This window comes from Rhodanobacter sp. FW106-PBR-R2A-1-15 (assembly GCF_058789735.1).
This window is the reverse complement of the sequence record NZ_JBYTEM010000026.1, coordinates 1-57,671: the sequence shown is the minus strand read 5'-3', so window position 1 is coordinate 57,671 and position 57,671 is coordinate 1. Positions and strand designations below refer to the sequence as shown.

Below are 57,671 nucleotides of genomic sequence, written 5' to 3'. Positions count from 1 at the left end.
GGTCGGCAAGGACGTGGCGGCGAACGTGCTGTACGTGGCCCAGGGCGGCGAGAACCGCTGGTTGTATTCACGCCGGCTGCGCTCGGAGCTGCCCAGCTGGATTGCCGGCGCCGCGCCGGCCACCCATTTCCGCTGCACCGCGCGTACCCGCTACCGCCAGGCCGACCAGGCCTGCGAGGTCGGGGTGACCGACGACGGACTTGAGGTACGCTTCGACGAACCCCAGCGTGCCGTCACCCCCGGGCAATCGGTGGTCCTCTACGATGGCGAGGTCTGCCTCGGCGGCGCGGTGATCGCCGCCACCGACGCGCCCTACGGCAGCCTGCTGCCGCCATTCCAATCCTTCCCCACGCATCCCGCAGGAGAATCGCAAGCTCGTGTTTGAAACTTTTTCCATGACCGAAGAGCGCGTGCTCGCCCTCGCCGGCCTATTCCAGGCCTGTGCACTGGCGCAGCAGCTGGCCAACGAGGGGCGCTGCGACGAAGCCGCGATGGAGGCCAGCGTGGCCAGCGTGTTTCGCATCGACGCGCCTTCGGTGGTCGGCGTGTACGGCAACATCTCGAACGTGCGGCTCGGCCTGCGCACGCTGATTGCGCAACTGGACGAAAGCACCCCGGACATGTCGGTGACGCGCATGACGGTGACCGTGATGCGGCTGGAGCGCAGCCTGTCATCGCGCGCGGACCTGCTGGAGAAACTGCAGCAGGGAATTATCGCCGCCCAGCGGCAGGTCGAGCATTTCGGCCAGGATTCCAGCCAGGTCAGCAGCCGGCTGGCCGAGGTCTACGCATCGACCCTGTCGATCCTCAAGCCGCGAGTGATGGTCAGCGGCAACCCGCAGCAATTGCAGCAGACCGCCGTGGTGGAAAAGGTGCGCACGAACCTGCTCGCCGCCGTGCGTTCGGCGGTGCTGTGGCGGCAACTCGGCGGGCGCCAGTGGCAGCTGCTGCTGTACCGGCGCCAGTGCAGCATGCTGGCCCGCGGCCTGCTGACCGGGGCCACGCTGGACCATCGCTGACCACGGTCCGCCCGACGGCGGAAAAGCAAACGGCGGGCTGATGCCCGCCGTTTTCCTTCCCTGGGTGGAACTCCCTTGCGATAGACCGTCTGTCACTCAACCCGTGCAGGCAGCGTGTCGCCTGCACGTGTCAGTGGCATGGCATCAGAATGACACTTCGCCGAACACGCCGATCTCGTTGGTCTTGGTGTTCTGCACGTGCGGCGGCACCGGGGTGGTGACCGACTTTTCGACCTTGCCGTGCTTCCACACGCCGGCCAGCTTGAAGCCCTTGGTCACCTGGTACTCGACGCCGGCGTTGTAATAGCTGTCCTTGGCATCGCGATCCAGGCTCTTGCTGAGCTTGGCATTGTCGTAGCGGGCGAAGATGTTCACGTTGTCAGCCACCGCCACGCTACCCCAGAGCGAGTAGCCGTCGGCCTTGTCCGAAGACAGGGTGCGCACGTTGTTCCAGTTCTTCGCGGTGAAGTACTCGGCACCGACGCGGAAGTCCTTGCTGGCATAGGCCACCATGAAGTCGCCGCGCGTGGCGGTATGCTGCGCATCGATGTTCTCGGTCTCCTGGCCGCGATGGCCGCTGTAGCCGCCGACCGCCACGATCATGTTCTCGAACGGCACGAAGCCGACGCGGCCTTCGAAATCCACGCCCTTGCTGCGGCCCGGGTTCTTGTAGCCGTTGCCGTTGACCACCGACACCGCATAGTTGAGCGACTTGCTGGCGCCGATGTCGCCACCCAGGTGCAGGCCCCAGTCGGCCGAGGTGCCGTACTTCAGACGGTCGGTCAGGACGTTCTCGACATAGCGGAAGCCGTAGTACTTCTCGACGAACGGGATCCATGGCAAGTCGCTCGAACCGATGCGAAATACCGCAGCCTGGTCGAACTTGCCCTGCACGTAGGCCTTCTTGACGAACAGGTTGGTCTGGCCATCGTTGCTGACATAGTTGAAATCGGTGGTCAGGTTGGCCGACCAGATATCGTTGAACTGGTGGTCGATACCGAGGTAGAAGCGCTTCACGTCCATGCCGATGCCGGACTTGTCGCTCTTGCCCTTGTCGCTGTTCTTGTCGTCGATGCTGGTGAAGTCGAAGAACATCTTGCCCGACAGCGTGGTGTTGTTGATCGCCTTCGACAGCGCGGCGAGCTTCTTGTCGCTGGCCGCCGTCACATTGGTGGCCTTCTCCACCGCCTGGCCGGTGCTGACGTTGATCTCGGACTGGGCGTCGGTGCGCTGTTCCAGTTCGTCCACCTTGGACTGCAGCGCGGCCAGTTGTGCCTTCAGCTGTTCGATCTCGCCATTGTTGGCGGCGGCCGTCCTGCTCTGCGCCGGCGCCCTCTGCGCCGGCGCCGCGGAAGCTGCAACACTGGTGAGGCCTAGGCCGGCGGCAATCGCCACCGCAATCAGTTTGGAACGCATGTGATTCTCCGCAAGTGGGTGAAAAGCATCTCGATCGCCCCCTCGATCCGATGGCTGGCTAGCGATTGGTTAACAATTCTGACCCGGGAATTTTACGGTTGGGTGCAGATTTGATGACAAATCAAAGACAGCACCACGACACCGCAGGAAAGTGCGCATCTCATGCCGCATGATGCGGCTGATATGCTTCGTCGATGGATATTCCCAGCAACAACATTACCGCGCCGCGCATGGCTGAGCGGTTTCGCGGTTTCCTGCCGGTGGTGATTGACGTGGAAACCGGCGGCTTCGATGCCGAGCATGACGCCCTGCTGGAGATCGCCGCGGTGCCCTTGACCATGGACGAAGGTGGCTACCTGCGGTCGCAGCCCACCGTATCCACGCACGTGGAGCCTTTTTCAGGCGCCAATCTGGACCCGCGTTCGCTGGAGATCACCGGCATCGACCCGACCAACCCGCTGCGCGGGGCGCTGGCCGAGAGGCAGGCGCTGGACCATATCTTCCATGTAGTGCGCGAGGCGGTGCGCGCGGCCGGCTGCCAGCGGGCGATCCTGGTCGGCCACAACGCCGCGTTCGACCTCGGCTTCCTGAACCAGGCGGTGCGTCGTTGCGGCCACAAGCGCAATCCGTTCCACCCGTTCAGCTGCTTCGATACGGTCAGCCTCGGCGGCCTCGCCTACGGCCAGACCGTGCTGAGCAAGGCGGTGCTGGCCGCCGGCCACGCGTTCGACAGCCGCGAGGCACACTCGGCGGTGTATGACGCCGAGCGCACCGCCGAACTGTTCTGCAGCGTGGTCAACCGCTGGCGCCAGTTGGAACTGTTCGAGCAGGCCCGCAGCGGCCTCGACGCCGCCTGATCCGTCGTGCAGGCGCGCCACCACCGGCTGCGGCCGTCGTGCGTCGCCGAATGCCAGGCTCAGCCCGCATGAAACGGCCATGTGACAGTTTGTCATATGCCTGCAACATTCATTTCATCCAATGGCAACACGAAAAGCCTGAAATGGTGGGGTCGCATCCGACTTCCCTCCAAGGAGCTACCGTGTTGACCATCAACAAAACTCCACTTCGCTTCGCTGCCGTGGCCGCGCTTGCCGTGGCCTCGACCTTCGGCGCAGCCGCGCACGCCACCGACATTACCGGTGCCGGCTCCAGCTTCGTCTACCCGGTCATGTCCAAGTGGTCGGCGGCGTACGCCGAGAAGACCGGCAACCACCTGAACTACCAGTCGGTCGGTTCCGGCGCGGGTATCGCGCAGATCAAGGAAGGCACCATCGATTTCGGCGCCTCCGACGCGCCGATGAAGGCTGAGGACCTGAAGAAATTCGGCCTGGGCCAGTTCCCGATCGTCGTCGGCGGCATCGTGCCGGTGGTCAACATCTCCGGCGTGCAGGCCGACCAGATCAAGCTGGACGGCGCCACCCTGGCTGACATCTTCCTGGGCAAGATCAAGAACTGGAACGATCCGAAGATCGCCGCGCTGAACGCCGGCCTGGCCCTGCCGGCCGGCAAGATCACCGTGGTGCACCGCTCGGACGGCTCGGGCACCTCGTTCAACTTCACCAACTACCTGTCCAAGGTCAGCCCGGAGTGGGCCAGCCAGGTGAAGTTCGGCACCGCCGTGGAATGGCCGACCGGCGTGGGTGGCAAGGGCAATGAAGGCGTGTCGCAGTACGTACGCCAGATCAAGGGCTCGATCGGTTACGTCGAATACGCCTATGCGGTGAAAAACAAGCTTGCCTGGGTCGACCTGAAGAACGCCAGCGGCAACTTCATGAAGCCGAGCGCCGATGCCTTCGCCGCCGCCGCCGCCACGGCGGACTGGACCAGCGCCAAGGACTTCAACCTGATCATGACCAATGCACCGGGCAAGCAGGCGTGGCCGATCACCGCCACCACCTGGATGATCATGTACAAGTCGCCGAAGAACGCCGGCAACAGCAAGGTCGCCTTCGACTTCTTCAAGTCCGCGCTGGAACACGGCCAGCAGGCTGCCAGCGAACTCGATTACGTGCCGCTGCCGGCCTCGCTGGTCAGCCAGATCGAAGCGTACTGGGCGTCCGAGTTCAAGCATTGATGCCGTGAAACGAAATCCCCCGCCGATCCTGTCGGCGGGGGATTTCAAGTTTTTATCCGCACTACTGGATCCTCATGCCAGCGACCGAAACGGCCATCCCGGCTCCCGACATCCTGGAACAGCGCAGCCGTCGCGATGCCCGCCACGAGCGGCTGTTCCGCTGGCTGTTGAAGGGCTGTGCGCTGCTCGTGCTGGCCTCCCTGCTCGGTGCCGCCGGCGCCACGCTGTGGGGTGGCCGCGACGCGTTCAGCGCGTTCGGCTGGCACTTCCTGGTCAGTGCGGAGTGGGATCCGGGCAATGAGGTCTACGGCGCGCTGGTGCCGGTCTACGGCACGGTCGTCACCTCGTTCATCGCGCTGCTGATCGCGGTGCCGATCAGTTTCGGCATAGCGGTCTATCTTTCCGAGGTCGCGCCGACCTGGCTGCGTACGCCGGTCGCCTCGGCGATCGAACTGCTGGCCGGCATTCCCTCGATCATCTACGGCATGTGGGGCCTGTTCATCTTCGCCCCGTTCTTCGCCGACCACATCAAGCCGTGGCTGACCAGCAACCTCGGCAACAAGCCCGACGACGGCAAGCTGTCGTGGGTGGCCGAACACGTGCCGTTGATCGGCAAGCTGTTCGGCAGCGACTACCCGTTCGGCGCCAGCATCCTGGTGGCCGGCATCGTGCTGGCGATCATGGTCATCCCGTTCATCTCCTCGGTGATGCGCGAGGTGTTCCAGACCGTACCGACACGATTGAAGGAGTCGGCCTATGCGCTTGGCTCCAGCACTTGGGAAGTATCGTGGGACATCGTGCTGCCATATACCCGCTCGGCGGTGATCGGCGGCATCTTCCTCGGCCTCGGCCGCGCGCTGGGCGAGACCATGGCGGTGACCTTCGTGCTGGGCAATGCGATGCACCTGTCGGCGTCGCTGCTCGATCCGGGCGCCTCGATCGCCTCGACCATCGCCAACCAGTTCAGCGAGGCGGTCGGCTTGCAGAAGTCCGCGCTGATGGCGCTGGCCTTCCTGCTGTTCGTGGTCACCTTCATCGTGCTGCTGATCGCGCGGCTAATGCTGCGCCGGCTGGCCAGCAAGGAGGGACGCTGATGAGCGCGCTGTACCTGCGCCGCCGCGTCACCAACGCGGTCGCCATGTCGTTGAGCATGCTGGCCACCCTGGTCGGCCTGGCCTTCCTCGCCTGGATCCTGTGGGAAACCCTGCGCCAGGGCATCGGCGCGCTGGACCTGAAGCTGTTCACCAAGGTCACCGCCTATGGCGAGGACGGCGGCCTGCTGAACTCGATGGCCGGCAGCTTGATCATCAACTTCATCGGCATCGGCCTCGCCACCCCGATCGGCGTGCTGGCCGGCACCTGGCTGGCCGAATACGCGAACCGCACCCGGCTGGGCGAATCAATCCGCTTCCTCAACGACATCCTGCTGTCGGCGCCATCGATCGTGATGGGTCTGTTCGTCTACACCATCATCGTGCTGCCGAGCACCGCCCTCACCCACGGCAAGACCACCTTCTCCGGTTTCGCCGGCGGCGTGGCGCTGGCGCTGATCGCGCTGCCGGTGATCGTGCGCACCACCGACGAGATGCTGCGGCTGGTGCCGTCCACGCTGCGCGAGGCGGCGCTGTCGCTGGGCGTGCCGCAGTGGAAGCTGACCTTGCAGATCCTGATCCGCGCCGCGCGCTCGGGCATCATCACCGGCGTGCTGCTGGCGCTGGCGCGGATCAGCGGCGAGACCGCGCCGCTCTTGTTCACCGCGTTCGGCAACAATTACATGGCGTTCAACCCGATGGACAAGATGTCCAGCCTGCCGCAGATCATCTACCAGTACGCCAACGACCCGGGCGACGCCATGCACGCCCTGGCCTGGGCCGGCGCGTTCGTGGTCACCATGTTCGTGCTGCTGCTGAGCCTGGCCTCGCGCCTGATCCTTTCCCGCAACAAGGTATCCCATGACTGATTCCGCCCTCGCCACGAATCCCGCGCCGGTGGCGGCGGCAGCAGCCGTCGCACCCAAGCTCATCGTGCGCGACCTGAACTTCTACTACGGCGGGTTCCAGGCGCTGAAAAACATCAGCATGGACATTCCGGAGAAGCAGGTCACCGCGATCATCGGCCCGTCCGGTTGCGGCAAATCGACCCTGCTGCGCATCTTCAACCGCATCTACGCGATCTACCCGAAGCAGGAGGCGAAAGGTTCGATCGAACTGGACGGCGAGAACATCCTGGATCCCGGCTACTCGCTGAACCGCCTGCGCAGCAAGGTCGGCATGGTGTTTCAGAAGCCGGTGCCGTTCCCCATGACGATCTTCGAGAACGTCGCCTACGGCATCCGCCATCACGAGAGGCTGTCGAAGCCGGACATGGAAGGTCGCGTGGAACAGGCCATGCGCAGCGCCGCGCTGTGGGACGAGGTGAAGGACAAGCTCAAGCAGAACGCGCTCGGCCTGTCCGGCGGCCAGCAGCAGCGCCTGTGCATCGCCCGCGCGATCGCGCTGCGGCCGGAAGTGCTGCTGCTGGACGAACCCACCTCGGCACTCGACCCGATCGCCACCAGCCGCATCGAGCAATTGGTGGAAGAGTTGAAAAGCCAGTTCACCATCGTCATTGTCACCCACAACATGCAGCAGGCGGCGCGCGTCTCCGACCTCACCGCCTTCATGTACCTTGGCGAGCTGATCGAGTTCGACGAGACCGAGAAGATCTTCACCAAACCGGGCAAGAAGCAGACCGAGGACTACATCACCGGGCGCTTCGGCTGATCAAGGCCCCTCTCCCCATGGGAGAGGGGTTGGGGGTGAGGGTATGGGCCAAGCCTTGTCACCTCACTCCGCCCGCACCCTCATCCGCCCTTCGGGCACCTTCTCCCAGAGGGAGAAGGGACAAGACACGAGGCATACATGAACACCGGCACCGACCACATCATCAAGAGTTACGACAGCGAACTGGCCCGGCTCACCGGCGAGATCGTGCGCATGGGCGAACTGGCGGTGACGCAGCTTGAAGCGGCCATCGACGTGCTCGAGCGGCGCGACGAGCGCGCCGCCCAGCGCGTGGTCGGCAACGACGACGCGATCGACCAGCTGGAACAGGAAATCGGCCACGACGTGGTGCGCCTGCTGGCGCTGCGCGCGCCGATGGCCAGCGACCTGCGCAACGTGTACGCAGCGCTGCGCATTGCCTCGGACATCGAACGCATCGGCGACTACGCCGCCAACGTCGCCAAGCGCTCGATCCCGCTGTCGATGGTGGCGCCGGTGGCTCCGGTCGGCGGCCTGCACCAGTTGGCCGCGCTGGCTGCAGCCGAAGTGCGACAGGTACTGGTGGCCTACCGCGACCGCGATGCCGAACGCGCCTACCAGGTGTGGAAGGACGACGTGGTGCTGGACGAGGCCTATACCGGCTACTTTCGCCAGCTGCTCACCTACATGATGGAAGACCCGCGCAACATCACGCCGTGCACCCACCTGCTGTTCATGGCCAAGAACATCGAGCGCATCGGCGACCACGCCACCAACATCGCCGAGAACGTGTGGTTCCAGGTCACTGGCGAGCCGCTGGACAAGCAGCGCAGCAAGCGCGACCTTACCTCGAGCCCGGAAACCACCAAGCTCGGCGAGTGAACCGGGAACGCACGCCGCTCCGTAGGGCGGGCACCGCCCGCCGGCTTTTGCAGTTGAATGATTTCCGCGAGAGCGGCGGACGGTGCCCGCCCTACTGTTCTTCAGCTAGCCGGCGGTAAGCTTGAGGCCGACGATGCCGACCACGATCAGCGCCACGCACAGCAGCCGCGGCAGCGTGGCCGGGTCGCCGAACAGCATGATGCCCAGCACCACTGCGCCGACCGCGCCGATGCCGGTCCAGATCGCATAGGCGGTACCGATCGGCAGCGTCTTCACCGCCATCGCCAGCAGCACGATGCTGACCGCCATCGCCGCCAACGTGCCGACCGTGGGCCACAACCGGGTAAAACCTTCGGTGTACTTGAGGCCGATAGCCCAGACCACTTCGAACAGGCCGGCCAGCAGCAGATAGATCCACGCCATGTGGTGTTCCTCTGTGTGTGGCAGGGCCGTCCCCGCAATGGGAAAGCGCACAGGGTCGTCCCTGCGCACGCCGCCGCTACGGCAACTCGCGAGCCTCGCGTCGACGCTTGATGCCACGCACGATGCCGTAGCTGCCGATCAGCAACCACGCCACCTGCATGATGAACGCCGCCAGATTGAAGTTGCCGAAGCCCAGCGACAGCATCACGCCGATCGCGCCCAGCACATTCATCAACTGGTAGACCAGGCCACTGCCCTGCAACTTGCGCTCCTGCAACAGGAAGAACGCCAGCAGCACCAGCGCCACGCCGAGATAGCCGGCCCAGTCGTACCAGAAAAAATTCATCTTTTCGCTCCACGCTGGCGCAGGGCCTCGAACAGCGCGACGCCGGTGGCGACGGAGACGTTGAGACTTTCCATCGTGCCCGGCATGGGGATCTTCGCCACGAAATCGCACAACTCGCGGGTCAGTCGGCGCAGGCCCTCGCCTTCGCTGCCCAGCACCAGCGCCACCGGTCCCTGGAAGTCCACGCCGTAGACGGTGGTGTCGGTGTCGCCGGCCAGGCCGGTGATCCACACGCCGGCGTCCTTCAGTTCGCGCAACGTGCGCGCCAGGTTGGTCACCGCGATCAGCGGCACGCGGTCGGCACCGCCGGCCGAGGCCCGGCGCACCACCGGTGTCAATCCCACCGCGCGATCCTTCGGCACGATCACCGCGGTGACCTTCGCCGCCGCCGCGCTGCGCAGGCAGGCGCCGAGGTTGTGCGGGTCAGTGACGCCGTCGAGCACCAGCACCAGCGCGTCGCTGCCGTCGCGCTCCAGCAGGCCGGGCAGGTCGCTCTCATGCGCCGCGGGCGCCGCTTCATAGCGCGCGGCCACGCCCTGGTGGCGGGCCTCACCGGCCAGCCGGTCCAGCTCGTCGCGCGGACGATGCTGCACCGGGATCTTCAGCTTCTGCGCACGCTCGGCCAGCTCCAGCACGCGGGCATTGCGCTGGCCGTTCTCCACCAGCACCTCGCGCACGCGCTCGGCGTCGTTGCTCAACGCGCCTTCCACCGGATTGATACCGACGATCCAGCTCTCGCTCATGACTTGCCTTTCGGTTTCGATTTGCGGCCAGCGTGTTTCTTCGGCGTCTGCGGGGCGGCAGCGGGGACCGGCCCGCGTTTGGCGGAATCGCCTTTGCGCGGACGACGGTCGGATGACGGCTCGACCTTGCGGCCCTGCTGCTGCCCACCACCAGCCTGCTGGCGCGTTGCCGCCGCTGCACGCGACGGCGGATGATCACTCACCGCGGCCTTGCGCGGGGCCGGCGCCGGCGGTGCAGCGACCTCGACCTCCTTGCGACCAAACGCGCGGCCGATCGCCTTGGCCGCCCGACCGAACATGCCCGGTGCCTTGGCCGTAGCGGCGGCCTTCTTCGGCAGTGAGTAACGCTCGCCCGCGGCGGCATAGTCGTAGGCCTTGCCGCTGCCGGCCAGCGGTGCGGCCGGCGTGCGCGGCGAGACCAGCCGGAAGTCGATCTTGCGGTCTTCCAGGCTGGCGCGCAGCACCTTGATCCGCACGTGGTCACCGAGGCGGAACTGCGCGCCGGTGCGCTCACCCCTGAGCAGCTTGCGGGTGGCATCGAAGTGGTAGTAGTCGTTCATCAGCTGGCTGATGTGCACCAGGCCGGATACCTTCGACTCGTCCAGTTCCACGAACAGGCCGAACGAGGTGACGCCGGTGACCACGCCGTCGAACTCGCTGCCGATGTGCTTTTCCATCCACGCGCACTTGAAGCGCTCGTCCACGTCGCGCTCGGCCTCCTCGGCGCGGCGCTCGCGCTGCGAACAGTGGATCGCCATCGCCGCCATCTCGGCGGGCGTATAGGCGTAGTCGGAAGGCTTGCCCCCGCTCAGCGCGTAGCGGATCGCGCGATGCACCAGCAGGTCGGGGTAGCGGCGGATCGGCGAGGTGAAGTGCGCGTACGCCTGCAGCGCCAGGCCGAAGTGGCCGCGGTTGTCCGGCTGGTACGCCGCCATGCTCTGCGCACGCAGCAGCACGCTCTGGATCAGTTCGCGCTCGGGACGATCCTGCACCATGCGCAGGATTTCGGCGAAGTCCGCCGGCGTCACCTCGTCGACCGGCGGCATGCGCAGCTTGAACTCGCGCAGGAACTGCTGCAGGTCCTCGTACTTCTCCGCCGGCGGCGGCTCATGCGCGCGGAACAGCGCGGGAATTTTCTTCTTCTCCAGGAACAGCGCCGCCTGCACGTTGGCGGCGATCATGCATTCCTCGATCAGCTTGTGCGCGTCGTTGCGCTCGGTGGCGCCCATCGATTCGACCCCACCGGTCTGGTCGAGACGGAACTTCACCTCCGGCGTCTCGAAGTCGATCGCGCCGCGGCGCTTGCGCTGGCCCGCCATCGCCTTGTACAGCGCATGCAGGTGCTCCAGCTGCGGCAGCACATCGGCCACCTCGTGGCGCGCGTCCGCTTCGCGCAGGCCCACCGCCTGCCACACCTTGTCGTAGGTCAGCCGCGCATGCGACAGCATCACCGCGTCGTAGAACTTCGACTTTGTGACGTTGCCCTCGGTGTCGACCAGCATCTCGCAGACCATGCACAGTCGCTCGACGCTCGGGTTCAGCGAGCAGATGCCGTTGGACAGCGTCTCCGGCAGCATCGGCACCACGAAGCCGGGGAAGTAGGTGGAGGTGCTGCGCTCGAACGCTTCCTTGTCCAGCGCGTTGCCGACCTGCACGTAGTGCGAGACGTCGGCGATCGCCACGATCAGGCGCCAGCCGCCGCCACGCTTGGGCTCGGCGTATACCGCGTCGTCGAAGTCGCGCGCGTCGGCGCCGTCGATGGTCACCAGCGGCAGCTGGCGCAGGTCGGTGCGGCCCTCGCGCTCGGCGGCGGTCACCGCCGGTTCCACCTGCGCCGCGTCGCGCAGCACCTCGGCCGGCCATTCGTGCGGCAGGTCGTGGCTGGCGATCGCCATCTCCACCACCAGCGACGGCTGCAGGCGCTCGCCCAGCACCGTGCGGATCTCGCCGATCGGGCCGCGCTGCAGGGTCGGCGGGTCGGTGATCTCGGCCACCACGATCTGGCCGGAACGCGCGCCCAGCTCGCGGCCGGGCTTGATCATCACGTCCTGGTTCAGGCGGCGGTCGTCCGGCGTCACCAGGGTCACGCCGTTGTCGATCACCACCCGGCCGACCAGCCGCGGCGAACGGCGCTGCAGCACCTCGGCGATCGCGCCCTGCCGGCGACCGCGGCGGTCGATGCCGACCACGCTGGCCAGCACGCGATCGCCGTGCATCACCGCGCGCATCTGCTGCGGCGACAGGTACAGGTCGTCGCCGCCCTCGTCCGGGCGCAGGAAGCCATAGCCCTCGGCATTGGCCAGCACCACGCCGGCGATCAGGTCGAGCTTCTGCGTGGGCGCGTAGCCACCGCGCCGGCCCAGCAGCAGCTGACCGTCGCGCACCATCGCAGCGAGCCGTTTGCGCAACGCCTCCAGGTCGGTTTCATCGTGGATGTCCAGCGCCTCGGCGATGCGCGCCTCGGTCAGCAATTCGCCACGCTGTTCGAGCAGGGCGAGGATCGCCTCGCGGCTGGGGATCGGGCGCGCATAACGCCGCGCCTCGCGATCGGCATGGGGATCGCGCACGGCGCCTGCGGCAGCCTTGTTGCGCTTGTCGGGTGCAGTGGTGACTCGCGGCGCTTGTTTGGCGGGCTTCTTTGCGGCACGCGAGTCCTGGGGATGGCCGGAACGGGGGGGAGTTTTTCTGGTCACTCAAGGTCCTTGTGATGTTTGCGCCGCGGAGCATGCCACGTCGCAGCGAATGGATGTGAAAAGTGTTGACAAGCCGCCGACAGATGCCTAAATTACGCGGCTCACGCAGCTCGGTGAGCGGTGTGACACCTGCCCAGGTGGCGGAATTGGTAGACGCACTAGCTTCAGGTGCTAGCGGGGGCAACTCCGTGGAGGTTCGAGTCCTCTCCTGGGCACCAATTGTAAACGAAGCCCGCAGCAATGCGGGCTTTCGTCTTTTCAGGGGGTCGTTCGAGCGCTTGGTCCACGCTTGGTACACAAGTTGGCCATCTTCAGCGCGCGCCACGCACCGGCAGGATGGCCCAGGCTCCAAGCGCAACGAGGGCCGCTGCCATGGTGAACAGGGCGGTATAACTCCCGCCGCTCGCCAAAAGGATGCCCGGTGCAATTGCCGGCATCAGCGACTGCGGCATGACGTTGGCGATGTTGAAGATGCCAAGATTCCTGGCTGCATGTGTTTCTCGTTCTGGCAACACATCGGTCACCAGCGCCAGATCCGCGGCCAGGTATCCCCCCTGCGCGATGCCGGTGATCGCCATGGCTACGAGGAAATAGGTGTACGAAGTGGCAAAGGCGATCATCAACAAGGCCAGCGCATAGATCAGTGCCGTACCGCAGACGAAAGCCTTGCGCCGCCCGCGGGCATCCGACAGCCCGCCGCCCACGACACTGGCGACTGCTACCGCACCGGATTGCACCAGGGTCGACAGAAAGATCCACCGCGGCACAGCAGCCGGGGCGCAGCCCAACTGATGGATCAGATAGAACTCCTGGTAGGTCATCAGCAGCGCGACACCGGCATAGAGCAGGAAACGGCTGCCCCATGCCCAGGCGAAGTCGGGGAAACGCAGCGGATTGATCCAGAAGCTGCCCAGGAATTCGCGCCACCCGTAACGCGGCCGCTGCATTGCAGCCAGATGATGGTCGGGCAATACCCAAGCCAGGAGGAATGCGCCGGCCAAGGCGATCACCGCTGGCACCAGAAAGATGGCCAGCGCGGAATACGCAAGGAGCTCCACCAGATAGGTGCCGCCCACCATACCCACCGGCAGGCTGACACCCACGATGCCGGATACCATGCCGCGCTGTGACGCTGGAATCTGATCGGCGAGGATTGCAGTCAGCGCGGCCAACTGCGCATTGTAGGCAAGTTGCGTGATGCACCAGCCCAGCAGCAGTTGCGGAACCGACACGGCCATCGCGACGACCGCCAACCCGACTACTCCCCCCGCGGCGCCGGCAATCAGCCAGGGCCGTCGCATGCCGAAGCGCGAGGTCGTGCGATCCGAGAGGCTGCCGAAGAACGGGTTGCCGAACAGCGCAATCAGCGCCCCCACGCCCACCACCAGCGACAGGCTGCCCGTCGCGTGCGCCGGGGTAATCTCGCTCACACGCATTGCCAGACCCACCAGGATGGGCGGCAGCAGCGCCATCCACAGACCCATGTAGGCCATGCCGTAGATCGCGATGAACGGCCAGCCGGCACGGCGCACTGGTGGCGCCTCACCCGCGCATGCACCGACGGGCATGGGTAGCCCGCGCATCACCACTCCGGCCTCGTCGTCGATCACCGCCCCTCCGCTTCGTCGATCCGCGCGCCAGGTCTCCTGCGCCGGTGCTGGACGGATATTACGGTTTCCGGGGCGCGGCCGTGGATGCGCGCAAGTGCACCTCGTAGGGCACCCGTGCCTGCTGGGGTGCGGAGGCATCGCGGATCGACTGCAGCACGCTTTGCACGGCAAGGCAGCCGAGCTCGCGGCATGGCTGGTGCACCGTGGTCAGGCCGGGCGAGATCAACTGCGATACCGGTGTGCCGTCGAAGCCGCATACCGACAGATCGTCGGGAATCGACAGTCCGCGTTCGTAGGCCTCGCGCATCACGCCGCAGGCCATGTCGTCGTTCGCCGCGAAGATCGCCGTGGGCGGGCGCCGCTGGTCGAGCAGCGCCCGGGCACCCGCCGCCCCCGACGCGAAGGCGAAATCCCCGTCCACCACCAGCGACTCGTCGAAAGCGATGTCGGCCCGGCGCAGCGCGTCGCGATAGCCGGCGAGCCGCCAGATGCGGGCGCCGTGCCCCTGTAGCCCGGCGACGTGGCCGATGCGCCGGTGCCCGAGCGAAAGCAGGTGCTCGACGATCTCGGCGGCCGCCCTGCGCTCGTCGAAACCGACGTCGATGCGTGACTGGTGCAGGCGGGAGGAGATCGTCGCGTAGGGAATGTCCAGCTCGTCGAGGCGTTGCAGCAGCTTCGCGTTGTTCGCATGCGGCGGCACCAGCACCAGCGCGTCCGGCCGGTGCGTGGCCACGAAGCCGTCGATCCGCGCGGCCAGGTCGTCCGCTGCGTCGAACGGATGCAGCACCGCGTTGTACGGTGTCCCCTTGCACGCTTGCAGCACGCCCACGATCAGCTCCATGGTGTAGCTGGAACCGGCCATCGGGTTGTCGTACAGCAAGGCGACCAGGTACGAGCGGTTCCCCGCCAGGCTGCGCGCCGACGCATTCGGCACGTAGTTGAGCGCACGGATCGAGGCCTCGATCCGCGTGCGCAACCTGGCACGCACGCTCGGATTGCCGTTCAGCACGCGGGATACCGTCTTGGTGGATACGCCGGCATGCGCAGCGACGTCTTCGATTCTCGCAGGCATCTGCAGATCCCGCCCCCGTATGGTTTGCAGCGTTCCATGCTACCCCAAGTGGAACGCGCACAACCATTCGGATTTTCAGTAATTTCGTACAAAAGTACCAGCGCTAGTATTTTCTATTGACAGCGCTGGTACATTTGATTAGCTTGCGACGGGTCCAGAAGTTCGTCGTGCGGGGGCGCAACGCAGGGAGGGAGGGGGGAAGTCTCCGTCGACTGTGGTTCGCGAAGCGCCCTGTGGTGGCTCCGCCGCCAGCCGTCCATGCGACTGCAACTTCCACCCGCCGGCTACGAAGGCATGCGGGGTTGTACCTGGCCGACGACGGCGGGCGATGGTCTGGGGTCTGGACGGCTGGCGGAAGAAACCGAGGTCGAGGGGCGGAACTGCGTTGGCCGAGCGTTCACTGAAAACCGGGGAGATATCGAAGTGAAGAAGCAATCCGTGCATCCGCTTGCAGGCGGCGCCAGTCAACTGCGCCTGCTGCCCATCGCGATCGCGATGACGCTGTTCGTGGCCGGCCCGTCGCATGCGCAATCTGCGCCGCAGGATGCGGACCAGACCACGCAGACTGCACCCGCCGCGAAGAAGGATTCGAAGGTCGCTGCAAAAAAGAAGAACGCTGCCACGACGGCGAACGAGAAGGAGGCGAAGCAGCTCACCGGCATGACCGTCAACGGCTACTCGTCGAGCCTCAATCGCGCGCAGAACATCAAGCGTTACGCCGACACCGTGGTCGACGCCATCTCGGCGCAGGACGCCGGCTCGCTGCCCGACCTGTCGGTGACCGAGGCCCTGCAACGCGTGCCCGGCGTGGCTGTCAGTGCCTTCGGCGTCGCCGCCGACCCGGACCATTTCTCGATCCAAGGTTCGGACATCAGCCTGCAGGGCCTGCCCTACACCAGCACGCTGTTCAACGGCCGCGAGGTGTTCTCCGCCGGCGGCGGCCAGGGGCTCAATTTCTCGACGGTGTCGCCCGAGCTGATCGGCTCGGTGGTGGTGAGCAAGAACCAGACGGCGGACATGATCGAAGGCGGCATCGCCGGCTCGATTGACCTGCACACGCGCATGCCCTTCGACAGCAACAAGGATACCCAGACGTCCATCACCCTTGGCGGGTACTGGGGCGACCTGGCCAAGAAGGGCACGCCGCAGATCGCCGGCCTGTTCAGCCACAACTGGAATACCGGGATCGGCCGCTTCGGTTTCCTCGCCAACGTGGCCTACGACCGCATCGACCAGACCGACAACGCGATTTCCGTGGTCGATTACCAACGGCGCTGCAATGACTGCAACCTGCCGGGCGGCAGAACCGACGCCTTTCCCGGCCTTGCGCCGGGCGAATATCGCTACGTGCCGGTCGGGGGCGATCTTCGCCACCAGGACGAGACCAGCACGCGCTTCGGCCATGCACTGGCCCTGCAATGGGAAAGCCCGGACAAGACCTGGCAGGCCGCGCTGACCTGGAATCGGGCATCGGACTCCGAAACCACCTTCGAGCACACCTTGCAGGCATCGACGGATGGTTGCAACGGCCAGACGCTGGCCGGTTGTGCCGTGCCGCTGGCGGGCACCACGCCGGTGTACGACGCCAACGGGGTATTCCAGTCCGGCACTATCTCGGGCGACCCGGCCGCATCGACCTTCCTGCCGTTCACCTATGGCGGCGTGCCGACGCAGCTCGATACCGCCGCTTTCAAGCGGCGTTATGTGACCAACGACTACGCCTTCAACCTGAAGTGGAACGTCAATGATCGGCTGCACCTCAGCCTGGACGCGCAGGACACCCACTCCGATTACTCGGATTCCTACTACTACATTCGCCAGATGACCCAGGCGAACTGGTACGTCGCCACGCACGGCGACAACGTACCCACGATCAAACTGTTGTCGCCCGATCCCAACGAAACGACGGCCCAGTATTTCGCCAACCCCAACAATACCTATTGGTCAGCAGCACAGGATCACCAGGAGAAATCCTGGGGCAACCAGCGCGCCTTCCGCCTGGACGGCAGCTTCGACGTGGACAAGGGTCCGCTGGACAACATCCAGTTCGGCTTCCGGCACAGCGACCAGGAAGAAACGCTGTATTCCTCGCCATACAGCTACTTCTGGGACATCAGCACGCCCTACGCTGGCGGGAATGGTCTGGCGGTCACGGCCGCAAACACACCCGGCAATGTTTCCCCGTACCACGTCAACCTGCCGGCCTTCAGCAACGGCGATTTCGGTGTGGTCGCGCCCTTCTTCAACCTGAACCCGCAATCGCAATTCTGGCAATCCGTCGCCGCGATGAAGCAGATCAACCAGCAGTCGCTGGCCATCAACCCGGGCTGGAGCTGGTGGAGTCCCTACTACACCAACTACGAACGCGACCAGTACGGCTATACCTTCGTGCCGGGCACGCATTACCTGCCGCAGGAAATCTCCTCCAACGGGGAGAAAACTAACGCCACCTATCTCCGCCTGAACTTCAGCAACGGCAACCTGGATTTCCTGAGCGGCCTGCAAATCAGCGGCAACATCGGCGTGCGCTACGTGCATACCCAGGACGATGCCGCGGGCTACATGCTGCTGCCGGACATGAAGCAGGCTCTCGGCAATGCCACCGTCGCGCAGTATTGCCAGGGCATAACAAAGAACGGCACCCAACCAGCCTCGCCGGGCACGTTCTGCGCGCTCACCTCGGTGCAGCAGCAGCAATACGTGACCTTTGCCAACGGCGGGTATAGCCCGATAAAGGCCAGCAACGGCTACGGCAACTGGCTGCCCAGCTTCAATCTGGCGATCGGCTGGACGGACGACCTCATCACCCGCTTCGCATTCTCCGAGTCGATCTTCCGGCCGGCGCTCAACCAGTTGGAGGCCGGCCAGTCGATCAGCGGGCTGCTGCCTTACGGCACCAATGGCAGCACCGAGCCGACGGTGGGCAACGGCTACAACGGCACGAACCCATACCTCAAGCCCATCACGGCGCACAATTTCGACCTGAGCCAGGAGTGGTATTTCGGCAACGCCGGTTCGCTGACCGGCATGCTGTTCTGGAAGCAGTTGAACCACACCATCCAGTACATCACCAACGTGGTGGACACCACGGTGACGAACAACGGCGTGACCTATCCGGAGCAGTACACGGCGGGCCTGGCCAACCTCGACCAGAAGGGCAGCGTGGGCGGGGCGGAGCTGGCCTACCAGCAGAAATTCGATTTCCTGCCTGGTTGGCTGTCCGGCTTCGGCGTGCAGACCAACTACACCTACATCAAGCCGCATGGACTGGCCTTCGGCGTGGTCAACTACTGCCCCGCCACGTATCTGCCGGCCACGCAGTGCGTCAACCAGCTCAAGCTGCCGCCCGGCGAATTGTCCCGCGATACCTTCAACTTCACCGCGTATTACGAAAAAGGCCCGCTGTCGGCACGACTGGCGTGGAACTGGCGCTCGCAGTTCCTCATCACGGGCCAGGAGGCGGATTATCCGTTCCTGCCGGTCATGGCCGCCTCCCAGGGCCGGCTGGACGGCTCGCTGATCTACGCGCTGACCCCGCACGTCAAGGTGGCACTGCAGGTGGCCAACCTGTTGAACTCGACGTTCAAGAGCCGCGAGATCATCGACACCAACGGCACCACCGTGCCCAAGGGCTTCTTCCGCGACGACACCCGCTACAACCTCAGCCTGCGCGCGGACTTCTGACCGGGCCCGTGCAACAGGCTCCCGCCATGGCGCATGCCGAACCACGTGCCATGGCGGGATGGCAACACAACATGGCGAGCTCCCCGGTTGCCGCCATTCCCGCGAAAGCGGGAGTGGCGGCCTTGTTCGCCTGCCTGCTGCTCGCCGCATCCACGGCAACGCCGGTGCATGCGGCAACCACGGCGTCCGCGACGCCCGAGATTGCAGCGCTCGAGCGTGCAGGCTGCGACGCCATCGCCGCGCGCGTCGATGCACTGCCGGGCAACACTCCGGTCTTGCTGCGCAGCTACGACAGCGAACGCGGGCAAGACGCGCCCGCCCTGCCACCGCTGCACTCAGCGGCGTTCACCTACGACAACGCACTCGCCGTCATCGCCCTGCTCGCCTGCGGCAGGCGGCCACAGGCGGAACGCATCGGCGAAGCGCTGCGCCTCGCGGCCATGCACGACACGCGCCTGCGCGATGCGTATCGCGCAGGCGCTGTCGCAGGCGACAAGCCCTTGCCGAATGGCTGGCAGGATGCGCGACGCAAGCAATGGGTCGATGCCGCGCACCAGTACTCCGGCGCGTACCAGGACGGCAGCTCCTGCGGGAACGTCGCGTGGACCGCGCTGGCGTTGCTGGCACTGCACGACGCCACTGGCGAAACGCGCTGGCGCGATGCCGCCGTGCATCTCGCCGACTGGGTCGTCGTCCACGCGTCGGGCGCGCACGGCGCTGCCGGCTTCCACGGCGGCATCGAGTCCTACCTGCGGGTGCCGCGCAAGGCATCGTGGAAATCGACCGAGCACAACATCGACCTGGCCGCGATGTTCACGTGGCTGGCCCGGATCTCCGCACCCGGCGGCGACTGGAACGCACAGGCGAAGCACGCCCGTGACTTCGTCGCGCTGCAATGGGATGCCGCGAGCGGACATTTCTGGACGGGCACCGAAGGCGACGGCGGGACGCCGCTGCGCTCGCCGTCCGCCCTCGATGTGCAGCTCTGGGCGCAACTCCTGCCGGACGCACCGAAGGCATGGCAGCGCGCGCTGGGCTGGGTCGAACGCAGGCATGCGGTCAAGGGCGGCTACGCCTTTACCGATGCCCGCGACGGGATGTGGACGGAAGGCACCGCGCAGGCCGCGCTCGCCTGGCGATGGGTCGGCGACGAGGCCAGTGCGGACACGCTGTTCGCCGCGATCGCGCAGCAAGCCTCGCCGGGCGGCTTCCTCTACGCCACGCCCGAGCCACGCATCGTGGCGCTGTATGCCTGGTACTACCACCGGCCATGCCTTGCCGCGACGGCATGGGCCGTGATCGCCGCATCGAATCGCAACCCGTACCTGCCGAGTCACGCGTTTGCCACCCGGCACCCGTGATGAGCATGCTTTCAATCTGTTCCGAAATAACGAAGGGGACGTCATGGCACTTCACAAGACCCGCATCGCTTCCTTGATCGGCATGGCCCTGCTGGCCTTCGGCGGGACATGCGCCAGCGCGAACGCGAGCGGCGACGCGTACCCGTGGATGAACGCCAGGCTGACGCCCGACCAGCGCGCCGATCTCGTGCTGAAAGCGATGACGCAGGACGAGAAGTTCCGCCTGATCCGCGTCGACTTCGCCGACACCGAGAACGGCCACGTGATGGCGCCGGGTGCGCTGGGTTCCGCCGGCTACGGCCCGGCGATCGCGCGGCTGGGCTTGCCGGCTATCCAAGAGAGCGACGCCGGTCTCGGCGTAGCCAAGCCGCACAAGCTCGGCGCCACCGCCCTGCCCTCGGGCCTCGCCACCGCGGCCAGCTTCGATCCGGCGATCGCCCGCGAAGGCGGCGCGATGATAGGTAGCGAGGCGCACCGCCGCGGCTTCAACGTGATGCTGGCCGGCGGCGTGGACCTGGTGCGCGACCCGCGCAACGGCCGCAATTTCGAATACGCGGGCGAGGACCCGCTGCTGGCCGGCGTGATCGCCGGCAACGCCATCGCCGGCATCCAGAGCCAGCACCTCGTCTCCACCATCAAGCACTACGCGCTCAACGACCTGGAAACCGACCGCACCACGCTGAGCGCGAATATCGACCGCGCCGCCGCGCGCGAGTCGGACCTGCTCGCCTTCGAGATCGCTATCGCCACCGGCCACCCGGGCTCGGTGATGTGTTCCTACAACCGCATCAACACGGTCTACGCCTGCGAGGACGGCTGGCTGCTCAACGACGTGCTGAAGCACGACTGGCACTACCCCGGCTTCGTGATGTCGGACTGGGGCGCGGTGCACAGCAGCGCGAAATCCGCGCTGGCCGGGCTGGACCAGGAATCGGCCGGCGAGACCTTCGACAAGGAGGTGTACTTCGACCAGCCGCTGCGCGCCGCGGTCGCTTCTGGCAAGGTGCCGCAGTCGCGCATCGACGACATGGCCCAGCGCATCCTGCGCAGCCTGTTCGCGGCCGGCGTGATCGATCATCCGGCCACGCAGTCGCCCATCGACTTCGCCGCCGACCGCAAGGTGGCGCAGCGCGCCGAGGAAGCCGGCGCGGTGCTGCTGCGCAACCAGGGCGCGCTGCTGCCGCTGTCCGCCGCGCAGTCCGTGGCGGTGATCGGCGGCCATGCCGACAAGGGTGTGCTAACCGGCGGCGGCTCCTCGGCGGTGCAATCGCCGCAAGGCAACGCGGTGCCGGGCCTGCCTCCTTCCGAATGGCCGGGGCCGCGCATCTACCAGCCGTCCGCACCGCTGGCCGCGATCAGCCAACGTGCGCACGGCACGGTGAGCTACGCCAGCGGCGAAGACATCGCCGCCGCCGCGAAGCTGGCGGCGCAGGCCAAGGTTGTCGTGGTGTTCGTCGAGCAGTGGGTGGCGGAAAGCTTCGACACGCCGCACCTCACCCTGCCGGGCAACCAGGATGCCCTGGTGGCAGCGGTGGCGAAGGCCAACCCGCGCACCATCGTGGTGCTGGAGAACAATGGTCCGGTCGCGATGCCGTGGCTGGACAAGGTCGGCGCCGTGCTGGAAGCGTGGTACCCCGGCGTGGCTGGCGGCGAGGCGATCGCGCGGCTGCTATACGGCGAGGTCGATCCTTCCGGCCGCCTGCCGCTGACCTGGCCGCGCGACGAATCGCAACTGCCGCGCCCTGCTATCCCAGGCGCAGGCCTGGCGTCGATCGGCCTGCCGCCGCAGGGCCAGCCGGCGCAGGACGTGGACTACAACATCGAAGGCGCCGACGTGGGCTACCGCTGGTACCAGCGCCAGCACCTCGAACCGCTGTTCCCGTTCGGCTACGGCCTGAGCTACACGCACTTCGACTACAGCGGCTTCGCGCCGCACGTGGCCAACGGCAAGCTCACAGCCTCGTTCACCGTGACCAACCGCGGTTCGCGCGCCGGCGTGGACGTGCCGCAGCTCTACGTGACCCTGCCCGGTTCGAACAATGCGCGGCGACTGGCCGCCTGGTGCCGCGTCACCCTCAAGCCCGGCCAGTCCGCGCATCTCACGGCCACCGCCGACCCACGTCTGCTGGCGAAGTTCGACGGCAAGAGCCAGCACTGGCAGCAGCCCGCCGGCGGCTACCAGCTGCAACTGGGCCATTCGGCGACCTCGTTCCAGGGTGGAGGCAAGGTGACGCTCACTGCAGTCTCCTGGGGCGCCGACGCGTCGCCCCAGGGTTCACCTCAACCCTGCGTAACGGGTAACCGCCGAGACGACACACCTTATCGGGATGTCAAACGAGAGCACGTTTCGCCAACTTGGATAACTCTGCCCTACCCCGATAACAGGGGCTAATCGCCCTCCGCCATCCTTGTTGGTGCCGGCCTGTCAAAGATCATTTGCGAGTCTTGACGGCTACTTCCGAGCCGGTAGAGCCACTCAAAAGCGGGGGACATCGCAGGGAGCAGCGCGCCTGAACAAGTGCACCGCGTCGTGGGATTCGGAGCGCGTGGGTTTCACGCGCTTTCGGTCGGGGCGATGAACCAGCCTAGAGCCGGGGCCGCGTGATTCGCAGCCTGGATTTGCCCAGCACAGGCTTCAACGGGAAATAGGCCTGGTGCGTGGTGCCATCCACGGCGACGACGTGGGCATTCGGGCCGAGCATCGCGGTAGCGAGCGGTCGAACGGCCTGCCCGGTGACTTTGAGGATCGACACCTCGCCGGATTCACCGGCCACGTAGAGCCAGCCTAGCGAGGCATCGAAAGCCAGGACATCCGGATCATCGGCAACGTCGAAGGTGGCCTGCACCTTTTGACTGGTCAGGTCCAGCACCAGCAACTTGCTGTTGTCCTCACAGGCGATGAAGGCCAGACGTGAGGCGTCATCAATGTAGAGGCCGTGATTGCCGACGGCTCCGGGAAGGCTGATCCGGCTGATCACCCTGTCGGTAGCTGGGTCGATTTCCACCAGCTGCTTGCGAGTCTGCACGTTCGCGAAGATGTGCCGGGTGACCGGATCGTACTGGGTGTTGCCCACCACGCCGCCCAGCGGGATCGTGGCCACCCGGGCGTTCGACCGTACGCCGATCACGGTGTCGGTGCCACCGTGTTCATCGGAGACATACAGCTTGTGCACGTACGGGGCATAGGCCATGCCGTCCGGATAATCCCCGCCGGCGTGCGCGCAATGATCTTGAAGGTTTTGGCGTCGATGGCGACCACTTCATCGGCGCCGGTCGCCGAGGCGTATACCCGATCCAGCTCCGGCACATACAGCACACCGTGGACGGAGCTGACGTCGGGAATGGTCGCCACCACCTTGCGCTGGGCGGTGTCGAACACGACGACGGCGCTGTCGCCCAGATGCGCCAGGAAAAGAAGATGGCTTCGTTGGTCGACGCTGGCGTAGTCCCAGCGCGTGGCTCTGCCGGGCAATAGCACCTCCGCGAGCGTGGTCAGCGGCAACCGGCTACCCCGACCGCCCGCGCTGCTGCATGCGGGGGTGGCCACGAACAAGGCCGCAAAGGCCATCAGGGACGTCAAGCCCAGGCGGAGAGCGCGATCTGTCTCGAGGTTCATGCGCCGACACTCATGTCCAAAGTACCCATGCTACGCGCCAGGTGCGTTGCCATGGGGACCACCGGGCGCGCCTCCGCGACTGCCGCCGCACCAGCGTGCCGTTCTGCTGCAGCCCTGTCCGCCGTTGCAAGCGAGCCTCCCAACGCTCTAGGAAAATCCCCCCTTCAGCTCGATCATGTTGCCCTGCGGGTCGTACAGGTAGATCGACGGGCCTTCGCCTCTCGCGCCGTAGCGCGAACCCAGCTCACCGATACGCACGCCATGCGCCTGCAGGTGTGCCACGATCGCCGCCTCGTCGTAATCCTCCACGCGCAGGCACAGGTGATCCATGTTGTGGCCTTCCCTGCCCGGCGCGGCGCCACCATGGCGGCCGAGCTTGCCGTCGATGGACACCAGGTCGATCAGCGAGGCGCCGGCACGCAGTTGCACCAGGCCGATCTCGTCCTGCCGGCGTTCCTCGCTGCAGCCGAGCACCTCGCAATAGAAGCGTTGCAAGGCGGCGACGTCGATGGCGCGCAACACCACGTGGTCGATTTCGCCGATACGGATCATGGGAGCTCCGGTGGGCCGGGGAACGGGACGTCCGAGCATAACGCGGGAGCGTTCCTGAACCACACCCCGGCAAGCAGCAACACGCACCGCTCGCCCTGTATAATCGCCGCGGTAAACGCATGGTGGGAGAAGCAGGCGGCCCCAGACCGGGGGCGCCCGCTGCCGAAGACGCAACGCCCGTAATCGCTCAGGCCCCATACCATCCTGCGGCAAACACTCTGGAGAGACCGGTTGAATCCGGCGCCGAAGGGGCACGAAGCGCAGCCATCGCGTTTCCAAACTCTCAGGCAAAAGGACAGAGGGGCGCCCCGCGTGCGGCACGGCACGCGAGCCTTCGGATGCCCACCCATGAGCCCCAACCCCCCTTCCCTGCGCGACCTCGAACACCACGGCGCGTTCATCGAGCGCCACATCGGCCCGGACGACGCCGAGATCGCGCAGATGCTGCATGTGATCGGCCACGATTCGCTGGAGTCGATGACCGACGCGATCGTTCCCGGCGCGATCAAGTCCGCCGCGCCGCTGGCGTTGCCGCCGGCGATCACCGAAGAGGATGCGCTGGCGAAGATCCGCGCGATCGCCAGCAAGAATCAGGTGTTCCGTAGCTTCATCGGCCAAGGCTATTACGGCACCCACACGCCGAACGTCATCCTGCGCAACATCCTGGAGAACCCCGCCTGGTACACCGCTTACACGCCGTACCAGGCGGAGATTTCGCAGGGTCGCATGGAGGCGCTGATCAACTTCCAGACCATGTGCGCCGACCTCACCGGCATGGAGATCGCCAACGCCTCGCTGCTGGACGAGGCCACCGCCGCGGCCGAGGCGATGACCCTGGCCAAGCGCTCGTGCAAGTCGAAGTCGAACGTGTTCTTCGTGTCGAACGGCGTGCACCCGCAGACGCTGGAAGTGGTGCGCACGCGTGCCGAACCGCTGGGCATCGAGCTGGTGGTCGGCGCAGATGCCGACGCCGCCGGCACCGAGGCGTTCGGCGTGCTGCTGCAATACCCGGACACCTTCGGTGGCATCCACGACTACCGCGCCATCGCCGACGCCGTGCACGCGCGCGGCGGCCTGGTCGCGGTGGCCACCGACCTGCTTGCGCTGACCCTGCTCGCCGCGCCCGGCGAGTGGGGCGCCGACATCGTGGTGGGCAATTCGCAGCGCTTCGGCGTGCCGTTCGGCTTCGGCGGCCCGCACGCCGCGTTCATGGCCTGCCGCGACGCGTACAAGCGTTCGATGCCGGGGCGCCTGATCGGCGTGTCGATCGACGCCGAAGGCAAACCCGCCTACCGCCTGACCCTGCAGACCCGTGAGCAGCACATCCGCCGCGAGAAGGCCACTTCCAACATCTGCACCGCGCAGGTGCTGCTGGCGGTGATGGCCTCGATGTACGCGGTCTACCACGGCCCCAAGGGCCTGGTCCGCATCGCCCGCCGCACGCATCGCCTGGCCGCGATCCTCGCCGCTGCGTTGCGCCAGGCCAGCGTCGCCGTGGGCAAGGAGTTCTTCGACACCCTGCACGTCACCGGCGTGGATGCCGCCGCGCTGCACGCCAAAGCCGCCGCAGCACGCATCAACCTGCGCCGCATCGACGGCGGGAGCGTCGGCGTCAGCCTCGACGAGAGCACCACGCGCGCCGACGTGATCGCGCTGGCCGCCTTGTTCGGCGGCAACATCGCGGACATCGATGCGCTGGACGCCGCCACCGCCGATGCCCTGCCTGCAGCCCTGGCGCGCAAGAGCGCGTTCCTCACCCACCCGGTGTTCAACACCCACCACAGCGAGCACGAGCTGCTGCGCTACATGCGTGCGCTGGCCGACAAGGATCTGGCGATGGATCGCACGATGATCCCGCTGGGCTCGTGCACCATGAAGCTCAACGCCACCGCCGAGATGATCCCGATCACCTGGCCGGAGTTCGCCAACATCCACCCGCTGGCCCCGGCCGCGCAGGCGCAGGGTTACAAGGAGCTGATCGACGGTCTGGAAGCGATGCTGGTCGAGTGCACCGGCTACGACGCGGTCAGCCTGCAGCCGAACTCCGGCGCGCAGGGCGAGTACACCGGGCTGCTGGCGATCCGCGCGTATCACCGCTCGCGCGGCGAAGCGCATCGCGACATCTGCCTGATTCCCGAATCCGCCCACGGCACCAACCCGGCCTCGGCCCACCTGTGCGGCATGACCGTGGTGGTGACCAAATGCGACGCCAACGGCAACGTCGACGTGGAGGACATCCGCGCGCAGGCCGGGAAGTATTCGGACCGCCTCGCCGCGCTGATGATCACCTACCCGTCCACGCACGGCGTGTTCGAGGAAGACATCGTGGCGATCTGCGACATCGTCCACCAGCACGGCGGCCAGGTGTATACCGACGGCGCCAACATGAATGCACTGGTCGGCGTGGCCAAGCCCGGCAAGTGGGGCTCGGACGTATCGCACCTCAACCTGCACAAGACCTTCTGCATCCCGCACGGCGGCGGCGGCCCGGGCGTGGGCCCGTGCGCGGTGAAGTCGCACCTGGCGCCGTTCCTGCCCAAGGCCTTCGGTGCGGACGGCGTGCGCACGCATGGCAGTGGCAGCAACGCGATGGTGAGTGCGGCCAGCTTCGGCAGCGCGTCGATCCTGCCGATCTCGTGGATGTACATCGCGATGATGGGCGCGGAAGGCCTGCGCAAGGCCACCCAGGTCGCCCTGCTCAACGCCAACTACATCGCCCGGCGGCTGGCGCCGCACTACCCCACCCTGTACACCGGTCGCAACGGGCTGGTGGCGCACGAGTGCATCCTCGACCTGCGCCCGCTCAAGGACGCCACCGGCATCGGCGCCGAGGACGTGGCGAAGCGGCTGATCGACTTCGGCTTCCACGCGCCCACGCTGAGCTTCCCGGTTTCCGGCACCCTGATGGTGGAACCGACTGAGAGCGAATCGCGCTACGAGCTGGACCGTTTCATCGACGCGATGATCCAGATCCGCGACGAGATCCGCGCGATCGAGGAAGGCAAGCTGGAGCGCGAGGACAACCCGCTGAAAAACGCCCCGCACACCGCCACCATGGTCAGCGGCAGCGAGTGGACCCATGCCTACCCGCGCGAACTGGCGGTGTTCCCGCTGGCCAGCCTGAAGCTGCAGAAGTACTGGCCGCCGGTGGCCCGCGTCGACAACGTCTACGGCGACAAGCACATCCAGTGCGCCTGCATTCCGGTGGATGCGTACAAGGAAGAAGCCGAGGCTTGATCGGCCGCGCCGCTTCGCCCAGGCAGGACGCAGGAAGGCCCCGCACGCGGGGCCTTCCTGCGTCGGTGGCGATGCCGACGCAGGGCGTCAATCCCCAGGCGACATGCTCATCTCGAACGACGTGTAGAACGGCGCGCGCGGCGGGGTGAACAGCGAGAGCGTGCCCAGCTGCTTCTGGAAGCAGACGGCAAAGTCGGAGCTGCCCTCGCGCCACGTCGCGGCCACCTTGCCGGCCGCGTCCAGTTCCACCACGACGACAAACGGCGGCATGCCCGCCGGCCCCATGCCCCCTGCGCAGGCCGTGACGATCCGCTCGATCGCCGCCTTCTGCGAGGCGAGTAGCGCAGCCGACTGCGCTTTCGACACGGAGGCCTCGTCGCGATCGGCCAGCGCCTTGGCATCGGCGTAGGACTGGGTTGCGGCAAAAACCGGCAGCGCGAAAATGGCCAGCGCCGCGAAAAGAATGATCCTGCCCATGCTGTTCTCCATCGGAATGTGTTCGCCGGATGCGAACGCCAGGGCTACCCCGCCACGATGCGGTTGCGGCCGTGTTGCTTGGCCTGGTACAGCCGCTTGTCCACCGTGTCGATGAATGCCCGCCCTTCATCGTCGTAGCCCGGGATCATGCTGCCCACGCCGAGACTGATCGTCAGCACGGGACCGATCGGCGACGACGCGTGCGGAATCTGCTCGGCCAGGATCAGTTCGCGGCAGCGGTCGGCGAGCTTGGCGGCAGCCGCCGCGTCGGTTTCCGGCAATACCAGCACGAACTCTTCGCCGCCGAAACGCGCCAGCAGGTCGCGTGCACGCGTGGCCGCCGAACTCAGCAGCCGTGCCACCCGCTTGAGGCAGGCATCGCCCTCCAGGTGGCCGTAGCAGTCGTTGTACTGCTTGAAATAGTCGATATCGATCATCAGCAGCGACAATGGCTGCCGGTTGCTCCGCGCGTTGCTCCACTCGAGCTCGATGATCGCGTCGAAACGCCGCCGGTTGGCCACGCCGGTCAGGCCGTCGCGGAAGGAAAGCTCCTCCATCTCCCTCTGCAGGCTGACCAGCTGCTGCTCGGTGCGCTTGCGCTCGCTGATGTCGAACATGAAGCCGATCAGCGAATCGACCGTGCCGTCGGGCCGGCGCACCACGTGCACCACGTCGCGGATCCAGACGTAGTGGCCGTCGCGGGTCAGCGCGCGGTAGTCGGCCTCGTGGTCCACTCCTGCCTGCGACTGCGCCACGCAGAAATCCACCACCCAGTCGCGGTCTTCCGGATGCATGCGGCTGGCCCAGTCGCCCACGCTTTCCCAGCTCGACGGCGCCCAGCCCAGCAGTGCCTCGATCTGCGGCCCGATGTAGGCAAACTGCTTGCTGTCCCAGTCGATCTTCCACGGGATCGCCCGGGTCGATTCCAGCAGCGTCCGGTAGACAGCGCCATCGGCCTCCACCCTGCTTTCAACATCCACCATCTCGCCGCCCCCGGAAGTTCGTGCCCGCCCCTAGCCTGAGGCGCATATATATCAGGCCAGCGACGCGCCAGCACGCCGCGCTACCGTCCATCGCGCCGCGGCACGACCGGCCCGCGCCACGCGGTCTGCGCGGGTGCCAGCGACGCTCCGCGGTCGCCTATGCCCCAGGCTCGGGTTCGGGCTGCATCTTCGCCAGTTGCTCGTCCAGATCGTTGATCACCGTCTCCAGCGCCTCGTGCAGTTGCCCCTGGCGGTCCATCAGGTCGGCCAGCTTGTCCGCCTGCTTCAGCCTGGACAATTCGCCGTCGAACAGCAGCCACGCGGCGGTCAGCGTTTCCACGTTGTTCTTCGAGTAGTGCCGCATCTCCTTGAGCTGCGCCACCGTGTCGGCAAGCTGATCGATCGGCTTCTTCGCATTTTCATCGGACACGGATGGTTCCTCCCGGCAGGTGGAAACGGCCATGCAATGTCCCGACGCGCCGGCTGTCGCAGCACAGCGCACCGGCCCAGGCCGTTGCCCCCACGGTAGCGACGCGCCTGCGAAGCGCAGGTCAACTTCCCGCTCAGGGTCCGTTGCCCCCCGGCGGCGGTAATGGCCGTTGCCGCACAGCTAGCGCCAGCCGGCGTCGCGCGCGGCGCGCTCCTGCCGTGCGTCGAACACGTTGCCGCGCAGGCGGGCATCGACCGCGGCCTGCACCGCAGGCGGCAGGGCGCTCGCCGCCTGGCGCAATTCGCCGCCTTCCGGCGCGGCCGCCGTACCGAGCACCGGCAGCTCCCAGCCCGTGTCGCCATGGCAGGCAAGGCCGGCTCGGGCTGGCGCAGGGTGCAGCACGAAGGTGCGGCAGATACGCCCGTCGTTGCTGCGGAAACTCAGGCCAATCGACACCAGGGCCTTCGCATCCGGTTCGCTCGCCAGTGCATGATCGAGCGCGCGCTCCAGCACGCCGGCGGCGAACGACTGGTCGCCCTGCATGCGCACCAGCTCGCCGCCGGGTCGCCACCACCACAGGGCCACGGCGAGCAGCGCCACCGACGCGGCCAGCGCGGCGCCCGGCACGAACCAGCGGTGCGGCGCGCGGCTGCGCTTGGCGCCCGTGCGGTGCCCGCCCGCAGACGCGACGCGTGGCGCGGCAGGTATCGCCGCCTGCGCAGCCGGCGGCTGCAGCAAGGCGGACAGCCGCTCCGGCACCGGTTCGTCGAGCACCGGATCGAACGCGGCGCGCAGCTGCGCGCGCACGGCACGCGCCTGCCGCACGCGGCGGGCAAGCACGTCGTCGTGCGTCAGTGCGGCATCGACGCGCGCGGCGTCGGAGGCGTCGAGTTCGCCATCCACATAAGCCTGCAAGGTGTCGTCGTCGATCGGGTTCATGCGTCTTTCCCAAGATGGGCCTGCAAGCTAGCGCGGGCGCGAGCCAGGCGACTGGTGACGGTGCCCACCGGCACCTCGAGCAGCTCGGCGGCCTCGCCGTACGACATGCCCTCGACCAGCACCAGGGCCACCACTTCGCGGTGGTCGGGCGGCAACGCCGCCAACGCCATCGCCAGTTCCAGCTGCTGCGCGGGTTGTGCGCTGGCGCGGTCGGCAGCCATCTCACCGGCTTCCTCGGGCGCGAACAAATGTTGTGTCCGGCCACGCGCACGCAGTTCGTCCCGCCAGGCGTTGCGCGCGATCGCAAACACCCACTTGTCCAACGCAGCGTCCGGCCGCCACTGCGCGGCACGAGCCAGCGCGCGTTCCAGCACGATCTGCACCAGGTCGTCGGCGTCGGCGACTTGGCCCGCCAGCGCCCGCGCCAGACGGCGCAGGCGCGGCAGCAGCGGGATCAGTCCTTCGCGCACGGCGTCGCTCGCATTCACGCATCACCTTCCACTACGTCCGAACGGGAGGATTCCTTCCCTCGCCCGCATCGGCGCAGTTCGAGGGCGTAAAGCGGGCCCATGCTAGCATCCGGCCCCGTTGCTCCCGAGGCCCACGGCCATGCCATTGCACCGCCCGCCCGCCATGCTCGTCCCGTTGCTGGCCATCGTGCTGGCCGTGGCCGGCGCGACGCCGGCGCGAGCGCAGATACTCGGACCGGTGCAAGGTCTGCCCAACCTGCAGGTGCCCGGCACGAACCTGCCCGCCGTCGTTCCGACGTCGCCCTTGCGCAGCGTCGACGACCTGCTGCGCGGACCGCTGGCCATCACGCGCAAGTTGCAGATTGAGACGCTGTTGCGCAGGGAACCCCGGCGCGTCGACGTCGACCCTCACGGCGCCCCGGTCCTGCGTGGCGAGTTCCTCGCCATGGGCTTGTCGGCGGCGCAACGCGATGCGGTGCAGGCGCTGGGTTTCGTAGTGGATCGGGAAGCGTCGGCGGACGCAACGCTGGGGCTGGATTTCGTGGTCCTGCACGACACCCGCGGACGCAGTACGGCCAGGGCCCTGCGCGCCCTGCAGCAGGCCGTGCCGGGCGCGGCATTCACTTACCAGCATCTCTACCTGCCCGCCGGCCAGGGCGACGTGGCCGGCGCGACGAGCACAGCGACACCCTCGTCCGGTGCACCGGCACAACGCGTAGGGCTGATCGATGGCGGGGTCGACCCGACCGACCCCGCGCTGGCACGCGCACGCATCGAGCGGCACGGCTGCAAGACGGCAAACCCGTCGCGGCACGGCACCGCGGTCGCCGCACGCCTCGTCGCCGGCGACCCGGACACGCTGTATGCCGCCGACCTGTGGTGCGGCGACGCGGTCGGCGGCGCCACCTCGAATCTCGTTGACGCGCTCGCCTGGATGGCGCGCGAGCGCGTGGCGGTGGTCAACATCAGTCTGGTCGGCCCGGACAACCCGGTGCTAGCGCGCGCGGTGCAGGCGATGATCGCGCGCGGCCATGTGCTGGTCAGCGCGGTCGGCAACGATGGACCGGCGGCGCCGCCGTTGTTTCCGGCTGCGTACCCGGGCGTGATCGGCGTCAGCGGCGTCGATGCGCACGACCGCGTGCTGCCCGAAGCCGGCAGCGGCGACCAGGTGGATTTCTGCGCGTCCGGCGTGGTCGGCAACGGCCGCAACGCACTGCGCGGCACCTCGTTCGCGGCGCCGATCGTGGCGCGAAAGGCCGCGCAGCTGCTGGGCGCGCCCGACGCGGATGCCGCTGCGCAGACGCAGCAGCAACTGGCCGGCGAGGCCCGCCATCTGGGCGCATCGAACCGCGACCCGCGCTGCGGCTATGGCTTGCTGTCGCCCTGAAGCTGAACACCAACCAACTGCAGCCCGCCGGCACGGAAGGATCTTCCGCGCGCAAACGTAAAGGACCCTGGAAGCCGCGGATCGGCCGCTGGCAGGAGGTCCACCCCATGCGCAACACAACTCTCCGCAACAAGACCCTCAACACCGCCCTGCTCGCCAGCGCCCTCGCCCTGGCCTCGATGGCTCCGGTACACGCCCAGATCCTGGGTGGCGGTGGACTCGGTGGCGGCATTACCGGCGGCCTGCAAGGCCCTGTCAACGCGACCATGGGTCAGGTCGGTGGCCAGGTCGGCGGCCAGCTCGACGGTTCGGCCCGCGGCATGGGCCGTCTCTCTCCCGACATCAACACGCGGGCAGCCGAGCGGCGCGCGGAGCGTCTGCGCCAGCGTGCCGCCCGCACCGCCGCCACCGCGACGGACACCGCCAGCCAGGCCACCCGCCAGGTGAACGGCCACGCCGCCGCTGACGCCGCCGGCAACCTGGCCGGTGCGGCCGGCGCCAATGCCGGCAACGGTGCGCTCGATGGCACGCTGAACGGCGCGGCGCAACTGGATTCGTCCGCAACCGGCGCCCTCGACACCGCCGCCACACGCGACGCCGTGAGCGGCGCCGCGGACCAGGCCGCGAATCGGGCACGTTCGGCCGTCTCGACGGCTGAAAGCAGCAGCCGCAACGCGGCGAACCGCGCGCAGAATGCCGCAGGCCAGGCGACGGCGAGCGCCGAAGGCGAAGCCGCGGGTTCGGCCAACACCGCCATGGGTACGGCGCAGCAGGTGTCGGCCTCCGGCGCGCAGTCCGCCCAGGGCGCCGGTTCGCTCGGCACGGCTGCCGCCGGCAACGCGTCGCAGGCCACCTCGGCTGATTCGGGCACTTCATCGGGCAGCGAGACTGCTTCGAAGCCGGGGCTGCTGTCGGACGCTTCCAGCGCCGCGCGCAGCGCCGGGGACCAGTCGGTCGACGTGTCCGGCTCGGGCGCAACCCAGGGCAGCACCACCGCCAATGCCGATTCGACCCATGGCAACGGCTCCGCCAACGCCAGCGGCCAAGCCAGCGGTCAGGCCAGTGCCCACGGTTCGGCGCGCAGCGGCGTTTCCACCTCGGCACAGGCCGACGGCAACGCCAGCGCCAGCGCGAACGCGCAGCACTGAGCTGGCAACTGCGTAAAAACGAAGGAGCCCCGCTTGCGGGGCTCTTTTCGTCAAGCCGGCAGTGGCGTCACGGCGGCAGCGGTCACTTCATCCGGCAGGCGTGCTGAAGGGCAACGCCGCACGCCGCTCCGCCCCAGCCAACTCGTGCATCCAGTCCACCGTGGTGTCGAGCACCCTGGCCGCCTTGACTCCGCGTGCCGAAAAGATTTCCGCCAGCGCCTGGTAGTAGCCGAGTGTGCCGTCGCGGCCGCCGGTGAAGCGGTCGAACACGCGGGTGCCGATCTCGGGATCTTCGAGGTCCTGCACGATGGCGCGAGCGTTGTGCAGCTTGTCGCAGGCACTGACTAGCAGGGTGGCGTCCGGTGACTGCCGCAGGTGCGCGAGGTAGCCGAGCTTGCGCTCGAGCCAGTCGCGGCGTTTGGCCTCGGGATCGGTGTGGCTGGCCTTGCCTTCAGCGGTGCCGTCGGTGCAGTCCCTGACGATGTTGGCGACGGCAGCGCCGAATTGCGCGCGAATTGCCGCCTCGTGCACGGTACCGCCATCCTCGATGGTGTCGTGCAGCAGGCCGGCGATAGCCTGATCCTCGCTGCCGCCGAACTCGATCACCAAGCTGGCGACGCCAAGCAGGTGGTAGAGGTACGGGATGTTCGAGCCCTTGCGCAGCTGGGTGGCGTGGGCGATGCGGGCGTAGTCGACGGCGCGGCTGAAGCGCTCGGTGAGTGCGGTCATGGCGTTCCCCCTTGGCTGGTCCATGCCGCGATGGTGGCAGCGATGGGTCGCAGGGAGCGAGATCGATGTGTTCTGGAGATCAAGAGCTTGACCCCCGCACCTAAAGGACTCCCTGCGGCGCCAGCCTCCCCCTGCACGCAGGGGGAGGAGCAGAGCATTCACGCGTCGACGTAGCTGCGCGGCACGCGCTTCAGCCCGCACAGCAGCTGATACGCGCTGCTTTCGCTGTGCAGCGCCAGTTCGCTGACCGGGACCTGTTTGCCCCACAGCTCGATGCGGCTGCCGAGGCCGGCGGCAGGATGGTCGGTGAGGTCGACGGTGAGCATGTCCATCGACACGCGGCCGACCAGTTCGCCGGGGCGGCCGTCGATGGTGGCCGGGGTACCGTTGGGGGCGAACTGGGGGTAGCCGTCGGCGTAACCCATCGCGACGACGCCGATGCGGCTGGGGCGCTGGGTGACGAAGCGGGCGCCGTAGCCGATCGGTTCGCCGGGCGGCAGTTCGCGCACGCCGATCACCTTCGACTCCACCGTCATCACCGGGCGCAGGCGATCGGCGACCGGGTGCGCGCCGGCGAACGGCGTGGCGCCGTACAGCATCAGGCCCGGTCGCGCCCACTCGCCCTGCGTCTCGGGCCAGCCGAGCAGCGCGGGGGAATTGCCGAGGCTGCTGGGCAGGTGCAGCTCGTCGCACACCTGGTGGAACAGCGCCTGCTGCTCGGTGGTGCGTTCGCAGTCCAGCTCGTCGGCACGGGCAAAGTGGGTCATCGCCACCACCTCGCGCACCTGCGGCATGGCCTGCAGACGCTGCAGGCTGGCGCGGTAGTCCGCTGCGGCCAGGCCGAGCCGGTGCATGCCCGAATCGAGCTTCAGCCAGATCGTGAACGGCCGGGTCGGGCGCGCGCGCGCGATCGCGTCGATCTGCCACTCGGCCTGCACCACAAACCACAGGTCATGGGCGTCGATCAGCGCCAGCTCGTCGGCCTCGAAGAAACCTTCCAGCAGCAGGATCGGGGCGCGGATGCCGGCCTCGCGCAGTTCCAGTGCTTCCTCGATGCAGGCCACGCCGAAACCGTCGGCCTCCGCTTCCAGCGCCTGCGCGCAGCGCACGGCACCGTGACCATAGGCGTCGGCCTTGACCACGGCCAGCGCCTTGCGCCCGCCCAGCTCGCGCGCGAGGCGGTAGTTGTGGCGCAAGGCGGCCAGATCGATCAGTGCACGTGCCGGACGCATCAGGCATGGACTCCCGCGGAAGGGCGGCTACTGTAGCGCGAGATGTCCAGACCCTCGCTGCTGATCTGCGGCTTGCGCCCAGCGATCAGGTCGGCCAGGTAGCGCCCGGAACCGCAGGCCATGGTCCAGCCCAGGGTACCGTGGCCGGTGTTGAGGTAGAGGTTGTCCAGCCGGGTCGCGCCGACCACCGGCGTGCCGTCGGGAGTGGCCGGGCGCAGGCCGGTCCAGAAGGTGGAGTGGCTCAGGTCGCCGCCATGCGGGTACAGGTCGCCGACCACTTTTTCCAGGGTGGCGCGGCGGCGCGGCGACAGCGACAGGTCGAAGCCGGACACCTCGGCCATGCCGCCGACGCGGATGCGCTGGTCGAAACGGGTCACCGCCACCTTGTAGGTTTCGTCGAGGATGGTCGAGGTGGGCGCCAGCGCCGGGTCGGTGATCGGCAGGGTCAGCGAGTAACCCTTCAGCGGGTACACCGGCAGGCGGATGCCCAGCGGCGCCAGCAACTGCGTGGAGTAGCTGCCCAGCGCCAGCACGTAGCGGTCGGCGCGTTCGAGCTTGCCGTCGATGCGCACGCCGCTGAGGCGGCCGCCGTCGTGCTCGAGCTTTTCCACGGTGGCGCCGAAGCGGAACTCGACGCCCATCTCCTGCGCCCGCGCGGCGAGCAGGCGGGTGAACAGTTCACAGTCGCCGGTCTGGTCGTTCGGCAGGCGCAGCGCGCCACTGAGCTGGTCGACCACCCCGGCCAGCGCCGGTTCCACCCGCACGATGCCGGCGCGGTCGAGCAGCTCGTACGGCACACCGTACTGCTTGAGCACGGCAATGTCCTTGGCCGCGTCATCCAGTTGCGCCTGGGTGCGGAACAACTGCACGGTGCCGAGCTGGCGGCCTTCGTAATCCAGCCCGGTCTCGGCGCGCAGTTCGTCCATGCAGTCACGGCTGTATTCGGACAGGCGCACCATGCGCGCCTTGTTGATGGCGTAGCGACTCGCGGTGCAGTTGCGCAGCATCTGCAGCAACCACAGGTACTGCTGCGGATCGAGGCCGGGCCGGATCGCCAGCGGCGCGTGGCGCATGAACAGCCACTTCAGCGCCTTCAGCGGCACGCCGGGGGCGGCCCACGGCGAGGCATAACCGGGCGAGATCTGGCCCGCGTTGGCGAAGCTGGTTTCGCGCGCCGGCGCGCTTTCGCGGTCCACCACGGTCACCTCGAAACCGGCGCGCGCCAGGTACCACGCGCTGCACGTTCCGATCACGCCGCTGCCCAGAATCAGTACCCGCATTACGCTCCCCTTCCGACGATGGCCTGCGGTCCGACCGCAGGAGTGACAGCCAGCGAGTATAGAAACGATCCATCAGGCTTGTTCTCTGTCTTTTGCCTCTATCGCAGGTAATATCGCTGCCAAATCGGCAATCCATGGTGGGCATATGGTAGCGAAGCGGCAGGAATTCGACAAAATCGACCGGAAGATCCTCCGCGTGCTGCAGGACGAAGGGCGCATCTCGTTCACCGAACTGGGCGAGCGGGTCGGCCTGTCCACCACGCCGTGCACCGAGCGTGTGCGCCGGCTGGAACGCGACGGCGTGATCACCGGCTACCACGCGCGGCTCGACCCGCACCTGGTCGGCGCCGGCCTGCTGGTGTTCGTGGAGATCAGCCTGGCCTACAAGTCGGGCGACATCTTCGAGGAGTTCCGCAACGCCGCGCTGCGCCTGCCCAACGTGCTGGAATGCCACCTCGTCTCGGGCGCATTCGACTACCTGATCAAGGCGCGCATCTCGGGCATGGCCTCGTACCGCAAGCTGCTCGGCAACACCTTGCTGACCTTGCCGAACGTGCGCGACTCGAAAAGCTACATCGTGATGGAAGAGATCAAGGAAACGCTGAGTCTGCCGGTGGGTGAGCGCGTCGGGCGCAACGAAGGTGACTCCGGAGGATGAATCGTGCCGATGGCGGAAACGAAGAGGCCCCGCGTGGCGGGGCCTCTCGCGTGGTGTCGTGGAGCGGTGGCGATCAGGCGAACGGATCGTCCAGGCTGATGGTGTCGTCGCGGTCGGCACCGGTGGCGACCAGGGCCAGTTTGCAGCCGGAGAGTTCCTCGACCGCACGCAGGTAGGCGCGCGCGGCGGGCGGCAACTGGTTCCAGTCGCGGATGCCCGCGGTGGATTCCTGCCAGCCGGGGAATTCCAGATAGACCGGCTTGCACTCGTCCCAGCCGTCCGCGTCGAGCGGCGCCAGTTCGCGGCGCTTGCCGCGGTATTCGTAGGCGATGCAGACCTTGACCGTGGCCAGGCCGTCGAGCACGTCGAGCTTGGTGACGGCCAGGCCGTTGATGCCGTTGATCTGGGTGGCGCGCTTGAGCGCCACCAGGTCGATCCAGCCGCAGCGGCGCGGGCGACCGGTGCTGGCGCCGAACTCGTTGCCCTTCTCGCGCAGCAGTTCGCCCATGTCGTCGTTGAGCTCGGTGGGAAACGGGCCGCTGCCGACGCGAGTGGCGTAGGCCTTGCAGATGCCCAGCACGTAGTCGATGTCGCCCACGCCCACACCGGTGCCAGCCAGAGCGCCGCCGATGGTGGTGTTGGACGAGGTGACGTAGGGATAGGTGCCATGGTCGATGTCGAGCAGCGCACCCTGCGCGCCTTCGTACAGGATGTTGCCGCCGTCGCGACGCACGTCGTGCAGGATGGTGGCGACGTCGTCGACCAGCGGGCGGATGTACTCGCCCCAGGCCAGCGCGTCCTTCAGCACGGCGTCGTAATCGACCGGCTCGGCCTTCAGCCACTGGGTGAGGATGAAGTTGTGGTATTCGACGGCGGTCTTCAGCAGCACCGGCAGCTCGTGCGGGTACATCAGGTCGGCCACACGCACGCTGCGACGGGCGACTTTGTCCTCGTAGGCCGGGCCGATGCCGCGGCCGGTGGTGCCGATGGCCTTGCCGCCGGCGGCGATCTCGCGCGCTTTGTCCACCGCGATGTGATACGGCATGATCAGCGGCGTGGCCGGGCTGATCTTGACGCGCGAACGCACCTCGACGCCGTTCGCTTCGAGCTCCGCGATTTCGGTCATCAGCGCGGCCGGCGACAGCACCACGCCGTTGCCGATCAGGCACAGCGCGTCTTCGCGCAGGATGCCCGAGGGAATCAGGTGCAGCACGGTCTTCTTGCCCTTGATCACCAGCGTGTGGCCGGCATTGTGGCCGCCCTGGAAGCGCGCCACCGCACTGACCCGCTCGGTCAGCAGGTCGACGATCTTGCCCTTGCCCTCGTCGCCCCACTGCGCACCCAGAATGACTACTGACTTGCCCATAATCTTCTCGCTCAGGTTGGTGGCCCCGTCGACGGGAGCACACGTAATCAATGGAAAAACTGCAACAGCACCAGGCCGGCCGCCATCGCGCCGGCGCCGAACAGCCGCAAGGTGTGTGGCGGCAGCTTCAGCGCCTCGCGCACCATCGCCTGCCAGCCTTGCGGCGCCGCGAACAGCAACAAGCCCTCGATCACCAGCATCAGGCACAACGCGGCAGCCAGCTGGTGCATCGGGGTCGACTCAGCGTTTCTGCACGGGCTGTTCGAAGTAGCGCAGGAACTCGTCGTCGGGCTTCAGGATCAACACGCCCTTGCCGTCCTCGAACGAGGTACGGTATGCGGCGAGGCTGCGGTAGAACGTGAAGAACTCCGGATCCTGGGTGTACGCCTGCGCGTAGATGGCGGCCGCTTCCGCATCACCCTCGCCCTTCACCTTGGCCGCGTCGCGCTGGGCATCGGCGCGCAGCACCTGGCCCTGGCGGTCGGCGTCGGCCTGGATCTTCTCGGCCGCTTCCTGGCCGGTGAAGCGCAGTTCGTTGGCCAGTTGCAGGCGCTCGGCGCGCATGCGCTTGTACACCGACTCGCTGACCTCGTTCGGCAGGTCGATGCGCTTGATGCGCACGTCGACCACGGCGATGCCGAGGTTCTTGCGCGCCGAGGCGTCGGTCTGCGCGCGCACGCGTTCGGTGATGTCCTTGCGCCCGCCGGAGATCAGGTCGGGCAAGGTGCGCGCGTTGAACTCGAAGCGCAGCGCGTCCTTCACGATCGGGGTCAGCCGCTGCGCCGCCTGCAGCTGGTCGCCGCCGGTGGCACGGTAGTAGGCGGCGTTGTCGGCCACCCGCCACTTCACGTAGAAATCGACGTTCACGCTCTTCTTCTCGGAGGTGAAGTAGCGCTCCGGCGGCGCGTCCAGCGACAGGATGCGCTTGTCGAAATGCATCACCTGCTGCATCACCGGCAGCTTGAAGTGCAGCCCCGGCTGGTAGTCGGTGCGCACGATGCGGCCGAACTGCAGCAGCAGTGCGCTGTGGCCCTCGCCGACCACGAACATGCTGTTCAGGCCAAGCAGGACCACCAGGAAGGCGATGATGGCTGAACTGACCTTCATCATGGCTGCGTCCCCTTGCCGGCCGCGCTGCCGGTCGGCGGCGATACCACGGTGCCGGTCGTGCCCGCGTCGAGCTGCGTTGCCGCCGGCGAGCCCTGCGACGCCGGCAGGTTGATGATGTTGCGGCCGCTGGAGCCGTCGATCACCTTGGGGTTCTTCGCCATCACCTGTTCCATCGTTTCCAGCCACAGCCGCTTGCGGGTCACTTCCGGCGCGGTCTTGTACTGCTTCAGCAACAGTTCGAAACGGGCGGCGTCACCGGTAGCCCGGGCCACGCGCTCGGCCTTGTAGCCGGCGGCCTCGGCGGCGATGCGCGCGGCGTCGCCGCGCGCCACCGGCACCACCTTGCTGGAATAGGCCAGGGCGGCGTTCTCGATACTCTGCTTGTCCTCGCGGGCGTTGTTGACGTCGTCGAAGGCGTCCTTCACCTCGTTCGGCGGCGCCACGTTCTGGAAGCTGACCTCGGTGACGCGCAGTCCGGAATCGTAGGTGTCCAGCGTCTTCTGCAGGGTTTCCTGCGCCTGGGTGACCAGGCTGGCGCCGGCGGCGGACAGGATCTGGTCCATGTCGCTGCTGCCGATCACTGAGCGCACCGCGGCTTCGGCGGCGGCGCCGATGGTGCCATCCGGGTCGTTCAGCGAGAACAGGTACTTGCGCGAATCGTCCACCTGGTACTGCACGGTGAAGTCGATCGTGATGATGTTCTCGTCCTTGGTCAGCATCGCCACCTTGTCGGTGACCGAGCGGATCCGCGTGGCCTCGACCTTGGTGACGGACTCGATCGGCTGCGGCAGCTTCAGGTGGAAGCCCGGCGGCAGCGTCCGCGAGTACTCGCCGAAGCGCAGCACCACACCAGCCTGACGCGCGCCGATGATGGTGTAGCTGCTGAACAGCAGGCCGACGACGAGCAGCACCACCACGCCGGTGAGCAGGCTGCCAGGGCCCTGCCCCAGCTTGCCTAGACGCTTCCTGGCGTTGTTGAGCAGATCGTCCAGCGGCGACTTGCCGCCCTGGCGATTCCTGTTCCACGGATCACGTTGCCCGTTGTTGCCGGGTTCATTCCATGCCACGAGTCAGTCTCCTAGGGGCCGTCGGGAGGCCGGCAACCACGGCCGGAACACGCGTTGCACCGGGTTGTACACGAGATTCAGCCAAGGCTGCAGGGACGTTGCGCCAACCACCTTCCGGCGCCGCGCAAACAGCGGGGATTCTAGCAGAGCGCGGCTCGCGCCGGGGCGTCATTCCGCCACGGCCAGTAGTTGGCGCAGCAGGCGGGTTTCGGTGGGGTCGCCACCGCTGAGCGGGGCGATCACGCTGCGCGGCGCGTCGATGCGCAACTGCCAGCCGTGCTCGTCCACCGTCTCGCCGGTGATCGCGCCGGCCGCCTTCAGCCGCGCATGCAGGCGTCCGGCCGACAACGGCAACTGCAACGCCGACTGCACCCGCTCGCCGCCGAGCAGTTCGCCCAGCGCCTGGCGCAACAGGTCCAGCCCGGCGCCGGTGGCAGCGGACAGCCAGACCCGCACCGGTTTGCCCGAGCCGTCGCGCTCGATGCGCGGCTCGGCGCCGGCCAGGTCGATCTTGTTCATCACGTGCAATTGCGGCACGTCGCCGGCGTCGATCTCCTCCAGCACGTTGTCGACCACGCGATGCAGGCGCTCGCGCTCATCGTCGGCGGCGTCGCTGACGTGCAGCAGCAAATCGGCATCGCGCGCTTCGGCCAGGGTGGCGCGGAACGCGGCGACCAGGTCGTGCGGCAGCTCGCGGATGAAACCGACGGTATCGGCCAGCACGGCCGGGCCGCAGCTGAGGTCCTCCAGCTTGCGCACGGTGGGATCCAGCGTGGCGAACAGCTGGTCGGCGGCGTAGACGTCGCCGGTGGTCAACGCGTTGAACAGGGTCGACTTGCCGGCGTTGGTGTAGCCGACCAGGGCGACGCGCGGCACCGTGTTGCGCAGCCGCGCACGGCGTTGCTGGCCGCGCTGGGTCTGTACCTTCTCCAGCCGCTTGGTGAGCATCTTGACCCGCTCGCCGAGCAGGCGGCGGTCGGTTTCCAGCTGGGTCTCGCCGGGACCGCGGTTGCCGATGGCGCCGCCGCGCTGGGTGTCCAGATGGGTCCAGCCGCGTACCAGCCGGGTGGCCAGGTGCTTCAGCTGGGCCAGTTCCACTTCCAGCTTGCCTTCGTGCGAGCGGGCTCGCTGGGCGAAGATGTCCAGGATCAGGCCGGCGCGGTCGACCACACGGATACCCAGGTGTTTCTCCAGGTTGCGTTCCTGCACCGGAGTCAGCACGTGGTCGACCAGCACCAGGTCCGCCTCCAGCGCACGCGCCGCCTCGGCCACCTCGTCCGCCTTGCCGGTACCGATGTAGTAGCGCGGGTTGGGATCCTCGACGCGGGCGCTGATCAAGCCCAGTACCTCGGCACCGGCGGATTTCACCAGCTCGGTGAACTCCGCCACGCGCCGCGCCGTATCACCTTCGCCACGGGTATGCGGCAGCACCAGCACGGCGCGGTCGCCTTTCTTTTGTCGGTCAAACACGAGTGGGCGTGGTCCTTCAGGAGCAGACCCACTTCATGCGGGCGGCCCGCCCCTCTATCAAGCGTCCGCGTCGGCGGACGTGGCCGACGCGTCGGACTGATGGTCGTGGCCTTCATGGCCTTCATGGCCCTCGTGGCCATTGCCGATGCGTACGTTGCGGCTCGGTACCACGGTGGAGATGGCGTGCTTGTACACCATCTGACTCACCTGGTTGCGCAGCAACACCACGAACTGATCGAACGATTCGACCGTACCCTGCAGCTTGATGCCATTGACCAGGTAGATGGCCACCGGCACGCGCTCGCGCCGCAACGCATTCAAAAACGGATCCTGCAACGACTGCCCTTTGGACATTTCTTGTTCTCCCCTTGCCACGGACAGACCGGAGAAAAAACGCCGATGGCGCCCCGGTCCAACATGACCGGATGTTAGCTGCTTTCAAATACTTGATGAAAGAAGATTTTTGCGCAGCGCAAGTGCACTGGGTCACGCTGGCGACGCTGACCCGCCCGCGCCGCCCAGAAACAGCTGTACGGCCGCCGCGGCGCAGGCGGCCAAGCCGGGCTGATCGGGGTCGAACAGGCGGGTGCCATAGTCGCTGCGCAGCCAGGTGATCTGCCGCTTGGCCAGCTGGCGGGTGGCGAAGATGGCGCGGTCGCGGAACCCGACCGCGTCGGTCTGGCCGTCCAGGCGCTCCCACGCCTGCCGGTAGCCGACCGCACGGATCGCCGGCAGGTCGGCATGCAGGTCGCCGCGGGCGCGCAGCGCGCGCACCTCGTCCAGGAACCCTTCCGCCAGCATCGCGTCGAAACGCCGGGCGATGCGCTCGTGCAGCACGCGCCGGTCAGCCGGCAGCAGCGCCAGCTTCAGCACACGCCACGGGAAGCGTGTCGCCGCACCGCTGCGCTGCAGTTCGGACAGCGGCCTGCCGGTCAGTTCGATCACTTCCAGCGCGCGCTGCAGGCGCTGCACGTCGTTGCAGCCGATGCGGTTGGCGGAGACCGGATCGAGGGTTGCCAGCCGCATATGCATGGCCGGCCAGCCGAGTTGCCGCGCCTCGGCGGCCAGTCGCGCGCGGGTCGCTGGATCGGCTTCCGGCAAGTCGGACAGCCCCTGCTGCAGCGCACGGAAGTACAGCCCGGTACCGCCGACCAGCAGCGGCACCCTGCCCCGCGCGCTGATCCGCTGCATCGCCGCCAGCGCATCGGCGCGGAAATCCGCCGCCGAATACGGCTGGGCAGGATCGCGGATGTCGACCAGCGCATGCGGATGGCGCGCCAACGTCGCCGTATCGGGCTTGGCCGTGCCGATGTCCATGCCGCGGTAGACCAGCGCCGAATCGACGCTGACCAGCTCCAGCGGAAACCGCTCGCCCAGCTCGCACGCCAGCGCGGTCTTGCCGGAGGCGGTGGGGCCCATCAGGAAAATGGCGAGGGGGCGGGTGTCGAGCGGCATCAAGGCCAGTGTAAACGGTGCGACAACCGCCCGTAGCGCACCCTGTGTGCGATGCTCTGATGTCGGGCAGAGCCAAGAGCATCGCGCACAGAGCCTGCCCCGGACTCGATCCGGGGGTGCGCTCCTACGCCGTCAGGTGCGGCTTATCTCCCCGGCACGCCCATTTCCTTCAGCAGGTTGTCGGCGTGGTCGAGGTGGTGCATCACCCACAGCATGTAGCGCACGTCGACCTGGATCGAGCGGTTGAGCTGCGGGTTGAACAGCCAGTCGCCGCTGACCGATTCCCAGTTGCCGTCGAAGGCGAGGCCGACCAGCTGGCCGTTCGCGTCCATCGCTGGCGAGCCGGAGTTGCCGCCGGTGATGTCCAGGTCGGCAAGGAAGTTGACCGGCAGCGTGCCCAGCTTCGGCGAGGCGTAGCCGTCAAACGCCTTGGCCTTGATCGCGGCCAGCTCGGCCTTCGGCGAGTTGAACGGCTCCACCCCGGTGTCCTTCTCGACGATGCCCTGCGCGGTGGTGAACGGCGCGTAGCTGACGCCGTCGCGCGGCGCCACACCCTGCACGTTGCCGAAGGTGACGCGCAGCGAGCTGTTCGCATCGGGGTAGACCGGCAGCTTCTGCGAATCCTTCCACGCGATCATCGCCTGCATGTAGCGCGGGCGCAGCTTGGAAAGCTCGCCGTCGCGAGCGTCGCCTTCGTCTTCCAGCTTCTTCAGCTGCGGCTGCACCGCACGGGCCAGCTTGAGCATGCTATCGCCACTGGCGTCGATCGCCTTGCTGTCGGCTTCGAACCACTTCATGCGCTCATCGACGCTGCCGAGCTTGCTGCCGGCGTACAGTGCGGCGACCTTCTGTTTCAGCTGGGGCTCGCTCTTCGCGCCATCGAGCCAGGCGTCCAGCGCGGGCAGACGCTGGGCCTGCGGCAACGCCACGTAGCGCGTGAGACCGTAGACCATGAATTGCTGGTCGACGCTCGGGTCGTAGCGGCGGTCCATCTGCTTCAGGCCGCCTTCGATGCGCACCCAGTCGCGCTGCTGGTAGCCGGCGTCACGATCGAGGTCGGCCTTGGGCCGCTCTTTCGCCAGGTGGGTCAACCGCACCGCGGTGCTGAACAGCTGGGCGCGGTTGACCAGGCCGATGGCCAGGTTGCGCTCGCGATTGCCCTGGTCGGCGGCGATCTGCTGACGCAGCTTGCCGATGTCGGCCGCCAACTCGGCATTCTCCGCGCCGCCCTGCTGTTTCAACCACGCTTCGAGTGCCGCTTCCTGCGCACGCTTCACGTTCACCGCATCGGCACGATGCAGGCCTTCGAGCTGGCCGTCGAAGTTCTTCAGGTAATTGTTGAGGCCGGCGACCATGCTGGCGTACTTCACCGCCACCTTCGGGTCGGCCTTGCCGGCGCTGTTGATGATGTTGAGTGTGTCCTCATACACCTTGATCTGGGTCGGGTACGTCCAATCGATCGAGCTCTGCACCTCGTCGGCAAGGCGGTAGCGGTTGGTGCGGCCCGGGTAGCCGACCACCATCACGTAGTCGCCCTGCTCCACGCCCTGCGGGTTCACCTTGAGCACGTGCTTCGACTGGTACGGCACGTTGTCCTTCGAGTAGGTGGCCGACTTGCCGTCCTTCGAGACGTAGGCGCGCAGATAGCCGAAGTCGCCGGTGTGGCGCGGCCACATCCAGTTGTCGACGTCGCCGCCGAACTTGCCGATCGACTCCGGCGGCGCGTAAACCAGGCGCACGTCCTTGATTTCCAGCTGGCGGATCAGCTGATAGTTGTAACCACCATGGAAGGTGTAGACATCGCAACGGTAGCCGTCGCTCTCGCAGGCCTTGACCTGCTGCTTGATCGCCTGCTCGATCGCCTTGTAGCGCTCGGCTCCGCTCATCGCATCAGTGAGCTTGGCGGTGATCTCCTTGGTGACGTCGCGGATTTCCTCGGTGACGAAGACGCGTGCGGACGGACCGGCGGAAAGTTCGTCCGCCTTCGTCTTCGCCAGGAAGCCTTTCTCGATCAGGTTGTTCTCCGGCGTGGAGTTCAGCTGCAGCGCGCCGTACACGCAGTGGTGGTTGCTCACCACCAGGCCCTCGGGCGAGACGAACGAGGCGGTGCAGCCGCCCAGGCTGACGATCGCACCCATCGGGTAGACGGTGAGGTCGGTCAGCGTCTTCGGGTCCAGCTTCAGGCCGTGCTGCTTGAGCGTGGCGGCGATGGATGGCAACTGGGCGGGCTGCCACATGCCTTCGACGGCATGGGCGGACGAGATCAGGCCGATGGACACGGCTGCGGCAAGCAATAGACGACGCACGGAAAATCTCCTGGTGAAAGCCGGCCCCGGAAGACCAGAAAAATGACGCAATATCTTTCGACTTATGCCCGAGCCGGGTGGTCGCGGCATCTGCCGCAAGTCATGCCTGCGACATTCAGCGCGCAGGCACGCCCAGCTCCTGCAGCAGCCACGGTGCCGGGTAGACCTTGTCCATCAGCCAGCGCATGTAACGCATGTCGACGTGGATGGCGCGCTTGTAGCGCGGGTCGAACATCCAACTGGCGCTGACCGCCTCCCAGTTGCTGTCGAAGTTGAGGCCGACCAGCTCGCCTTTGGCGTTCAGCACCGGCGAACCGGAGTTGCCGCCGGTGGTGTCGAGGTTGCTGAGGAAGTTCACCGGCATCGTGCCGGACTTCGGGTCGAGGTAGCCGGCGTAGTCGCCCTTGGCGATCGCCTTGAGCAGCGGCGTGGGCGCGTCGAACGGCGCCTCGCCAGTGTTCTTCTCGACGATGCCCGCGGTGCTGGTCAGCGGCGCGTAGGCGACTGCGTCGCGCGCCGCGAGTGGGGTGACCTTGCCGTAGCTCACGCGCAGGGTGGAGTTCGCGTCCGGGTACACCGCCCGCCCCTGCTGCTCGCGGTAGGCGATCAGCGCCTGCATGTAGGCCGGGCGCAGGCGCAGCAGCTCGCCCTCGCGCGCCTTGCGTTCGTCATCCAGGCACAGCAGCGCCGGTTGCAGCTTCGCGGCGAGCGCCAGCAGCGCGTCGTCGCTCCTGGCCAGTTCGGTCGGCGTGGCCTCGAGCCAGTGCAGGCGCTGCGCTTCGTCGCCCAGTCTGGTGACGGCGTAGACGCGATCCAGCGCGGTCGCCAGTTCGGCCGGCGTGCGGCCGAAGGCGGTATCGAACTCGGCCAGACGCTGCGCCTCGGGGAGCTGCTGGTAGCGGCCCAGCAGCACGGCAAGCAGGCGCTTCTCCACTACCGGGTCGTAGCGGCGCTGCACCTGGCGCAGACCGCCGGCGATCAGTTCCTCGTCGCGCTGCTGGTAGCCGTTTTCCCGCTCGGCGTCGGGCTTGCCGCGCTCGTGCGCCAGACGCTGCAGACGCAGCGCCGAACGCAGCAGCTGGGTCTGCGACTGCGCGAGGCCGAGCAGCAGGTCGCGTTCGCGGCCCGCGTTGCCGGCGGCGATTTCGGCCATCGCGGCGTCGATCTGCGGGCGCAGCGTACGGGCATCGGCCTGCTTGCCCAGCCATGCCAGCATCGCCGCCTCGTCCCGCTGGCGCACCGCCACCGCATTGCTGCGCTTCAGGCCGTCCAGCTCGCCGCTGAAACGCTTGATGCCGTTCTTCAGCGACTGCAGCTGCGAGGCGTAGCGAATCTTCGCCTGCGCATCCGCCTTGCCGGCCTCCTCGATCACGTCCTGCAGTGCCTTCATCGCCGCCACCGAGGCCGGCAGGCGCCATTGCACCTGGTCGGCGAACTCGGCGGCGCTGCGGTGGCGGTAGGTGATGCCGGGATAGCCGGCGAGCATCACGTAGTCGCCTTCGCTCACGCCGTCACGAGCGATCTGCAGGTGCGCCGGCGGTGTGTACGGCCGGTTGTCTTTCGAATAATCCGCCGGCTTGCCGTCGGGACCGACGTAGGCACGCAGCACGGTGAAGTCGCCGCTGTGGCGCGGCCACATGAAGTTGTCCACCTCGTCGCCGTAGTTGCCGATCGCGCGCGGCGGCGCGTAGACCAGCCGCACGTCGCGCAGCTCCAGTTGCTTCACCAGGTAGAAGTCGCGGCCGTAGAACATGTTCGCCACGCTGCAGCGCATGCCGTCCTCGCGCTCGCACGCGGCGACCAGCGCCTTGCTCGCCGCGTCCACCGCGTCGTAGTAGGCGCGGCCAGTCTTGCCGCGGGCGTTGGCCAGCACCTGCTCGGTGACCTGGTCGAAGCCGACCGTGACGCGCAGGCGGAAATCCGGGTTGGCCGGCAGCTCCTCGCCGCGACTGGCCGCCACGTAGCCCTGCTCGATCAGGTTGCGCTGCGCGTTGCTGTTGTACTGGATCACCCCGAACGCGACGTGGTGATTGGTCAGCACCAGGCCCTCGTCGCTGACGAAGGCACCAGTCGCGCCACCGACCTTGACCACCGCATTGAGCGGCGCCCTGGTGAGATCGGCGAGGTCGGCGGGATTGCCCTGGAAGCCCGCCGCGTGCAGCGGTCCGCCGATGCCCGGCAGCTGCGATGGCATCCACATGCCTTCGTCGGCCTGTGCAGTCGGTGCCAGCATCACGGCCATGACCAAACCCATCTTCCTCAAACGCATTCATGTATCCCCAAGCATTTCGCAACAACTTGCGAACATAGGACGGAACGCCCGTGGGGGTAACGCTGCATTGCACACTGCCGTCCATGGCGATCGGCAGCGGGAAGCTCAGCGGCAGGACTGCCCGGCCGGCGGCGGCAAGGCGAGAAATACCGTGCTCCACAGCTGCGCGGCGTTGGATTCGTCCTCGTCCGTACTTCCCGCACCGAACGGCTCGATGCGGTAATGGCCATCGGCGTATGACCAGGACCACAACTCCGAGGTACGCACCGCGCCAGCCGCGCAGATTGCCCGCCACAGCTCGGACTGTGCCGCCTCCAGGTGCTGACGGGTCGGGGCGGACAGGTCGGCGCGGGCCAGCTGGCGCTGCAGGCCGGCAGCCATGATGGCCTGCTGCCAGGCCCAGACCACGGTGCCGTGGTACGCGTTGTTGCCGAAGCGCCGCCACACCTCGCGATCGGCGTAGGCGGGATCGGCGACCAGCATGCCCACGTCAGTCATCAGGCCCGCCGGGAACGGCCGCATCAGGCTGGCGACGTTGCGATCCAGCACGGCGGCGTCAGGCTTGCCGAACAACAACCGGAAACCCTCGTCCGAATGCAGCACCGGAATCGGCTTGCCCTGCGCATCCAGCGCGATGGCGGGGAATTCCAGGCTAGCGTCGCCTATGGCCTTCAATGCGGAGGCATCGGACACACCGATCTGCCTGGCGTAATCGCGCACCTGCCGGGTAGCGCGCTCGTTGGACAGACGCACGGTGAACAGGGCGCTGGCGTGCTGTTCCCAGTCGCCGGCGCTGGCGGCGGCCGCGCGCAAGCGCTCGCGTTGCGCCGGCGTGGTGTAGTCGTCCAGCAGGCCGGCATCGAGGAACTCGCCGATCGCGCGCAGCGCGGCCGGCATCCAGACCGCGTTGACGTCGTAGGGATAGCGGCCGCGGCCGATGCCCTCGTTGCTGTCGCGCCACTGACCCACCTTGGCGCCGGGCTTGAGCGCGATCAGGTTCGCGTACACCGGCTTGCGCGCGAAGGCTTCGCTGCTGGCGGTGACGAACAACAAGTTGCGCACCAGCGCATCGCCCTGCCGCCCGGCCCCGAGCTTGCCGGCCAGGAAGGCGCGGGCGCCGTCGCGCCCGCGCGGATCCTCCAGCAGCCATGCGGCCGCGACCGGCGGCAACATGAAGTTGCCGTCGATCATCGTGTAGTCGTAGATCGGCGCCGCCGACGGCTTGCCCTGCTCCTTGAGATGCTGCAGTACCGCGAACTCGCCGATGCCCTCCTCGTGCGCGACCTGGCCATCCGGCGAAAGACGCGCCAGCACCGAGGCGATCCCGGCGTCGACCGCCACCGGTTGCAGCACCGGCATCAGCAGGCGCAGCGACATCAGCGTGTCGCGGCCGAAATAGGTATCGAAACGCCAGGAGCCGGCGAGGAATTTCTCGCGGTAGCTGAGGAACCGCAGTGCCTCGCGGCTGCGTAGATCGGCTTGCGCACGGTCGTTGAGCAGGTCAGTGAACGGGGTCAGCGGGGGCTCGCCGGTGCTGGCTTCGATGCGCAGGTGCAACGCCTCGCCCGCGCGATCCGGGCGCAGCACGATGTGCCCGTCCTCGCGGGCGAAGCGGCCGTTGTCCGTGCTCAGCGCGATGGCGTAGCCCGGCGCACCGTCCAGCCGCTGGCGCTGCCAGCGGATCGAGCGCCCGGTGAGCTGCGGCGTGGCGACGATCTGCGGCGTGGCCGCTACCTGCGCGGCGTAGCCCTGGCCGAGCTGGTAGTCGCGCAACACGCGGATGCTGCCGAGCACGGCATCCTTCAGCACCAGCCGGTCGGCCGTGACACTGGCATCGGCGGCGATGCCGTTCCAGGCGTGCCCCTCCACGGTGCGCTGCTGGCCCGTTACCCGCCCCAGCGACCAGTGCACCGGTTTGCTGGTCGGCTCGAACCAGACGCCTGCACCGCTGTTGCCGGCCGGAAACGCCACCAGCACGCGCGGCTTCTCGCCGGAGCTGAGCAGCAGATGGGCCGCGACGGGGCCATCCTGGAAAAATGCGTTCTCGATGTTCCCTTCTGTGATGCGGAACTGCAGCGGGCTCCCGGTCCCCTGATCCGGTGCCGCCCACGCCGCCGGCATGGCTGCCAGACACGCCACCAGTGCCAGCGACGAAACGACGGAGCGCCACCGCTGCTTCGGCACCGCCGCCCCGACCAAACTCCCCATCGTGCTCAAACGCATTCGCCTGCTCCGTTCAGTGACACACAGTCTTGCGACAGTAAAAGCACGGGTTCGGGACCACAACGCTGCACTGCACGAAGCCGGCCTCCCGCGCGCCTCCTATAATGCCTGGTTACCTACTCTCCCCACGGAAATTCCCATGCCTCAGATGATGAAAGCCTTGGTCAAGCGCAAGCCCGAGCAGGGCATCTGGATGGAAGAAGTGCCGCTGCCCGAGGTCGGCCCCAACGAGGTGCTGATCAAGATCGAGAAGACCGCGATCTGCGGCACCGACCTGCACATCTACAAGTGGGACGAGTGGAGCCAGCGCACCATCAAGCCGGGCCTGACCATCGGCCACGAGTTCGTCGGCCGGATCGTGGAGGTCGGCCCGGGCGTGACCGGCTACAAGGTCGGCGACCGCGTCTCGGCCGAAGGCCACATCGTCTGCGGCCACTGCCGCAACTGCCGCGCCGGCCGCCAGCACCTGTGCCCGAACACGATCGGCATCGGCGTGAACCGCAACGGCGCGTTCGCCGAGTACATGACCATGCCGGCCTCGAACCTGTGGCCGATCCCGGACCAGATCCCATCCGAGCTGGCCGCGTTCTTCGACCCCTACGGCAACGCCGCGCACTGCGCGCTGGAGTTCGACCTGATCGGCGAGGACGTGCTGATCACCGGCGCCGGCCCGATCGGCATCATCGCCGCCGGCATCGCCAAGCATGTGGGCGCGCGCAACGTGGTGGTCACCGACGTCAACGACTACCGCCTGAAGCTGGCGGCCGACATGGGCGCCACCCGCGTGGTCAACGTGGCCAACCAGTCGCTGAAGGACGTGATGAAGGACCTGCACATGGAAGGCTTCGACGTGGGCCTGGAGATGAGCGGCAACCCGCGCGCGTTCAACGACATGCTCGACTGCATGTACCACGGCGGCAGGATCGCCCTGCTCGGCATCCAGCCCAAGGGCGCCGGCATCGACTGGGACAAGGTGATCTTCAAGGGCCTCACCCTGCAGGGCATCTACGGCCGGCGCATGTACGAGACCTGGTACAAGATGACCCAGATGGTGCTGACCGGCTTCCCGCTGCAGAAAGTGCTGACCCACCAGATCCGCATCGACGACTTCCAGAAGGGCTTCGACCTGATGGACGCCGGCAGCTGCGGCAAGGTGGTCTGCTCCTGGAGCTGAACGAGCGCGGACGACGGTCGCCGTCTGTCATCGCCGGTTTCACCGCATCTGCGTAAACTTCCTGCGGCCGGTCGCTGCCGGCTGCAGGAAGTGCCCGGCGGGTGCCGCCGGTCCATGACGCCACCGGAAAGTCCGCATGAACGCCCTTCGCTCCATGGCAGGTGCCCGCCTGGCGGCGGCCCGCGACAAGGCCCGGCAGCTGTACCGCTCGCACCGCGCGCGCAAGGCCACACTGATCGCCGCCATCGTGCTGGTGGTGTTCGGCCTGCTCGGCTTGTTCGCCGCCCCGCCGATCATCCGCGGCCAGATCGAGAAGCGCGCCAGCGCGGCCCTGTCGCGGCCGGTGACGGTGGCTGCGGTGCATTTCAACCCGTATACCCTGCGCCTGCAGCTGGATCGCCTGCACATCGCCGACCGCGACGGCCGCTCGCCGTTCGTGGACATCGACCAGGCAGTGATCAACGCCTCGTGGACTTCGCTGTTCCGCCGGGCGCCGGTGCTGGACGAACTGCGCCTGCAGCAACCCCGGATCCGCATCGTGCGCACGGCAGACGGGCGCTTCAATTTCACCGACCTGCTGGAGCGCTACGCCGCGAAGCCTGCCGCACCCAAGGCGCCGCCGGCGCGCTTCGCGCTGTCCAACATCGCCGTGCATGCCGGCGACATCCAGTTCGACGACCAGCTGGCCAAGGCCAACCACCACGTCGAGCAGCTGGAACTGGGCATCCCCTTCATCGCCAACCTGCCCAGCGACACCGACGTGTTCGTGCAGCCGCTGCTGTCGCTGCGGGTGGATGGCAGCCCGCTGCGCATCGACGGCCACACCAAACCCTTCGCGGACACCCGCGAGACCGTGGTGCACTTCCAGCTCGACCAGCTGGATCTGCCGCGCTACCTGGCCTACGTTCCCGTGCCGCTGCCGGTGGCCGTGCCCAAGGGGCGGCTCAGCGGGAATCTCGACCTGCACTTCGTGCAGACCAAACCCACGCCGCAATTGCAACTGACCGGTCACCTGCAACTGGATGACTTCGCGCTCGCCAGCAACCATGGCGAGCCGATCCTCGAACTCGGCCACGGCAGCGCCGAGCTGGCCGACGTGCAGCCGCTGCTCTCGCGCTATCGGCTGGCCGCGCTGCAGCTGGACCAGGCCCGGCTGCACTACACCCAGGCTGCCGGTGGCCACAGCAACTTCGATAGCCTCACCGCCAGCCCGGCACCGCCCGCCTCCACCGCCAAGGCAACGCCGACCGACCTGCGCATCGCCTCGCTGGCACTCACGAACAGCGCCATCCGCTATACCGACGCCACGCAGCACGAGCTGGCCATCGACAACCTGCACGGCAGCCTGCAAGGCCTGAGCCTGCAACCGGCACCAGCCGGCCGGATCGACCTGGCCGCCCGGCTCGGCGGCGGCGAGCTGTCGGCCAAGGGCACGCTGGACCTGGCCGCCGGCCGACTGGCGGCCCAGCTCGGCCTCAACCAGGTGGACGTGGCCCCGCTGCAGGCGATGGCCCCGCCGATGGCCGCGCGGGTAACCAGGGGCAAACTCGACGCCGACGGCCAGCTGCAGCTCGACTGGGGCAAGGCCGTCAACGTACATCTCGCCGACGCACACGCCGCGGTGAGCGACTTCGCGCTCGAAGCGCCTTCGAAAGAGCACGGTACCCCGCTGACCTGGGGCAAGCTGCAGGCGGAGATCCGCCTGCTCGACCTGGCCAATCGCCAGGCGCAGCTGGGCACGGTCACCGCCAGCGGCCTCAGCCTGGATGTGCAGCGCCAGCACAACGGCGCGATCAGCCTGCTGGAACTGCTCGCACCGCCGGGTGCCCTGCGGAAGGCCGCGGCGGATCCGGGTCCACCCTGGCACTGGAGCATCGCCCACCTGGGCCTGGACGGCGGCGCGGTCGACTTCACCGACCAGGCCGTCGGCTCCAAGCCCGCCACCGTGCAGCTGAAATCACTCAAGGGCAGCCTCGACGATCTGGACGACAAGCTGGGCGTCGCGCGGCCGTTCAAGCTGGAAGGCGCCATCGACGGCGGCAGCTTCACCGCCTCCGGCAAGCTGCGGCCCTCGCCGCTGGGCGCCGACCTGCAACTGTCCACCAGGCAACTGGACATCGCCCGCTTCGAGCCGTACATCAGCGTGCCGCTGAACGTCACCGTGTCGGGCGCCCGACTCACCAGCAACGGCAAGCTGTACTACGACGGCCGCGGCAGCACGCCGAAGCTGCATTACCGCGGCAACGCCGCACTCGAGCGCGTGCGCGTGCAGGACAAGCTCACCGGCGACGACTTCCTGCGCTGGCGCACGCTGAGCGCATCCAACCTCGACGCCGACATCGGCCAGGGCGCGCCGCGCATGCACGTCGGTGCCCTGACGCTCACCTCGTTCTACGCCCGCATGATCATCAACGCGGACGGCAAGCTGAACCTGTCCGACGTGGTCGCCTCGCCCGAGGCCGCGCCGGTATCGGTAACCCGCGCGACCGGCACGCCGGCCACGCCGCCCCCGCCACCACCGAAGCCAGCGACGCCCGCACCGGCGGCAACCACCGGCGTGGCGGTCGCGGCAGCCACGACACCGGCCGCGCCCCCGGCCGACATCCACCTAGGCGGCATCACCCTGGTCAACGGCCAGCTCAACTACACCGACAACTTCATCAAGCCCAACTACACCGCCAACCTCACCAAGCTCACCGGCCGGATCGGCGCGTTCGGCACCACCCCGGGCGATCCGCCGGCCGCGCTGTCGGTGCAGGCGGCGCTGGACGACGACTCGCCGGTGGACATCGACGGCAGCATCAACCCGCTGCAGCCGGTGGCGTTCCTGGACATCAAGGGCAAGGCCAACGAGGTGGAGCTCACCCGGCTTGCCGCCTACTCCACCAAATACACCGGCTACCCGATCACCGCCGGCAAGCTCAGCGTGGACGTCCACTACATGCTGGACCAGCGCAAGCTCGATGCGGACAACCACATCTTCATCACCCAGCTCAGCTTCGGCGAGCGCAACGAGAGCCCCGGCATCAGGCACCTGCCGGTGAAGCTGGCGGTGGCGCTGCTCAAGGACACCCAGGGCAACATCGACGTGAACGTGCCGGTGTCCGGTTCGCTGGACGATCCGCAGTTCAGCCTGGGCGGAATGATCTGGCGCGCCTTCGGCAACCTGATCGCCAAGGCTGTCACCGCGCCGTTCCGCCTGCTGGCCGGCGCCTTCGGCGGCAGCCACGAGGATCTGGGCTACGTCGAGTTCGCGGCGGGTTCGGCGGTGCTCGACGCGAAGGCGCAGGAGCGCCTGGGCAAGATCGTGGCCATGTTGCAGCAGAAGCCGTCGCTGAAGCTCGGCATCATCGGCCGGGTCGACCCGGGCAAGGACCAGGATGGCTTGCGCAAGGTGACGGTGGACAACCTGGTACGCCGCGAGAAGGCGCTGGATACCGAAGGCAAGAACGCCGACACCTCGGATGCCGCGCTGGCCGCGGTCAACGTCACCCCGGACGAATACGAGAAGTACCTCAAGCGCGCCTATCGCCACGACGACCTGCAGGACAAGCCGCGCAACTTTCTCGGCCTGAAGAAGTCGCTCGAACCCGACGAGATGCGCAGCCTGATGGAAACCGGCGTGCCAGTGGACGCCAAGGCCATGCGCGCGCTGGCCGAGCGCCGCGCCGCCGCGGTGCAGGCGTGGCTGAAGGGCAAGCTGGACGACGCGCGCGTGTCGCTGCAGGAACCGAAGCTCGATGCCCAGGGCGTCGACGACCAGGGCAAGACCACGCGCGTGGATTTCGGCCTGAAGCAGTAGCGCTCGCAGGCTCGGCGCCGTGGCTTCCTTCCCAGCACGGCGCCAAGCGGTCAAAATAGCGTTTTGCCACCGGCGGGAATTTCCCATGAGCTACTCAGCCAAGGCGCGCTACGCCAGCGAACTCGACGCCATTCGCGAACAGGGCCTGTTCAAGGCCGAGCGCATCATCACCTCGCCGCAGTCCGCCGAGATCGAGCTGCAAGGCGGCCGCAGGGTGCTGAACTTCTGCGCCAACAACTATCTTGGGCTGGCCGACCATCCCGCGGTGATCCAGGCCGCCAAGGACGCGCTGGACAGCCATGGCTTCGGCATGGCCAGCGTGCGCTTCATCTGCGGCACGCAGGATCTGCACAAGCAGTTGGAAGCGAAGATCGCCGAGTTCTTCGGTACCGAGGACACCATCCTCTACGCCGCCTGCTTCGACGCCAACGGCGGCCTGTTCGAACCGCTGCTGGGCGAGCAGGACGCGGTGATCTCCGACGCGTTGAACCACGCCTCGATCATCGACGGCATCCGCCTGTGCAAGGCGAAGCGCTTCCGCTATGCCAACAGCGACATGGCCGACCTGGAGCAGCAGTTGCAGGCCGCCGATGCGGCCGGCGTTCGCACCAAGCTGATCTCGACCGATGGCGCGTTCTCAATGGACGGCTTCATCGCCAGGCTCGACCAGATCACCGCGCTGGCGGCGAAATACGACGCCATGGTGCACATCGACGAATGCCACTGCACCGGCTTCCTCGGCGACAGCGGCCGCGGCTCGGCCGAGGTCAACGGCGTGATGGACAAGATCGACATCTTCACCGGCACGCTGGGCAAGGCGCTCGGCGGCGCACTGGGCGGCTTCACTACCGGCCGCAGGGAAGTGATCGAGCTGCTGCGCCAGCGCTCGCGCCCGTACCTGTTCTCCAACTCGTTGCCGCCGCACGTGGTCGCCGCGGCGATCAAGGTGTTCGACATGCTCTCCAGCGCCGGCGAGCTGCGCGAGAAGCTCAAGGAAAACACCCGCTACTTCCGCGAGCGGATGACCGCCGCCGGCTTCGACATCAAGCCGGGCGTGCACCCGATCGTGCCAGTGATGATCTACGACGCACCGAAGGCGCAGGCGATGGCCGCTGCCCTGCTGGAGGAAGGCATCTACGTCACCGGTTTCTTCTACCCCGTGGTGCCGCAGGGCCAGGCGCGCATCCGCACCCAGATGAGCGCGGCGCATACCCGCGAACATCTTGACCGGGCCATTGCCGCCTTCACCAAGGTGGGCCGGAAGCTGGGCGTGATCGGCGGCTGACGGCACTCAGCCTTTGCGGGTGTCGAGCGCTCTCACTTCATCCGCACTCAGCTGTCGCCACTGCCCTTTCGCGAGTTCGCCCAGCGCAAGCGGTCCGATGGATACCCGGATCAGGCGCAGCACGTCGAAACCCAGAGCGGCCAGCAGCCGGCGGATATGCCGGTTGCGGCCCTCGTCCAGCACCATTTCAAGCCAGGCATTCTTCTCGCCCGTGCGCAACAACGCGACCCGCCGCGCTTTCAGCAAGTCGCCGGCATCGTCGATGCCCGCCAGCATCGCGGCCAGCACTGCGGTATCCGGCAGGCCGGATACCTGTACATGGTAGGTCTTGTCCAGATGCGTGGCCGGGTTGGTGATGCCGGCGGCCCAGACGGTGTCGTTGCTGAGCAGCAGCAGGCCTTCGCTTGCCTTGTCCAGCCGCCCAACCGGACCCAGCCACGGCAAGCCGGCGGCCGCCAGCGTGGTGTAGACCGTCGCGCGGCCATGCTCGTCGGCTGCACTGACCACAAGCCCTCGCGGCTTGTTGAAGGCGACATAGACGCACTTGGCCGACTTCACCGGCTGGCCATCGACGGCAACCTGCTGCCGATCGATCAAGGTCGGGTGATACGGGTCGCGCACCACACGGCCGTCCAGGCTGACCCGACCAGCGCGGACCCACTGCTCGGCCTGGCTGCGCGAACAGGCACCCAGTTTGGACAACACGCGGGCCAACCCATAGCGTGGCTGTTGCGCGGATGCCGCGGGACGGACGGAGCGAGGAGAAGGTGGGCGAGGCATTGCACCAGCGTATAGGTCGGGACCGCAGTGCGACAAGAAGACGCACCCTGCATTGGCGCTCGACAGAAAAAACCCGGCCGAAGCCGTAATGCCAGTCAGTTAAGCTGACTGGCGTTTTCGTGGGGTACTTGTGGGGTCGCCGTTTGACTTCACGGGGGC

47 protein-coding genes, 1 tRNA gene and 1 riboswitch (1 of these 49 running past the window's edge) are annotated in these 57,671 nt (G+C 67.3%); of the genes, 19 read left to right on the top strand and 29 right to left on the bottom strand.

Going from position 1 to position 57,671, the window contains the following annotated elements:
* Both mnmA and hflD read left to right on the top strand, forming a co-directional pair.
* Positions 1-385, top strand: the 3' portion of a protein-coding gene (gene mnmA / locus AC3WTD_RS13545) for a tRNA 2-thiouridine(34) synthase MnmA (RefSeq protein ID WP_027491781.1). 764 nt of this gene lie to the left of the window's left edge; the window shows 385 of its 1,149 coding nt (coding positions 765-1,149); its start codon lies beyond the left edge, outside the window; its stop codon occupies positions 383-385.
* A gap of 10 nt (positions 386-395) precedes the next feature.
* Entirely contained in the window at positions 396-1,019 is a 624-nt protein-coding gene (gene hflD / locus AC3WTD_RS13540; protein ID WP_235642027.1) for a high frequency lysogenization protein HflD, read from the top strand.
* Positions 1,020-1,163: 144 nt separating this feature from the next.
* Here the strand turns inward: hflD and AC3WTD_RS13535 are convergent, their stop codons facing one another.
* Positions 1,164-2,435 carry a porin gene (locus AC3WTD_RS13535; protein ID WP_027491780.1) on the bottom strand — a complete coding sequence of 424 codons (1,272 nt, stop codon included), beginning with the start codon at positions 2,433-2,435 and terminating at the stop codon, positions 1,164-1,166.
* A 194-nt stretch (positions 2,436-2,629) separates the two neighbouring features.
* Here AC3WTD_RS13535 and rnt point away from each other — a divergent pair, with 194 nt between their 5' ends.
* The 6 genes from rnt to phoU all read left to right on the top strand — a co-directional run bounded on the left by rnt (position 2,630) and on the right by phoU (position 8,132).
* Positions 2,630-3,292 (top strand): ribonuclease T, encoded by a 663-nt coding sequence (gene rnt / locus AC3WTD_RS13530; protein WP_027491779.1) that lies wholly within the window; start codon positions 2,630-2,632, stop codon positions 3,290-3,292.
* A 185-nt stretch (positions 3,293-3,477) separates the two neighbouring features.
* Positions 3,478-4,509 carry a phosphate ABC transporter substrate-binding protein PstS gene (pstS, locus tag AC3WTD_RS13525; protein WP_027491778.1) on the top strand — a complete coding sequence of 344 codons (1,032 nt, stop codon included), beginning with the start codon at positions 3,478-3,480 and terminating at the stop codon, positions 4,507-4,509.
* A gap of 74 nt (positions 4,510-4,583) precedes the next feature.
* Entirely contained in the window at positions 4,584-5,603 is a 1,020-nt protein-coding gene (gene pstC / locus AC3WTD_RS13520) for a phosphate ABC transporter permease subunit PstC (RefSeq protein ID WP_492614074.1), read from the top strand.
* Entirely contained in the window at positions 5,603-6,469 is an 867-nt protein-coding gene (gene pstA, locus AC3WTD_RS13515; RefSeq protein WP_027491776.1) for a phosphate ABC transporter permease PstA, read from the top strand. Before pstC ends, pstA begins: the two co-directional genes overlap by 1 nt.
* Positions 6,462-7,271 (top strand): phosphate ABC transporter ATP-binding protein PstB, encoded by an 810-nt coding sequence (gene pstB / locus AC3WTD_RS13510; protein ID WP_027491775.1) that lies wholly within the window; start codon positions 6,462-6,464, stop codon positions 7,269-7,271. The genes pstA and pstB overlap by 8 nt, the downstream gene beginning before the upstream one ends.
* 138 nt (positions 7,272-7,409) lie before the next feature.
* On the top strand, positions 7,410-8,132 hold the full coding sequence (gene phoU / locus AC3WTD_RS13505) for a phosphate signaling complex protein PhoU (protein WP_027491774.1): 723 nt from the start codon (positions 7,410-7,412) through the stop codon (positions 8,130-8,132).
* Between the two features lie 105 nt (positions 8,133-8,237).
* Here phoU and sugE read toward each other — a convergent pair whose 3' ends face one another.
* From sugE to rnr, 4 genes are all read right to left on the bottom strand, one after another.
* Positions 8,238-8,555: a quaternary ammonium compound efflux SMR transporter SugE gene (sugE, locus tag AC3WTD_RS13500; protein ID WP_492614073.1), complete on the bottom strand. Its 318-nt coding sequence runs from the start codon at positions 8,553-8,555 to the stop codon at positions 8,238-8,240.
* Between the two features lie 76 nt (positions 8,556-8,631).
* Complete coding sequence (locus tag AC3WTD_RS13495) at positions 8,632-8,901, bottom strand: CBU_0592 family membrane protein (protein ID WP_027491772.1); 270 nt, start codon at positions 8,899-8,901, stop codon at positions 8,632-8,634.
* Positions 8,898-9,644 (bottom strand): 23S rRNA (guanosine(2251)-2'-O)-methyltransferase RlmB, encoded by a 747-nt coding sequence (gene rlmB / locus AC3WTD_RS13490; protein ID WP_027491771.1) that lies wholly within the window; start codon positions 9,642-9,644, stop codon positions 8,898-8,900. The genes AC3WTD_RS13495 and rlmB overlap by 4 nt, the downstream gene beginning before the upstream one ends.
* Positions 9,641-12,211: a ribonuclease R gene (gene rnr, locus AC3WTD_RS13485; RefSeq protein ID WP_492614072.1), complete on the bottom strand. Its 2,571-nt coding sequence runs from the start codon at positions 12,209-12,211 to the stop codon at positions 9,641-9,643. The genes rlmB and rnr overlap by 4 nt, the downstream gene beginning before the upstream one ends.
* Before the next feature lie 257 nt (positions 12,212-12,468).
* Here rnr and AC3WTD_RS13480 point away from each other — a divergent pair.
* Positions 12,469-12,555 (top strand) — tRNA-Leu (locus AC3WTD_RS13480).
* A gap of 93 nt (positions 12,556-12,648) precedes the next feature.
* Here the strand turns inward: AC3WTD_RS13480 and AC3WTD_RS13475 are convergent.
* Together AC3WTD_RS13475 and AC3WTD_RS13470 are read right to left on the bottom strand one after the other, a co-directional pair.
* A complete protein-coding gene (locus AC3WTD_RS13475; protein WP_027491770.1) occupies positions 12,649-13,947 on the bottom strand; it encodes an MFS transporter in 1,299 nt (432 codons plus the stop codon).
* A 58-nt stretch (positions 13,948-14,005) separates the two neighbouring features.
* Entirely contained in the window at positions 14,006-15,019 is a 1,014-nt protein-coding gene (locus AC3WTD_RS13470; RefSeq protein WP_492614071.1) for a LacI family DNA-binding transcriptional regulator, read from the bottom strand.
* A gap of 423 nt (positions 15,020-15,442) precedes the next feature.
* On the opposite strand from AC3WTD_RS13470, the gene AC3WTD_RS13465 reads away from it, so the two are divergent.
* The 3 genes from AC3WTD_RS13465 to AC3WTD_RS13455 are packed head-to-tail and all read left to right on the top strand — an operon-like array spanning position 15,443 to position 22,456.
* Positions 15,443-18,703, top strand: coding sequence for a TonB-dependent receptor (locus tag AC3WTD_RS13465; protein WP_492614070.1), 3,261 nt, complete (start codon positions 15,443-15,445; stop codon positions 18,701-18,703).
* Positions 18,704-18,729: 26 nt separating this feature from the next.
* Positions 18,730-20,064 (top strand): hypothetical protein, encoded by a 1,335-nt coding sequence (locus tag AC3WTD_RS13460; RefSeq protein WP_492614069.1) that lies wholly within the window; start codon positions 18,730-18,732, stop codon positions 20,062-20,064.
* Positions 20,065-20,107: 43 nt separating this feature from the next.
* On the top strand, positions 20,108-22,456 hold the full coding sequence (locus AC3WTD_RS13455; protein WP_492614068.1) for a beta-glucosidase: 2,349 nt from the start codon (positions 20,108-20,110) through the stop codon (positions 22,454-22,456).
* Positions 22,457-22,649: 193 nt separating this feature from the next.
* Here the strand turns inward: AC3WTD_RS13455 and AC3WTD_RS13450 are convergent, their stop codons facing one another.
* From AC3WTD_RS13450 to AC3WTD_RS13440, 3 genes are all read right to left on the bottom strand, one after another.
* Entirely contained in the window at positions 22,650-23,255 is a 606-nt protein-coding gene (locus AC3WTD_RS13450) for a YncE family protein (RefSeq protein WP_492614067.1), read from the bottom strand.
* Positions 23,189-23,680, bottom strand: coding sequence for a YncE family protein (locus tag AC3WTD_RS13445; protein WP_492614066.1), 492 nt, complete (start codon positions 23,678-23,680; stop codon positions 23,189-23,191). The genes AC3WTD_RS13450 and AC3WTD_RS13445 overlap by 67 nt, the downstream gene beginning before the upstream one ends.
* A 147-nt stretch (positions 23,681-23,827) precedes the next feature.
* Positions 23,828-24,232, bottom strand: coding sequence for a VOC family protein (locus AC3WTD_RS13440; protein ID WP_027492659.1), 405 nt, complete (start codon positions 24,230-24,232; stop codon positions 23,828-23,830).
* 208 nt (positions 24,233-24,440) lie between these two features.
* A riboswitch (glycine riboswitch) is annotated at positions 24,441-24,541 on the top strand.
* A 39-nt stretch (positions 24,542-24,580) separates the two neighbouring features.
* Between AC3WTD_RS13440 and gcvP the strand changes: the two genes are divergently transcribed.
* Entirely contained in the window at positions 24,581-27,469 is a 2,889-nt protein-coding gene (gcvP, locus tag AC3WTD_RS13435) for an aminomethyl-transferring glycine dehydrogenase (protein WP_492614065.1), read from the top strand.
* 87 nt (positions 27,470-27,556) lie between these two features.
* On the opposite strand, the gene AC3WTD_RS13430 is transcribed toward gcvP, so the two are convergent.
* The 5 genes from AC3WTD_RS13430 to AC3WTD_RS13410 all read right to left on the bottom strand — a co-directional run bounded on the left by AC3WTD_RS13430 (position 27,557) and on the right by AC3WTD_RS13410 (position 30,786).
* Positions 27,557-27,946 (bottom strand): hypothetical protein, encoded by a 390-nt coding sequence (locus tag AC3WTD_RS13430; protein WP_027492661.1) that lies wholly within the window; start codon positions 27,944-27,946, stop codon positions 27,557-27,559.
* A gap of 44 nt (positions 27,947-27,990) precedes the next feature.
* Positions 27,991-28,929: a sensor domain-containing diguanylate cyclase gene (locus tag AC3WTD_RS13425; RefSeq protein ID WP_492614064.1), complete on the bottom strand. Its 939-nt coding sequence runs from the start codon at positions 28,927-28,929 to the stop codon at positions 27,991-27,993.
* 157 nt (positions 28,930-29,086) lie between these two features.
* Entirely contained in the window at positions 29,087-29,359 is a 273-nt protein-coding gene (locus tag AC3WTD_RS13420) for a hypothetical protein (protein ID WP_027492663.1), read from the bottom strand.
* A gap of 180 nt (positions 29,360-29,539) precedes the next feature.
* The gene (locus tag AC3WTD_RS13415) at positions 29,540-30,298 is read right to left on the bottom strand and encodes an anti-sigma factor family protein (RefSeq protein ID WP_492614063.1); all 759 of its coding nucleotides are present in this window, start codon (positions 30,296-30,298) and stop codon (positions 29,540-29,542) included.
* Positions 30,295-30,786, bottom strand: coding sequence for an RNA polymerase sigma factor (locus AC3WTD_RS13410; protein ID WP_027492665.1), 492 nt, complete (start codon positions 30,784-30,786; stop codon positions 30,295-30,297). The genes AC3WTD_RS13415 and AC3WTD_RS13410 overlap by 4 nt, the downstream gene beginning before the upstream one ends.
* A gap of 121 nt (positions 30,787-30,907) precedes the next feature.
* On the opposite strand from AC3WTD_RS13410, the gene AC3WTD_RS13405 reads away from it, so the two are divergent.
* Together AC3WTD_RS13405 and AC3WTD_RS13400 are read left to right on the top strand one after the other, a co-directional pair.
* Positions 30,908-32,155 carry a S8 family serine peptidase gene (locus AC3WTD_RS13405; protein WP_492614062.1) on the top strand — a complete coding sequence of 416 codons (1,248 nt, stop codon included), beginning with the start codon at positions 30,908-30,910 and terminating at the stop codon, positions 32,153-32,155.
* Between the two features lie 107 nt (positions 32,156-32,262).
* The gene (locus AC3WTD_RS13400; protein WP_492614061.1) at positions 32,263-33,303 is read left to right on the top strand and encodes a hypothetical protein; all 1,041 of its coding nucleotides are present in this window, start codon (positions 32,263-32,265) and stop codon (positions 33,301-33,303) included.
* Positions 33,304-33,390: 87 nt separating this feature from the next.
* Here AC3WTD_RS13400 and AC3WTD_RS13395 read toward each other — a convergent pair whose 3' ends face one another.
* The 3 genes from AC3WTD_RS13395 to AC3WTD_RS13385 form a co-directional block, all read right to left on the bottom strand.
* Entirely contained in the window at positions 33,391-34,032 is a 642-nt protein-coding gene (locus AC3WTD_RS13395) for an HD domain-containing protein (protein WP_492614060.1), read from the bottom strand.
* Between the two features lie 158 nt (positions 34,033-34,190).
* Complete coding sequence (gene alr / locus AC3WTD_RS13390) at positions 34,191-35,264, bottom strand: alanine racemase (RefSeq protein ID WP_492614059.1); 1,074 nt, start codon at positions 35,262-35,264, stop codon at positions 34,191-34,193.
* Entirely contained in the window at positions 35,264-36,544 is a 1,281-nt protein-coding gene (locus AC3WTD_RS13385) for a D-amino acid dehydrogenase (protein WP_492614058.1), read from the bottom strand. The genes alr and AC3WTD_RS13385 overlap by 1 nt, the downstream gene beginning before the upstream one ends.
* A 145-nt stretch (positions 36,545-36,689) precedes the next feature.
* On the opposite strand from AC3WTD_RS13385, the gene AC3WTD_RS13380 reads away from it, so the two are divergent.
* Complete coding sequence (locus AC3WTD_RS13380; protein ID WP_027492671.1) at positions 36,690-37,202, top strand: Lrp/AsnC ligand binding domain-containing protein; 513 nt, start codon at positions 36,690-36,692, stop codon at positions 37,200-37,202.
* Positions 37,203-37,275: 73 nt separating this feature from the next.
* Here AC3WTD_RS13380 and AC3WTD_RS13375 read toward each other — a convergent pair whose 3' ends face one another.
* From AC3WTD_RS13375 to AC3WTD_RS13330, 10 genes are all read right to left on the bottom strand, one after another.
* Positions 37,276-38,568, bottom strand: a complete 1,293-nt coding sequence (locus AC3WTD_RS13375) for an adenylosuccinate synthase (RefSeq protein ID WP_492614057.1) — start codon at positions 38,566-38,568, stop codon at positions 37,276-37,278.
* Positions 38,569-38,615: 47 nt separating this feature from the next.
* A complete protein-coding gene (locus AC3WTD_RS13370; RefSeq protein WP_027492673.1) occupies positions 38,616-38,798 on the bottom strand; it encodes a DUF2065 domain-containing protein in 183 nt (60 codons plus the stop codon).
* Between the two features lie 10 nt (positions 38,799-38,808).
* The gene (gene hflC / locus AC3WTD_RS13365; RefSeq protein WP_037089651.1) at positions 38,809-39,675 is read right to left on the bottom strand and encodes a protease modulator HflC; all 867 of its coding nucleotides are present in this window, start codon (positions 39,673-39,675) and stop codon (positions 38,809-38,811) included.
* Entirely contained in the window at positions 39,675-40,745 is a 1,071-nt protein-coding gene (gene hflK, locus AC3WTD_RS13360; protein ID WP_027492675.1) for an FtsH protease activity modulator HflK, read from the bottom strand. The genes hflC and hflK overlap by 1 nt, the downstream gene beginning before the upstream one ends.
* A gap of 168 nt (positions 40,746-40,913) precedes the next feature.
* The gene (gene hflX / locus AC3WTD_RS13355; RefSeq protein ID WP_027492676.1) at positions 40,914-42,215 is read right to left on the bottom strand and encodes a ribosome rescue GTPase HflX; all 1,302 of its coding nucleotides are present in this window, start codon (positions 42,213-42,215) and stop codon (positions 40,914-40,916) included.
* A gap of 57 nt (positions 42,216-42,272) precedes the next feature.
* Complete coding sequence (gene hfq / locus AC3WTD_RS13350) at positions 42,273-42,569, bottom strand: RNA chaperone Hfq (RefSeq protein WP_027492677.1); 297 nt, start codon at positions 42,567-42,569, stop codon at positions 42,273-42,275.
* 132 nt (positions 42,570-42,701) lie between these two features.
* Positions 42,702-43,670, bottom strand: coding sequence for a tRNA (adenosine(37)-N6)-dimethylallyltransferase MiaA (miaA, locus tag AC3WTD_RS13345; protein WP_027492678.1), 969 nt, complete (start codon positions 43,668-43,670; stop codon positions 42,702-42,704).
* A 143-nt stretch (positions 43,671-43,813) separates the two neighbouring features.
* On the bottom strand, positions 43,814-45,976 hold the full coding sequence (locus tag AC3WTD_RS13340) for a S46 family peptidase (RefSeq protein ID WP_492614056.1): 2,163 nt from the start codon (positions 45,974-45,976) through the stop codon (positions 43,814-43,816).
* A 115-nt stretch (positions 45,977-46,091) separates the two neighbouring features.
* The gene (locus tag AC3WTD_RS13335) at positions 46,092-48,218 is read right to left on the bottom strand and encodes a S46 family peptidase (protein WP_492614055.1); all 2,127 of its coding nucleotides are present in this window, start codon (positions 48,216-48,218) and stop codon (positions 46,092-46,094) included.
* A gap of 135 nt (positions 48,219-48,353) precedes the next feature.
* Positions 48,354-50,471, bottom strand: a complete 2,118-nt coding sequence (locus AC3WTD_RS13330; protein WP_235642019.1) for a hypothetical protein — start codon at positions 50,469-50,471, stop codon at positions 48,354-48,356.
* Between the two features lie 139 nt (positions 50,472-50,610).
* Here AC3WTD_RS13330 and tdh point away from each other — a divergent pair, with 139 nt between their 5' ends.
* The 3 genes from tdh (at position 50,611) to kbl (ending at position 56,732) form a co-directional block, all read left to right on the top strand.
* Positions 50,611-51,645 (top strand): L-threonine 3-dehydrogenase, encoded by a 1,035-nt coding sequence (gene tdh / locus AC3WTD_RS13325; protein ID WP_027492680.1) that lies wholly within the window; start codon positions 50,611-50,613, stop codon positions 51,643-51,645.
* A 136-nt stretch (positions 51,646-51,781) separates the two neighbouring features.
* Positions 51,782-55,447, top strand: a complete 3,666-nt coding sequence (locus tag AC3WTD_RS13320; protein ID WP_492614054.1) for a DUF748 domain-containing protein — start codon at positions 51,782-51,784, stop codon at positions 55,445-55,447.
* Between the two features lie 85 nt (positions 55,448-55,532).
* The gene (kbl, locus tag AC3WTD_RS13315; RefSeq protein ID WP_235642017.1) at positions 55,533-56,732 is read left to right on the top strand and encodes a glycine C-acetyltransferase; all 1,200 of its coding nucleotides are present in this window, start codon (positions 55,533-55,535) and stop codon (positions 56,730-56,732) included.
* A gap of 6 nt (positions 56,733-56,738) precedes the next feature.
* Here kbl and AC3WTD_RS13310 read toward each other — a convergent pair whose 3' ends face one another.
* Positions 56,739-57,512, bottom strand: coding sequence for a pseudouridine synthase (locus AC3WTD_RS13310; protein ID WP_492614077.1), 774 nt, complete (start codon positions 57,510-57,512; stop codon positions 56,739-56,741).
* Between the last annotated feature and the right edge of the window lie 159 nt (positions 57,513-57,671).

Excerpts from the sequence above, each read along its gene's own strand:
- hflD (WP_235642027.1), top strand. The coding sequence starts at position 396 with ATGACCGAAGAGCGCGTGCTCGCCCTCGCCGGCCTATTCCAGGCCTGT.
- AC3WTD_RS13535 (WP_027491780.1), bottom strand. The coding sequence starts at position 2,435 with ATGCGTTCCAAACTGATTGCGGTGGCGATTGCCGCCGGCCTAGGCCTC.
- rnt (WP_027491779.1), top strand. The coding sequence starts at position 2,630 with ATGGATATTCCCAGCAACAACATTACCGCGCCGCGCATGGCTGAGCGG.
- pstC (WP_492614074.1), top strand. The coding sequence starts at position 4,584 with ATGCCAGCGACCGAAACGGCCATCCCGGCTCCCGACATCCTGGAACAG.
- pstA (WP_027491776.1), top strand. The coding sequence starts at position 5,603 with ATGAGCGCGCTGTACCTGCGCCGCCGCGTCACCAACGCGGTCGCCATG.
- pstB (WP_027491775.1), top strand. The coding sequence starts at position 6,462 with ATGACTGATTCCGCCCTCGCCACGAATCCCGCGCCGGTGGCGGCGGCA.
- phoU (WP_027491774.1), top strand. The coding sequence starts at position 7,410 with ATGAACACCGGCACCGACCACATCATCAAGAGTTACGACAGCGAACTG.
- sugE (WP_492614073.1), bottom strand. The coding sequence starts at position 8,555 with ATGGCGTGGATCTATCTGCTGCTGGCCGGCCTGTTCGAAGTGGTCTGG.
- AC3WTD_RS13495 (WP_027491772.1), bottom strand. The coding sequence starts at position 8,901 with ATGAATTTTTTCTGGTACGACTGGGCCGGCTATCTCGGCGTGGCGCTG.
- rlmB (WP_027491771.1), bottom strand. The coding sequence starts at position 9,644 with ATGAGCGAGAGCTGGATCGTCGGTATCAATCCGGTGGAAGGCGCGTTG.
- AC3WTD_RS13470 (WP_492614071.1), bottom strand. The coding sequence starts at position 15,019 with ATGCCTGCGAGAATCGAAGACGTCGCTGCGCATGCCGGCGTATCCACC.
- AC3WTD_RS13460 (WP_492614069.1), top strand. The coding sequence starts at position 18,730 with ATGGCGCATGCCGAACCACGTGCCATGGCGGGATGGCAACACAACATG.
- AC3WTD_RS13455 (WP_492614068.1), top strand. The coding sequence starts at position 20,108 with ATGGCACTTCACAAGACCCGCATCGCTTCCTTGATCGGCATGGCCCTG.
- AC3WTD_RS13450 (WP_492614067.1), bottom strand. The coding sequence starts at position 23,255 with ATGGCCTATGCCCCGTACGTGCACAAGCTGTATGTCTCCGATGAACAC.
- AC3WTD_RS13445 (WP_492614066.1), bottom strand. The coding sequence starts at position 23,680 with ATGAACCTCGAGACAGATCGCGCTCTCCGCCTGGGCTTGACGTCCCTG.
- AC3WTD_RS13440 (WP_027492659.1), bottom strand. The coding sequence starts at position 24,232 with ATGATCCGTATCGGCGAAATCGACCACGTGGTGTTGCGCGCCATCGAC.
- gcvP (WP_492614065.1), top strand. The coding sequence starts at position 24,581 with ATGAGCCCCAACCCCCCTTCCCTGCGCGACCTCGAACACCACGGCGCG.
- AC3WTD_RS13430 (WP_027492661.1), bottom strand. The coding sequence starts at position 27,946 with ATGGGCAGGATCATTCTTTTCGCGGCGCTGGCCATTTTCGCGCTGCCG.
- AC3WTD_RS13425 (WP_492614064.1), bottom strand. The coding sequence starts at position 28,929 with ATGGTGGATGTTGAAAGCAGGGTGGAGGCCGATGGCGCTGTCTACCGG.
- AC3WTD_RS13415 (WP_492614063.1), bottom strand. The coding sequence starts at position 30,298 with ATGAACCCGATCGACGACGACACCTTGCAGGCTTATGTGGATGGCGAA.
- AC3WTD_RS13405 (WP_492614062.1), top strand. The coding sequence starts at position 30,908 with ATGCCATTGCACCGCCCGCCCGCCATGCTCGTCCCGTTGCTGGCCATC.
- AC3WTD_RS13400 (WP_492614061.1), top strand. The coding sequence starts at position 32,263 with ATGCGCAACACAACTCTCCGCAACAAGACCCTCAACACCGCCCTGCTC.
- AC3WTD_RS13395 (WP_492614060.1), bottom strand. The coding sequence starts at position 34,032 with ATGACCGCACTCACCGAGCGCTTCAGCCGCGCCGTCGACTACGCCCGC.
- alr (WP_492614059.1), bottom strand. The coding sequence starts at position 35,264 with ATGCGTCCGGCACGTGCACTGATCGATCTGGCCGCCTTGCGCCACAAC.
- AC3WTD_RS13385 (WP_492614058.1), bottom strand. The coding sequence starts at position 36,544 with ATGCGGGTACTGATTCTGGGCAGCGGCGTGATCGGAACGTGCAGCGCG.
- AC3WTD_RS13380 (WP_027492671.1), top strand. The coding sequence starts at position 36,690 with ATGGTAGCGAAGCGGCAGGAATTCGACAAAATCGACCGGAAGATCCTC.
- AC3WTD_RS13375 (WP_492614057.1), bottom strand. The coding sequence starts at position 38,568 with ATGGGCAAGTCAGTAGTCATTCTGGGTGCGCAGTGGGGCGACGAGGGC.
- AC3WTD_RS13370 (WP_027492673.1), bottom strand. The coding sequence starts at position 38,798 with ATGCACCAGCTGGCTGCCGCGTTGTGCCTGATGCTGGTGATCGAGGGC.
- hflC (WP_037089651.1), bottom strand. The coding sequence starts at position 39,675 with ATGAAGGTCAGTTCAGCCATCATCGCCTTCCTGGTGGTCCTGCTTGGC.
- hfq (WP_027492677.1), bottom strand. The coding sequence starts at position 42,569 with ATGTCCAAAGGGCAGTCGTTGCAGGATCCGTTTTTGAATGCGTTGCGG.
- miaA (WP_027492678.1), bottom strand. The coding sequence starts at position 43,670 with ATGCCGCTCGACACCCGCCCCCTCGCCATTTTCCTGATGGGCCCCACC.
- AC3WTD_RS13335 (WP_492614055.1), bottom strand. The coding sequence starts at position 48,218 with ATGGCCGTGATGCTGGCACCGACTGCACAGGCCGACGAAGGCATGTGG.
- AC3WTD_RS13330 (WP_235642019.1), bottom strand. The coding sequence starts at position 50,471 with ATGCGTTTGAGCACGATGGGGAGTTTGGTCGGGGCGGCGGTGCCGAAG.
- tdh (WP_027492680.1), top strand. The coding sequence starts at position 50,611 with ATGCCTCAGATGATGAAAGCCTTGGTCAAGCGCAAGCCCGAGCAGGGC.
- AC3WTD_RS13320 (WP_492614054.1), top strand. The coding sequence starts at position 51,782 with ATGAACGCCCTTCGCTCCATGGCAGGTGCCCGCCTGGCGGCGGCCCGC.
- kbl (WP_235642017.1), top strand. The coding sequence starts at position 55,533 with ATGAGCTACTCAGCCAAGGCGCGCTACGCCAGCGAACTCGACGCCATT.
- AC3WTD_RS13310 (WP_492614077.1), bottom strand. The coding sequence starts at position 57,512 with ATGCCTCGCCCACCTTCTCCTCGCTCCGTCCGTCCCGCGGCATCCGCG.